This window comes from Streptomyces sp. NBC_00328 (assembly GCF_036139655.1).
In the GTDB taxonomy this organism is placed as follows: domain Bacteria; phylum Actinomycetota; class Actinomycetes; order Streptomycetales; family Streptomycetaceae; genus Streptomyces.
In genome coordinates this window covers 6371306-6428533 of record NZ_CP108013.1, presented here as the reverse complement: position 1 = coordinate 6428533, position 57228 = coordinate 6371306, and the positions used below count along the sequence as shown (strand labels likewise).

49 protein-coding genes and 2 tRNA genes (2 of these 51 only partly in view) are annotated in these 57228 nt (G+C 71.4%); 17 read left to right on the top strand and 34 right to left on the bottom strand.

Annotated elements, in window-relative coordinates; all coding sequences use genetic code 11:
• The 8 genes from def to OG485_RS28280 form a co-directional block, all read right to left on the bottom strand.
• Nucleotides 1–190, bottom strand: partial view of a peptide deformylase gene (gene def / locus OG485_RS28315; protein ID WP_328671324.1) — the start only. It extends 461 nt beyond the left edge of the window; the window shows 190 of its 651 coding nt (coding positions 1–190); its start codon is at nucleotides 188–190; the stop codon falls past the left edge of the window.
• A gap of 57 nt (nucleotides 191–247) precedes the next feature.
• The gene (locus tag OG485_RS28310) at nucleotides 248–1228 is read right to left on the bottom strand and encodes a tetratricopeptide repeat protein (RefSeq protein WP_328671323.1); all 981 of its coding nucleotides are present in this window, start codon (nucleotides 1226–1228) and stop codon (nucleotides 248–250) included.
• A 153-nt stretch (nucleotides 1229–1381) separates the two neighbouring features.
• Nucleotides 1382–2605 carry a metal-dependent phosphohydrolase gene (locus OG485_RS28305; RefSeq protein ID WP_443048946.1) on the bottom strand — a complete coding sequence of 408 codons (1224 nt, stop codon included), beginning with the start codon at nucleotides 2603–2605 and terminating at the stop codon, nucleotides 1382–1384.
• A gap of 80 nt (nucleotides 2606–2685) precedes the next feature.
• The gene (locus OG485_RS28300; protein ID WP_328671322.1) at nucleotides 2686–4041 is read right to left on the bottom strand and encodes an HD-GYP domain-containing protein; all 1356 of its coding nucleotides are present in this window, start codon (nucleotides 4039–4041) and stop codon (nucleotides 2686–2688) included.
• Between the two features lie 185 nt (nucleotides 4042–4226).
• A complete protein-coding gene (gene rsrA / locus OG485_RS28295) occupies nucleotides 4227–4529 on the bottom strand; it encodes a mycothiol system anti-sigma-R factor (protein ID WP_103548068.1) in 303 nt (100 codons plus the stop codon).
• Nucleotides 4526–5218, bottom strand: a complete 693-nt coding sequence (gene sigR / locus OG485_RS28290) for an RNA polymerase sigma factor SigR (RefSeq protein WP_326790805.1) — start codon at nucleotides 5216–5218, stop codon at nucleotides 4526–4528. The genes rsrA and sigR overlap by 4 nt, the downstream gene beginning before the upstream one ends.
• 255 nt (nucleotides 5219–5473) lie before the next feature.
• Nucleotides 5474–6100 carry an alpha/beta hydrolase family protein gene (locus OG485_RS28285; RefSeq protein WP_328671321.1) on the bottom strand — a complete coding sequence of 209 codons (627 nt, stop codon included), beginning with the start codon at nucleotides 6098–6100 and terminating at the stop codon, nucleotides 5474–5476.
• 19 nt (nucleotides 6101–6119) lie between these two features.
• Nucleotides 6120–6935 (bottom strand): SOS response-associated peptidase, encoded by an 816-nt coding sequence (locus OG485_RS28280; RefSeq protein WP_328671320.1) that lies wholly within the window; start codon nucleotides 6933–6935, stop codon nucleotides 6120–6122.
• Nucleotides 6936–6985: 50 nt separating this feature from the next.
• Between OG485_RS28280 and OG485_RS28275 the strand changes: the two genes are divergently transcribed.
• The 4 genes from OG485_RS28275 (at nucleotide 6986) to OG485_RS28260 (ending at nucleotide 10675) form a co-directional block, all read left to right on the top strand.
• A complete protein-coding gene (locus OG485_RS28275; protein WP_326785611.1) occupies nucleotides 6986–7717 on the top strand; it encodes a M50 family metallopeptidase in 732 nt (243 codons plus the stop codon).
• Between the two features lie 147 nt (nucleotides 7718–7864).
• Complete coding sequence (aroA, locus tag OG485_RS28270) at nucleotides 7865–9205, top strand: 3-phosphoshikimate 1-carboxyvinyltransferase (protein WP_328671319.1); 1341 nt, start codon at nucleotides 7865–7867, stop codon at nucleotides 9203–9205.
• Between the two features lie 16 nt (nucleotides 9206–9221).
• Complete coding sequence (rsgA, locus tag OG485_RS28265) at nucleotides 9222–10235, top strand: ribosome small subunit-dependent GTPase A (RefSeq protein ID WP_328671318.1); 1014 nt, start codon at nucleotides 9222–9224, stop codon at nucleotides 10233–10235.
• Nucleotides 10236–10351: 116 nt separating this feature from the next.
• A complete protein-coding gene (locus tag OG485_RS28260) occupies nucleotides 10352–10675 on the top strand; it encodes a DMT family transporter (protein WP_326785614.1) in 324 nt (107 codons plus the stop codon).
• Between the two features lie 100 nt (nucleotides 10676–10775).
• Here OG485_RS28260 and OG485_RS28255 read toward each other — a convergent pair whose 3' ends face one another.
• Nucleotides 10776–11384 carry a TetR/AcrR family transcriptional regulator gene (locus OG485_RS28255; protein ID WP_328671317.1) on the bottom strand — a complete coding sequence of 203 codons (609 nt, stop codon included), beginning with the start codon at nucleotides 11382–11384 and terminating at the stop codon, nucleotides 10776–10778.
• 225 nt (nucleotides 11385–11609) lie between these two features.
• Here OG485_RS28255 and hisN point away from each other — a divergent pair, with 225 nt between their 5' ends.
• The 4 genes from hisN (at nucleotide 11610) to OG485_RS28235 (ending at nucleotide 14329) form a co-directional block, all read left to right on the top strand.
• Nucleotides 11610–12410: a histidinol-phosphatase gene (hisN, locus tag OG485_RS28250; RefSeq protein ID WP_326785616.1), complete on the top strand. Its 801-nt coding sequence runs from the start codon at nucleotides 11610–11612 to the stop codon at nucleotides 12408–12410.
• A 190-nt stretch (nucleotides 12411–12600) separates the two neighbouring features.
• Nucleotides 12601–12963 carry a hypothetical protein gene (locus OG485_RS28245; protein ID WP_328671316.1) on the top strand — a complete coding sequence of 121 codons (363 nt, stop codon included), beginning with the start codon at nucleotides 12601–12603 and terminating at the stop codon, nucleotides 12961–12963.
• A 321-nt stretch (nucleotides 12964–13284) separates the two neighbouring features.
• Nucleotides 13285–13677: a CBS domain-containing protein gene (locus OG485_RS28240; protein ID WP_326785618.1), complete on the top strand. Its 393-nt coding sequence runs from the start codon at nucleotides 13285–13287 to the stop codon at nucleotides 13675–13677.
• A 229-nt stretch (nucleotides 13678–13906) separates the two neighbouring features.
• Nucleotides 13907–14329: a Fur family transcriptional regulator gene (locus OG485_RS28235; protein WP_326785619.1), complete on the top strand. Its 423-nt coding sequence runs from the start codon at nucleotides 13907–13909 to the stop codon at nucleotides 14327–14329.
• A gap of 181 nt (nucleotides 14330–14510) precedes the next feature.
• Here the strand turns inward: OG485_RS28235 and OG485_RS28230 are convergent.
• The 4 genes from OG485_RS28230 to OG485_RS28215 form a co-directional block, all read right to left on the bottom strand.
• Nucleotides 14511–14584: transfer RNA gene (locus OG485_RS28230), tRNA-Met, on the bottom strand.
• Nucleotides 14585–14769: 185 nt separating this feature from the next.
• On the bottom strand, nucleotides 14770–16620 hold the full coding sequence (locus OG485_RS28225; RefSeq protein WP_328671315.1) for a tetratricopeptide repeat protein: 1851 nt from the start codon (nucleotides 16618–16620) through the stop codon (nucleotides 14770–14772).
• A 229-nt stretch (nucleotides 16621–16849) separates the two neighbouring features.
• Nucleotides 16850–16923 (bottom strand) — tRNA-Met (locus tag OG485_RS28220).
• Between the two features lie 42 nt (nucleotides 16924–16965).
• Nucleotides 16966–19953, bottom strand: coding sequence for a UPF0182 family membrane protein (locus OG485_RS28215; protein WP_328674698.1), 2988 nt, complete (start codon nucleotides 19951–19953; stop codon nucleotides 16966–16968).
• Between the two features lie 164 nt (nucleotides 19954–20117).
• On the opposite strand from OG485_RS28215, the gene OG485_RS28210 reads away from it, so the two are divergent.
• Nucleotides 20118–20660: a PPA1309 family protein gene (locus OG485_RS28210; RefSeq protein ID WP_328671314.1), complete on the top strand. Its 543-nt coding sequence runs from the start codon at nucleotides 20118–20120 to the stop codon at nucleotides 20658–20660.
• Between the two features lie 72 nt (nucleotides 20661–20732).
• Here the strand turns inward: OG485_RS28210 and OG485_RS28205 are convergent, their stop codons facing one another.
• From OG485_RS28205 to OG485_RS28190, 4 genes are all read right to left on the bottom strand, one after another.
• Nucleotides 20733–21830 carry a YlbL family protein gene (locus OG485_RS28205; RefSeq protein ID WP_328671313.1) on the bottom strand — a complete coding sequence of 366 codons (1098 nt, stop codon included), beginning with the start codon at nucleotides 21828–21830 and terminating at the stop codon, nucleotides 20733–20735.
• Between the two features lie 268 nt (nucleotides 21831–22098).
• Nucleotides 22099–22284: a hypothetical protein gene (locus OG485_RS28200; protein WP_326785623.1), complete on the bottom strand. Its 186-nt coding sequence runs from the start codon at nucleotides 22282–22284 to the stop codon at nucleotides 22099–22101.
• A gap of 160 nt (nucleotides 22285–22444) precedes the next feature.
• The gene (locus OG485_RS28195; RefSeq protein WP_328671312.1) at nucleotides 22445–22906 is read right to left on the bottom strand and encodes a molybdenum cofactor biosynthesis protein MoaE; all 462 of its coding nucleotides are present in this window, start codon (nucleotides 22904–22906) and stop codon (nucleotides 22445–22447) included.
• A gap of 398 nt (nucleotides 22907–23304) precedes the next feature.
• On the bottom strand, nucleotides 23305–24420 hold the full coding sequence (locus tag OG485_RS28190; RefSeq protein WP_328671311.1) for an SDR family oxidoreductase: 1116 nt from the start codon (nucleotides 24418–24420) through the stop codon (nucleotides 23305–23307).
• Nucleotides 24421–24610: 190 nt separating this feature from the next.
• On the opposite strand from OG485_RS28190, the gene OG485_RS28185 reads away from it, so the two are divergent.
• On the top strand, nucleotides 24611–26041 hold the full coding sequence (locus OG485_RS28185) for a zinc-dependent metalloprotease (RefSeq protein ID WP_328671310.1): 1431 nt from the start codon (nucleotides 24611–24613) through the stop codon (nucleotides 26039–26041).
• On the top strand, nucleotides 26038–26559 hold the full coding sequence (locus OG485_RS28180; RefSeq protein ID WP_328671309.1) for an NUDIX hydrolase: 522 nt from the start codon (nucleotides 26038–26040) through the stop codon (nucleotides 26557–26559). Before OG485_RS28185 ends, OG485_RS28180 begins: the two co-directional genes overlap by 4 nt.
• 106 nt (nucleotides 26560–26665) lie before the next feature.
• On the opposite strand, the gene OG485_RS28175 is transcribed toward OG485_RS28180, so the two are convergent.
• The 4 genes from OG485_RS28175 to OG485_RS28160 all read right to left on the bottom strand — a co-directional run bounded on the left by OG485_RS28175 (nucleotide 26666) and on the right by OG485_RS28160 (nucleotide 30513).
• On the bottom strand, nucleotides 26666–27421 hold the full coding sequence (locus OG485_RS28175; protein WP_328671308.1) for an AIM24 family protein: 756 nt from the start codon (nucleotides 27419–27421) through the stop codon (nucleotides 26666–26668).
• A 16-nt stretch (nucleotides 27422–27437) separates the two neighbouring features.
• Nucleotides 27438–28118 (bottom strand): AIM24 family protein, encoded by a 681-nt coding sequence (locus tag OG485_RS28170; protein WP_326785629.1) that lies wholly within the window; start codon nucleotides 28116–28118, stop codon nucleotides 27438–27440.
• Nucleotides 28119–28129: 11 nt separating this feature from the next.
• The gene (locus OG485_RS28165; protein ID WP_328671307.1) at nucleotides 28130–29788 is read right to left on the bottom strand and encodes a TerD family protein; all 1659 of its coding nucleotides are present in this window, start codon (nucleotides 29786–29788) and stop codon (nucleotides 28130–28132) included.
• 128 nt (nucleotides 29789–29916) lie between these two features.
• On the bottom strand, nucleotides 29917–30513 hold the full coding sequence (locus OG485_RS28160; protein ID WP_328671306.1) for a M48 metallopeptidase family protein: 597 nt from the start codon (nucleotides 30511–30513) through the stop codon (nucleotides 29917–29919).
• A 217-nt stretch (nucleotides 30514–30730) separates the two neighbouring features.
• Between OG485_RS28160 and OG485_RS28155 the strand changes: the two genes are divergently transcribed.
• On the top strand, nucleotides 30731–31921 hold the full coding sequence (locus OG485_RS28155) for a TOMM precursor leader peptide-binding protein (protein ID WP_328671305.1): 1191 nt from the start codon (nucleotides 30731–30733) through the stop codon (nucleotides 31919–31921).
• Nucleotides 31914–33332, top strand: a complete 1419-nt coding sequence (locus OG485_RS28150) for an ABC1 kinase family protein (protein WP_328671304.1) — start codon at nucleotides 31914–31916, stop codon at nucleotides 33330–33332. The genes OG485_RS28155 and OG485_RS28150 overlap by 8 nt, the downstream gene beginning before the upstream one ends.
• A gap of 93 nt (nucleotides 33333–33425) precedes the next feature.
• Here OG485_RS28150 and OG485_RS28145 read toward each other — a convergent pair whose 3' ends face one another.
• From OG485_RS28145 to OG485_RS28125, 5 genes are all read right to left on the bottom strand, one after another.
• Entirely contained in the window at nucleotides 33426–33650 is a 225-nt protein-coding gene (locus OG485_RS28145; protein WP_328671303.1) for a hypothetical protein, read from the bottom strand.
• A 140-nt stretch (nucleotides 33651–33790) separates the two neighbouring features.
• Entirely contained in the window at nucleotides 33791–34114 is a 324-nt protein-coding gene (locus OG485_RS28140; protein WP_328671302.1) for a hypothetical protein, read from the bottom strand.
• Nucleotides 34111–34479 (bottom strand): WhiB family transcriptional regulator, encoded by a 369-nt coding sequence (locus OG485_RS28135; protein WP_328448466.1) that lies wholly within the window; start codon nucleotides 34477–34479, stop codon nucleotides 34111–34113. Before OG485_RS28135 ends, OG485_RS28140 begins: the two co-directional genes overlap by 4 nt.
• A 176-nt stretch (nucleotides 34480–34655) precedes the next feature.
• A complete protein-coding gene (locus OG485_RS28130; RefSeq protein WP_328671301.1) occupies nucleotides 34656–34982 on the bottom strand; it encodes a hypothetical protein in 327 nt (108 codons plus the stop codon).
• 164 nt (nucleotides 34983–35146) lie between these two features.
• Nucleotides 35147–37342 (bottom strand): ATP-dependent DNA helicase UvrD2, encoded by a 2196-nt coding sequence (locus OG485_RS28125; RefSeq protein ID WP_328671300.1) that lies wholly within the window; start codon nucleotides 37340–37342, stop codon nucleotides 35147–35149.
• A gap of 297 nt (nucleotides 37343–37639) precedes the next feature.
• On the opposite strand from OG485_RS28125, the gene OG485_RS28120 reads away from it, so the two are divergent.
• A complete protein-coding gene (locus tag OG485_RS28120) occupies nucleotides 37640–37894 on the top strand; it encodes a mycoredoxin (RefSeq protein ID WP_326785638.1) in 255 nt (84 codons plus the stop codon).
• A 69-nt stretch (nucleotides 37895–37963) separates the two neighbouring features.
• On the opposite strand, the gene nudC is transcribed toward OG485_RS28120, so the two are convergent.
• From nudC to OG485_RS28095, 5 genes are all read right to left on the bottom strand, one after another.
• Entirely contained in the window at nucleotides 37964–38908 is a 945-nt protein-coding gene (nudC, locus tag OG485_RS28115; protein WP_328671299.1) for an NAD(+) diphosphatase, read from the bottom strand.
• Between the two features lie 95 nt (nucleotides 38909–39003).
• Nucleotides 39004–40416 (bottom strand): dipeptidase, encoded by a 1413-nt coding sequence (locus OG485_RS28110; protein ID WP_328671298.1) that lies wholly within the window; start codon nucleotides 40414–40416, stop codon nucleotides 39004–39006.
• Nucleotides 40417–40426: 10 nt separating this feature from the next.
• On the bottom strand, nucleotides 40427–44086 hold the full coding sequence (locus OG485_RS28105; RefSeq protein ID WP_328671297.1) for an ATP-dependent DNA helicase: 3660 nt from the start codon (nucleotides 44084–44086) through the stop codon (nucleotides 40427–40429).
• Between the two features lie 132 nt (nucleotides 44087–44218).
• Complete coding sequence (locus OG485_RS28100; protein WP_328671296.1) at nucleotides 44219–47650, bottom strand: ATP-dependent helicase; 3432 nt, start codon at nucleotides 47648–47650, stop codon at nucleotides 44219–44221.
• A gap of 255 nt (nucleotides 47651–47905) precedes the next feature.
• Nucleotides 47906–48271 carry an MGMT family protein gene (locus tag OG485_RS28095; protein WP_328671295.1) on the bottom strand — a complete coding sequence of 122 codons (366 nt, stop codon included), beginning with the start codon at nucleotides 48269–48271 and terminating at the stop codon, nucleotides 47906–47908.
• 185 nt (nucleotides 48272–48456) lie between these two features.
• Here OG485_RS28095 and OG485_RS28090 point away from each other — a divergent pair, with 185 nt between their 5' ends.
• From OG485_RS28090 to OG485_RS28080, 3 genes are all read left to right on the top strand, one after another.
• Nucleotides 48457–51336, top strand: a complete 2880-nt coding sequence (locus tag OG485_RS28090) for a lysylphosphatidylglycerol synthase transmembrane domain-containing protein (RefSeq protein ID WP_328671294.1) — start codon at nucleotides 48457–48459, stop codon at nucleotides 51334–51336.
• Nucleotides 51337–51580: 244 nt separating this feature from the next.
• Complete coding sequence (locus tag OG485_RS28085) at nucleotides 51581–53122, top strand: alpha/beta hydrolase (protein ID WP_328671293.1); 1542 nt, start codon at nucleotides 51581–51583, stop codon at nucleotides 53120–53122.
• A 113-nt stretch (nucleotides 53123–53235) separates the two neighbouring features.
• Nucleotides 53236–54789: an alpha/beta hydrolase gene (locus OG485_RS28080; protein WP_328671292.1), complete on the top strand. Its 1554-nt coding sequence runs from the start codon at nucleotides 53236–53238 to the stop codon at nucleotides 54787–54789.
• A 71-nt stretch (nucleotides 54790–54860) separates the two neighbouring features.
• Here OG485_RS28080 and moeZ read toward each other — a convergent pair whose 3' ends face one another.
• The 3 genes from moeZ to OG485_RS28065 form a co-directional block, all read right to left on the bottom strand.
• On the bottom strand, nucleotides 54861–56039 hold the full coding sequence (gene moeZ, locus OG485_RS28075; protein ID WP_328671291.1) for an adenylyltransferase/sulfurtransferase MoeZ: 1179 nt from the start codon (nucleotides 56037–56039) through the stop codon (nucleotides 54861–54863).
• 63 nt (nucleotides 56040–56102) lie between these two features.
• A complete protein-coding gene (locus OG485_RS28070) occupies nucleotides 56103–56852 on the bottom strand; it encodes a spherulation-specific family 4 protein (RefSeq protein ID WP_328671290.1) in 750 nt (249 codons plus the stop codon).
• A protein-coding gene (locus OG485_RS28065; RefSeq protein ID WP_328671289.1) for an NAD-dependent epimerase/dehydratase family protein crosses the window boundary here: on the bottom strand, nucleotides 56840–57228 show its 3' end. It continues 574 nt past the right edge of the window; the window shows 389 of its 963 coding nt (coding positions 575–963); the start codon falls outside the window, past its right edge; its stop codon occupies nucleotides 56840–56842. Before OG485_RS28065 ends, OG485_RS28070 begins: the two co-directional genes overlap by 13 nt.

Sequence of the window (57228 nt, the reverse complement as noted above, 5' to 3'; positions counted from 1 at the left end):
CGCCGAACTCGGTGACGTCCTTGCACTCCTTGTGCAGCACCGGGTTCCCGACCACCGTGATCGGGCGCGAGGTGCCACGCTCGCGGTAGCCCGTCTCGCGCTCCTCGGCGTCCTCGGTGTCGATGACGAAGCCGTCGTCGTCCACGGGGAGCACGCCCACGTGCTGCTGATCGGTTTCCTGCTGCGCCATGACGACGTACGCCTTCCTCAGACCTTTGATTTCTGCGACTACAGCCTAAAGGTGCGCTCAGCAGACCTCTTCCAGATCCCGCCAGTCACGGGAGTCCGGACTGTCGGCGACCCAGCCGTCGAGCAGGCCGCGCACCAGCGAGGCCGGCGCCGCGAGCCCGCACTCCCGCTCGGGCACCCACAGCTGCCCGTCGGTGCGGTGGCCGAGCGGACCCGGGTGCCCCGGCTCGCTGTGGTCGTGCGGGTCGAGGTGTTCCTCGTCGCCCTCGTCGGACGGCATCCGGGACTCGGAGCACATCCGGCACAGCAGCCGTACGGACGAGGACCAGTCCTCCGCGGCGAAGCCAGCGTCGGCGGCGAGCCGCTCCAGCGCGTCCCGGTCGTCCTCGGTGGCCGCCTCGAGCAGGACGACCCAGGTGGGCACCGGCGAGGGCGCCCACAGCTCGATCTCGTCGAAGACCGGGAAGGCGTGCCCGGCGGCCGTGGTCCGCTCGCCGTGCGGAACACCGTCGTGCAGAACGACCTCGCCCCAGCGGCGCCCGGAGGACGGCAGCGGGATCGACAGCACCTCGACACGGGCGGGGTCCAGCCGACGCCCCCACACCACCTCGGCCTCGCCCTCCGGCGACAGCCTCACCGCCGCGCTGCCGAGGTCCATGCCCACGGGCTCGCCCGAGACGGCGGCACCGCCGGGCACCCGCAGCCCGTACGCCTGCCAGGAACGCCGCGCCAGCGGCCAGTCCTGCAGGGCGGTGGCCGCGATGCCCACATTCCACCAGTCGGGTGCGCCGGTCTCGCGGTCGAGCAGGGCGACGGCCCGCAGGCCCGCTGCCCGCGCCTGCTCCCAGTCGTGCCGGAACTTGTGCAGCAGAGCCAGGTTGAACCAGGACTCGGACAGCCAGGGCTCCAGGTCCGCGGCACGCGTCAGCAGCGCTCCCGCGTCCTCGTACCGGCCGTCGCCGATCAGCGTGAACGCACGGTCGGTGGCCTGCCGCCATGAGGCGGAGGGCCGGTGTCGTCCCTTGCCGAAGATCCTCACGATTCCCGCCTGCCAGTTCCTGGTGTTACCCGCCTGCCGGTCCTTCGAAGAGTCCCTGGGAGGCAGTGCAGCCCCGGGCCGGCCCACGCCCCCTGACACCCTCTCCCTCGCATCCAACCACGTACCTTCGGACGGCCGCTCATTACCCATGGGTTACCCAGCCCGGGGCAAGGTCAGACCGGCTCGGGACAGGACCCGGGCCAGTGCCTCCACGACCTCCGGCTGGTAGTCGCGGGCGGTGGCCAGCCGCAGCTTCTCCAGCGCGGTCAGCGCACCTGTGGGCCCTGCTGCCCGGGCCATTTCCTCGTATGCGTTCACGGTCCGCACGATGCGCGCGGTGACCGGCTGCTCCCGGTACGGGTCCGCCTGCCGCTCCACCACGACGGCGACCTCGGCCTCCACCCCGGTCTGCCGTACGACGGCGCCGCCGAGCAGCGCGATCCGCCGCTGCTCGGCCGCCGAAAGCGCGGCCGTGGCGCCGGCCGGCACCGGGTCGACCAGGCTGAGCTGCCCGATGTCGTGCATCAGCGCCGCGTATTCCAGGACGGTGAGGCCGGGCTCGGACAGGCCCAGCTCGCGGCCCACGGCCCGGCTGAGGGCGGCCACCCGCCGGGCGTGACCGGCCGGTGTGTACCCGGCGATCTCGGTCGCGCGGGCGAGGGACGCGATCGTCTGCCGGTAGGTGACCCGCACGGCCGCGTAGCGCCGGAAGGAGAGCTGGGTGAGCAGCAGCGGCAGCGAGAAGACGGGCAGGGCCCACAGTCCGACCACCGCGACCGCGAGCGCCATCACGGCCCCGGTCGCGCACACCGCCGAACCGATCCCGAGGGTGGCCCGCAGTTCGTCGCGCAGCAGCGGCCCGAACGGCCACCGGGTCCGCGCGTGGGCCGTCACCGCCGCGAGCACGGCGTCCCACAGGGTGGTCAGGACCAGCAGCGCGACCAGCAGCAGGGCCTGCGCCGAGCCGCCCCATTCCAGCAGCCTGCCCCGGTCGTAGAGGGGTTGGAAGCAGACGGCGGCGAAGGTGACGGTCAGGACGCGGCGGGAGAGATGGTCGAGCGTCGGCGCCTGTCCCCGTGCCACGTGCGGAACGCAGCCGATCAGTGCGGCCGCCACGACCACGGCGACGACCTGGAGGACACCGTGGTCGGTGCGGTGCCCGGCGTTCTCGCCGAGCAGCGCGTACGCGAGGGCTCCGGCGGCCCCGAGGGGCGCGGACTCCCGTTCCTCGGCCCCGTTCCACCGGGCGAGCTCGCCGACGGCTATGAGCAGGCCGAAGGCCAGGGCCGTGCCGCGTTGGTCGAGTCCTTCCCAGAGGGTGGTGCCGAGGGCGAGGAGCGCGAGGAGAAGGGCGAGGGCGCGCACCGCCGCGAGCAGGGCGGGGGTCCTCCCGGCCGGCGCGGGACGGGCGGGACGGGGTGGGCGGGCGGGGGCCTCGCGCCGCGGGGCGGTGGTGCTCACGGCGCGCTCCGCCCGAGGGTGTCGGACGGATACGCCGGCATGCCGGGTGCGACGGCCGGGGCGGTGTCCGCGGTCACCGCGGGATGCCAGCCGTGCCGGTCGAGCGCCCGCACCAGCGCCGCCACCATCCGGGGGTCGAACTGCGTCCCCGCGCAGCGCCCCAGTTCCTCCAGGGCCGCGCGCACCGGGCGGGCCCTGCGGTAGGACCGGGTCGACGTCATGGCGTCGAACGCGTCGGCGACGGCCACCACCCGGGCGAACTCCGGGATCTGCGGCCCCGCCAGCCCGTACGGATATCCGCTTCCGTCCAGCCGCTCGTGGTGGTGCAGGATCGCCGAGCGGGCCTCGCCGAGGAACCCGATCCCGCGGACCATCTCGTGCCCGTACTCGGGATGCAGTTCGATGACCCGCCGCTCCTCGGGGGTCAGCGGTCCGTCCTTGCGCAACAGCCGTGTGGGGACACCGAGTTTGCCGACGTCGTGCAGGATGCCGGCGAACCGGAGCACCTCGACGCGCTCGTCGTGCATGCCCAGCTCACGGGCGATCAGCACGGATGCCCGCCCGACCCGCTCGCTGTGTCCGCGGGTGTAGCCGTCCTTGATGTCGACGGCCTGGACGAGGGCGCGGATGGTGGCCTGGTGGGCGGCCCGTTCGCGGTGGTACTGGGCGAAGACCCAGCAGGAGACGTACATCGGCAGCAGGACGAGGAGCGCGGCGACGGGGCCGTACGGGCTGCGCCAGAGCACCGCCATCATCAGCCCGGCGAGGCCGTGCACGGCGGCCGGTGCCAGTGACCGCGCGAAGAGTCCGTGCCAGGCACCGCGCACCGGAGCGCGCTCGGCCAGGGCGAGGATCCCGCCGTCGAGGACGGTGAGCACGGCGCTGAACGTGAGCACCGCGGCTCCGGCGGGCACGAGCGCGTAGGGGAAATCGGGCGCGACGAGCGCGTCGCGGCCGCCGAGCGCCCCGTACACCCGGGAGGCCGCCCAGACGGCGACGGCGAGCTGGGCCGCGCGCCAGATCCGGCGCGGGCCGCGCGGGCGCTGTTCGACCCGGGCGAGCAGCGCCCCGGGCAGTGCGACGAGGGCGGCTGCGGGCGCGGGCAGCAGAAAGGCCCCGGCCAGCAGGACGGGGAGGAAGGCGCCCATCCCCTGGGTGGTGTCGCCGCCGGGTGCGCCGGCTCCGTGCGGCCGGAGCGGCAGTGTGACGCGCTCGCAGCCCGCGTACAGCACGGCGAGCAGCGCGACGATCTCCCAGGGGACGCGCAGGTGCGGCAGGGGAGCCAGGCAGGCGAGAGCCAGGAGAACGACACCGGCCACGTACGCACGGGCCCACGCCGGAACCGAACCCATCCCCGAACCTCCCCCGTACCTCCCCCGGCCTCAGGCTCGGAGCCTAGGGCGGGAGAAAGGAAGTGGGGACGGGTATGTGCGAATCCGCGGGCTCCAGGCCCGCGGATTCGCACGTTCGGGTGATAAAAGGAGGGCCGGGAGGCCGTCGCCGGGGCGTGGCCCTCGCGGTGGAGGGCCGCCCGGGGTCAGGACTCCTGGGCCGTCGCGGTCACGTCGTGCTCGGGCACGGTCTGTCCTGAGCGGATCAGATCGATGCGGCCCATGACCTTGGCCCGCAGATCGGTCGGCACGTCGTCATGGCCGCAGCACCGCTTGACCAGCTTCTTGACGGCCTGCTCGAGGCCGTACTTCTCCAGGCACGGGGAGCATTCTTCGAAGTGGACCTCGAACTTGGTGCAGTCCGCGTCGGGCATCTCATGATCGAGGAACTCGTACAGATGATCGAGTACCTCACTGCAATCCGTCTCGTGCGGCTCTCCGCAGCTCATGAGCCCGAGCCTTTCGCTTCGTTCGACTCTCCGGCGCCGGCGGGGACCAGCCCACGGTCACGGGCGTAGTCCTCCAGCATGCCGCGCAGTTGGCGACGGCCCCGGTGCAGCCGGGACATCACCGTACCGATGGGTGTCCCCATGATGTCCGCGATCTCCTTGTACGCAAAGCCCTCTACATCCGCGAGATAGACGGCGATGCGGAATTCCTCGGGGATCGCCTGCAGCGCTTCCTTGACGTCGGAGTCGGGCAGGTGGTCCAGCGCCTGCGACTCGGCGGAACGAAGGCCGGTCGACATGTGCGACTCGGCGCGCGCCAGCTGCCAGTCCTCGATCTCCTCGGCCGCGCTGCGCTGGGGTTCGCGCTGCTTCTTGCGGTACGAGTTGATGAAGGTGTTGGTGAGAATGCGGTACAGCCACGCCTTGAGGTTCGTGCCCTCACGGAACTGGTGGAAGGACGCGTACGCCTTGGCGTACGTCTCCTGCACCAGGTCCTCGGCATCGGCCGGATTGCGCGTCATGCGCAGGGCGGCCGAGTACATCTGGTCGAGGAATTCGAGCGCGTCCCGCTCGAAGCGCGCGGTGCGCTCGGCGGAGGTCTCCGCCGTCGCGTCGCTCGTGCCCTGGCCCTCGGGCTGCTCCGCCTGGCCGTTTTCGGTCCCTGCGTCGGTCCCAGTGACCGGACCCACCTCCTCCAGCGACGTAGCGAGACCGAGACCGGTCCCACTGGAATCGGAGGATAGACGAACATCATGCCCGCCCGCCGCCCGAATCGGGGCGTTCTTGCCCGCGTGCAGCACCGTCCAGTCCAGGTCAGCGCGGCTGCTGCGGCTCGGGCAGAAGGTCGAACCCATGCGGCGGACTTCCTCTCGTACGAACGGTGCAGCACGCTGTGTGCTGTCTGATCCGCACAACAGAAGTCCGTCACTCTGCATTCCCGGCCGTCACCCGAGTGACGCGGCCCACCCGACGACACCGTCCGTGATGATCTTCAGCACCTCATCCTGGGCGAGCGGGGCCCGCTTCGGGACCGCGAAGCCGTGATCGCCGTAAGGCACTTCGATCAGCTCGTACGAGCCCGGCGGGAACTCCTCCGGCCTGCCGAACGGATCGTTGCCGCCCTGTACGACGAGTGCGGGCACCCCGGCGCCGAGCAGCTCGGCGGCGCGGGACTTCTCCGGCTTGCCCGGCGGGTGCAGGGGAAAGCTCAGGGCCAGCACTCCCGCTGCGCCCAGCTCCACCGCGGTCCTGCACGCGACGCGGGCGCCCGCGCTGCGGCCTCCGGAGACCACGGGCAACCCCTGCCCGGACAGCGCGGGCCACACGCCCCGCCATCCCACGTCCAGCGTCCTCGGCGCGGGGGCCACCTTCTTCCCGGCCACCCGCCAGGGCTGCTCGACGAGCGCGACGCTCACCCCGTGGGCGGGCAGCACCTCGGCGAGCGCCCGCAGGTCCCGGGCCTCGATGCCGCCGCCCGCGCCGTGGCTCGCGGCGAGGACGAGCCGCGCCCCGGCCGCCCGGTGCCAGGTGACCCGGGCCGTGCCGGCGTCCGTCTCGACGGTCTCGCTCACGTCGCTGATCCTCGTCACGTCAGAAGAGTGTGCCCTCCTCGGGCCCTTCCAGCTCCGTCAGCAGCTCCGCCCCGTTGTTGCGGACATTGCTGACCGCGGTGGAGACGGGGTACGCGCGCATCAGCCCGGTGGGCGGCGGCGCGAGCAGGTCACGCAGTTCGTCCGGGTCCGTGCGGGACGGGTCGAGCCAGCTGTCCCAGCGGTCGGGGGTGAGCATCAGGGGCATCCGCGGGTGGATGTCGGCCAGCGTCCGCGGGCCCTCGGCGGGGGCCACCGCGAGCGGTGCCGTCTCCGCCTCGGTCGTGATGACCGAGCAGGTCGTCCACCAGGCCAGCGGATGCTCGTCCGGCAGCGTCCGGTCGCGCCAGAACTCGTACAGTCCCGCCATCGCGAAGACCGAGCCGTCCGCGGGCGTCACGAAGTACGGCTGCTTGCGCGGCCGCTTCTTCCTGCCCTCGACCTCCAGCTCGCGCTCGGCGGTGCCGGTGACCCATTCGTAGTAGCCGTCGGCGGGGACGATGCAGCGCCGGGTGGCGAAGGCACGGCGGTACGAGGGCTTCTCGTGCACCGTCTCCGCGCGCGCGTTGATCATCCGGGCGGCGCCCTCGGGCGTCTTGGCCCAGGACGGGACGAGTCCCCACTTGAGTTTGCGCAGCTGGCGAACCGGGTCCGGGCTGTCCGCGTCCTTCACAGGGCGGTCGAGGACGACGTAGACCTCCTTCGTCGGAGCCACGTTGTAGTCGGGCGCCAGAGTCTCCTCCGCGTCCCATTTCTCGACCTCAAAGGTTGCTGCGAGATCCTCGGGTCCACGACTGGCTGCATACCGTCCGCACATACGTGCAACACTGCCAGATTCCGCGCCACGAAAGGGAGCCACCGCCGACAATGGACAGCACCGCATCCACCTCGCTGGCCTCGCTCAGCTCCCTGTGGGACGAGGTTTTCGGCACCCAGCCGGACCCCGACCTGTGGGTGGTGATCGCCACCATGGTCGCGGCCCTCGCGGCGATCGTCCCGCACGGCGTCTGGCGTGTCTCCCGCAACGCCATCACCATCGCGCACGAGGGCGGCCACGGTCTGGTCGCCCTGCTCACCGGGCGCAGCCTCAGCGGCATCCGGCTGCACTCCGACACCAGCGGCCTGACCGTCAGCCGCGGCAAGCCGACCGGTCTCGGCATGATCCTCACGGCGGCGGCCGGCTACACCGCTCCCCCGCTGCTCGGCCTCGGCGGCGCCGCGCTGCTCGGCGCGGGCCACATCACCCTGCTGCTGTGGGTGGCCACGGCCCTGCTCATAGCCATGCTGGTGATGATCCGCAACGCGTACGGCGCGCTCACCGTGATCCTCACCGGCGGCACCTTCCTGCTGGTGTCCTGGCTCGCCGGACCCCAGGTGCAGGCCGCGTTCGCGTACGCCGTGGTGTGGTTCCTGCTCCTCGGCGGCGTCCGCCCGGCCTTCGAACTCCAGGCGAAGCGGACCCGGGGCGGCGCGGGCGACTCCGACGCGGACCAGCTGTCACGGCTGACGCACGTACCGGCCGGGCTGTGGCTGTTCCTCTTCCACGCCGTGTCGCTGTGCTCGCTGATGGGCGGCGGGCGCTGGCTGCTGGGGCTGTGAGCAGCGGGCCGCCGCTCACAGGGCGCCGAGCCACGCCGCGGCCGTCCGCCACGCTCCCGGGACACCTCTGTCCGGCTCCCCCGGGCGGGCGTCACCGGCGGTGACGGACCGGCGGCTGCCCGGCGCCCTGCCACTAAAGTGGGGCGCATGACCGTGAACCCCGCCCACACCGCCCTCTGGCCAGCCCCGCACGCAAGCGGAGCCGTCGACGCGACGGTTCACGTGCCGGGGTCCAAGTCGGTCACCAACCGCGCTCTCGTCCTGGCCGCGCTGGCCTCCGAGCCGGGCTGGCTGCGCCGCCCGCTGCGTTCCCGCGACACCCTGCTGATGGCCGGCGCGCTGCGCGCGATGGGCGTGGGCATCGAGGAGACCGTCGCCTCCAGCTCGACGGTCGCGGCGGGCCCGGACTCCTCCGGCGAGGCCTGGCGGGTCATCCCCTCGGGCCTGCGCGGTCCGGCCACGGTCGACGTCGGCAACGCCGGCACCGTCATGCGCTTCCTTCCCCCCGTCGCCGCGCTCGCGGACGGCCCCATCCGCTTCGACGGCGACCCGAGGTCGTACGAGCGTCCGCTGCACGGCGTGATCGACGCGCTGCGCCTGCTCGGCGCCCGGATCGACGACGACAGCCGCGGCGCTCTTCCGCTGACGGTGCACGGCGGCGGCGCCCTGGACGGCGGCCCGGTGGAGATCGACGCGTCGTCGTCCTCCCAGTTCGTGTCCGCCCTGCTGCTCTCCGCCCCGCGCTTCAACCAGGGCGTCGAGGTCCGGCACACCGGCTCGACCCTCCCGTCCATGCCGCACATCCGGATGACCGTCGACATGCTGCGCGCGGTCGGCGCCCAGGTGGACACCCCGGAGTCGGGCGGCGAGCCGAACGTGTGGCGGGTGACGCCGGGCGCGCTGCTCGGCCGCGACCTGATCATCGAGCCGGACCTGTCGAACGCCCAGCCGTTCCTGGCGGCGGCGCTGGTGACCGGCGGCACGGTCGTCGTCCCCGACTGGCCGGCCCACACCACCCAGCCCGGTGACCGGCTGCGGGAGATCTTCACCGAGATGGGTGGTTCCTGCGAACTGACCGAGACGGGGCTCCGGTTCACCGGTTCGGGTGCCATCCACGGCATCGACGTGGACCTGGGCGAGGTCGGTGAGCTCACCCCGGGCATCGCCGCGGTCGCGGCGCTCGCCGACTCCCCCTCCACGCTGCGGGGCGTGGCCCATCTGCGGCTGCACGAGACGGACCGGCTGGCCGCGCTCACCAAGGAGATCAACGAACTCGGCGGCGACGTCACCGAGACCGCGGACGGCCTGCACATCCGGCCGCGCCGGCTGCACGGCGGCATCTTCCACACGTACGACGACCACCGCATGGCGACGGCCGGCGCGATCATCGGGCTGGCGGTGAGGGGCGTCCAGATCGAGAACGTGGCGACGACGGCGAAGACCCTGCCCGACTTCCCCGACCTGTGGACCGGGATGCTCGGGAACTGACGGGCGGACCTGGATCATGCGCCGATACGGCAAGAACACCGACGAGGACGACATCCGCCAGCGCCCGAACCGCAAGGGCAACCGTCCGCGTACGAACATCCGCCCCAAACACGAGGAGGCCGTCGAGGGCATGGTCCTCACGGTCGACCGCGGCCGGCTGACCTGTCTGGTCGAGGGCCGCGCCGTGGTGGCCATGAAGGCACGCGAACTGGGCCGCAAGGCCGCCGTCGTCGGCGACCGGGTGGCCATCGTCGGCGACCTGTCCGGCGAGAAGGACACCCTCGCCCGCATCGTCCGCATCGCGCCGCGCGGCTCGGTGCTGCGCCGCACGGCCGACGACGACGATCCGTACGAGCGCGTGGTCGTCGCCAACGCCGACCAGCTCGCCATCGTCACCGCCCTCGCGGACCCCGAGCCGCGCCCCCGGCTGATCGACCGCTGTCTGGTGGCGGCCTTCGACGGCGGCCTGACCCCGCTCCTCGTGCTCACGAAGTCGGACCTGGCCCCGCCGGACAAGTTCCTGGAGCTGTACGGAGCGCTGGACATCCCGTACGTGGTGACCAGCCGCGAGGAACTGCGCAGCGAAGCCGCCGCCGACCGTGTGCGCGAACAGCTGAACGGCAAGATCACGGCGTTCGTCGGTCACTCGGGCGTCGGCAAGACGACCCTGGTGAACGCGCTGGTGCCGCCCGAGCAGCGCCGCACGACCGGTCACGTCAACGCGGTCACGGGCCGCGGCCGGCACACGACCACCTCGGCACTGGCCCTGCCGCTGGCGGGCAGCGCCGGAGGCTGGCTCGTCGACACCCCGGGTGTCCGTTCCTTCGGCCTGAACCACGTCGATCCGTCCCGGGTCATCAACGCCTTCCCCGATCTCGAACCGGGCACCGAGGGCTGCCCCCGGGCGTGCAGCCACGACGAACCGGACTGCGCGCTCGACCAGTGGGTGGCCGACGGCCACGCCGACCCGCAGCGGCTGTACTCGCTGCGCCGGCTGCTGTCCACACGCGAGCGCCGCGAGGGCGACTGACGTCCCCGTGTTTGCGCGTGCCCGTGGTCGGTAAGGGCTTCTCCGGGTCGGTGAATGCATAATCGCACCGACCCGGGCCGGGCCGGCAGTCGACGTGCGATGCGGGAGGACAAGACATGGCGTGGCTGCTGGTCGTTGTGGCGGGACTGCTCGAAACCGGCTTCGCCGTCTGTCTGAAGCTTTCCCACGGTTTCACCAGACTCTGGCCCACCGTGGCCTTCTGCGTCTTCGCCCTCGGCAGCTTCGGGCTGCTGACGCTTTCCCTGAAGAAGCTCGACGTCGGTCCGGCCTACGCGGTGTGGACCGGCATCGGCGCGGCGGGCACCGCCATCTACGGCATGATCTTCCTCGACGACCTGGTCTCGGTCCTCAAGATCGTCTCGATCAGCCTGGTCATCGCCGGTGTCATCGGGCTCCAGCTCTCGGGGTCGGCGCGCTGAGCACGCGTCCTTGAGTACGCGCACCTGGGCACGTACGCCTTGAGTGCGCGCCCCCTGAGTGCGCACCCCCTGGCGGCAGTTGGGCCCGAGGTCCCCGCCCTCAGACTCCGAGCCGGTGGGACGACGCCAGCGCGGTCCTGACCAGTTCCGCGGCACCGCCCCGGGCGGGCGGCGCGACGACGCACGACAGCGCGAGCCGGGTGACCAGTTCGCAGGTCCGGGTGACCTCGGGGATGTCCGCCCGGGACAGGGCGAGCGCGGCGACCACGCGGTCGCGGACCAGTACCACTAAGTCGGCGGGCGAGGGCAGCGGTCCGTCGGCCCGCCGCTGCGCGGGCACCGGGGACGACGAGGGCACGGCGGACAGCTCGGGCGAGGGCAGCCGCTCGCTCCAGCTTCCGGTCAGCATCGCCCGCACCAGCGCGTTGCTGCGGGCCGTCGAGGTGGTCCACTCGGCGGTCGCGGCCAGCCTGTCCCGCGCGTCCGTGTGAGCGGCCAGGGCCCGGTCGACACCCGCGAGATAGGCGTCGGCCTCCCGCCGTACGAGGGCGCGCGCCAGGCCTTCCTTGCTCCCGAACTCGTTGTACAGCGTCTGGCGTGACACTCCCGCCACCGCGGCCACATCGACCATCCGCACCGCGGACCACGGCCGGCGCGCGAGTGCCGTATAGGCGGCGTCCAAGAGCGATTCGCGCGCTGCGGGCATCATCGCCTCCTCGGGGCGAGCGGCTCTGGAGCCAGGTTTGACGCGTGCGGGAGCACTGTCAAGGGGTCGCGGCGGCCCCGTGGGGCGCGCACCCGAAGCCGTGCGCGCCCGGACCGGGCACGAGCCCCGGGGCCCGCTCTCCTGCCGGGGCGCCGCCGCGGCCGGGCCCGCGGATCACCTGCCGGTCCTGTGTAGCCCCGTCACGACGCGGGCAGATACGGTTCACCCATGCCCGACTACCGCGATGACCTGCGCCTCGCCCATGTCCTGGCGGACGCCGCCGACGCCGCGACGATGGACCGCTTCAAGGCGCTCGACCTGAAGGTCGAGACCAAGCCGGACATGACACCGGTGAGCGAGGCGGACAAGGCCGCCGAGGAACTCATCCGCGGCCATCTCCAGCGGGCCAGGCCGCGCGACGCGGTCCTCGGCGAGGAGTACGGCATCGAGGGCACGGGCCCCCGCCGCTGGGTCATCGACCCGATCGACGGCACCAAGAACTACGTCCGCGGTGTGCCCGTGTGGGCCACGCTGATCTCCCTGATGGAGGCGGGCGAGGGCGGCTACCAGCCGGTCGTCGGCGTCGTCTCCGCCCCCGCGCTCGGCCGTCGCTGGTGGGCGGCGAAGGGGCACGGCGCGTTCACCGGCCGCAGCCTGTCCTCCGCGTCCCGTCTGCGGGTGTCCGAGGTCTCGCGGATGGCCGACGCGTCCTTCGCGTACTCCTCGCTGTCCGGCTGGGAGGACCAGGGCCGTCTGGACGGTTTCCTCGATCTCACGAAGGCGGTCTGGCGCACCCGCGGTTACGGCGACTTCTGGCCGTACATGATGGTCGCCGAGGGCTCGGTCGACATCTGCGCCGAACCCGAGCTGTCGCTCTGGGACATGGCGGCGAACGCGATCATCGTGACCGAGGCCGGCGGCGCGTTCACCGGCCTCGACGGACGCCCCGGCCCGCACAGCGGCAACGCGTCCGCGTCGAACGGCCTCCTCCACGACGAGATGCTCGGATATCTGAACCAGCGCTACTGAGTGGCGGGCGGCGGCCGTGCCGTGACTGTGACTCACACGGTTCGTCGGTCGGTGTCGTGCTGCGGACAGGCCTGAGGAAGCACTCGCCGAACGGCCCGCTCCGCCGCCCACCGTGTCGCCGGCACCCGACGGTCCCGTGCGAGGGTTCCGGCCACGCGGCGCCCGGACTCTCTGGCTGACCGCCGGGATCGTGATCGGCGCCGATGCCGTCGGGCCGGCGTGGAATCTGTCCGGACCCGCGGACGACCAAGCGTTCACGCTGGTGGGGCAGGTCCAGGTCGCGGGCGCTCCCGGAGCCTCGGGGTCGTGCGCCGGAACTCACGAGTACGGCGACCTCGACAAGGGGGCGCCGGTGACCGTCTTCGACGCGGCGGGCAGGGTCGTCGCGACCGGGTCGCTCGGAAGCGGCGCCTGCGACACCTCCGCGAGGTGCGTGTTCCCGCTGCCCGTACGGGGAGTACCGGGCGGCTCGGCGTCGTACTCGGTGCAGATCAGCCTGCACGGGAGACGGAGATCACGAACAAGACGGCGCGGACGGGGTGGCTGGTCGTGAAGCTCCCGCTCAAGTGAGCCGGCCCCGGGCGTACGGGCCGCGCCCGAGACGAGCCGCCTCGGGGCACCGCACGCTGTCGCGTTCCGCCGGAGGTGTCTCGAACCGGCGGTACCCCCGGGGCGCCCGAGCAGCCCTGCCGGACCCCGGGACTGCTGAGCAACCCCGGGCGCCCCCGAACTCGCGGCACGCGCCCCCTTGTTGACCCTCTCTTTAACTGCGACCCTGAGAGCTCCCCCACTTGTGAACTTGTGAACCGCTTCTCTTTGCGCTCCGTAGAGGAGCCGGGGAGCCTGCGGCTCACCGAGGAGGTGGCTCCAGCCCATGCTCGTCCGCGACGCCATGAGCACGGTGGTCCTCACCATCGGCCCGGCACACACCCTCCGCCAGTCGGCCCGTCTGATGTCCGCGCGCCGCGTCGGCGCGGCCGTGGTCCTCGACGAGGACTCGTCCGGCCTCGGCATCCTCACCGAGCGCGACATCCTCAACTCCCTCGCCCACGGCCAGAACCCGGACTCGGAGACAGCCGGCAGCCACACCACCACCGACGTCGTCTTCGCCGCGCCCACCTGGACCCTGGAGGAGGCCGCGGCCGCGATGTCGCACGGCGGCTTCCGGCACCTGATCGTGCTCGACGGCAGCGGCCCGGTGGGCATCGTCTCGGTCCGCGACATCATCCGCTGCTGGGCGCCCGCCCGGCAGCAGGTACCGGCCTGAGCGGACCGCCAGGTCCGGCGCGAGCACGTCGGCGGACCTGAACGGACCGGCGGATCCCGTCCTGGCACCCAGGCGGGCCTGAACTCCCGGGCGGATCCCGGAGGTTCAGGCCCGCCGTCCACACCCGGCACACCGGACTCACCCCGGAGATGGATGCTGTCCAAGTCAGGTCGAGATCTAAAATCACACTCATTCGGGATCTGGTTAACCTGCTGTTAGGCTGACCGGTATGAGTGACCTGTTGGAACGCCTGCGCGGACGTGGATGGCGTATGACCGCGCAGCGACGTGTCGTGGCCGAGGTCCTCGACGGCGACCACGTCCACCTGACGGCCGACGAGGTGCACGCCCGCGCCGTGGCCAAGCTGCCCGAGATCTCCCGGGCGACCGTCTACAACACGCTGGGCGAGCTGGTCTCGCTCGGCGAGGTGCTGGAAGTCGCCACGGACAAGCGCGCCAAGCGCTACGACCCGAACGCGCACCGTCCGCACCACCACCTGGTGTGCGCCCGGTGCGGGGCGATCCGCGACGTCCATCCGATCGGCAACCCGCTCGGCGATCTCCCCGACTCGGAGCGCTTCGGCTTCACCGTCTCGAACGTCGAGGTGACCTACCGCGGCGTCTGCCCCGACTGCGCGGCCATGGCGGCGTAGAGGCACGCGAACGCCCACACACGCATACGAGCCCCGGCACGCCACGCGCGCCGGGGCTTTTCGTTCCCTGTCCCGCGCTGTCGGCTGTTTCCTGTTCGCTGTTCGCTGTCGCGTTTCCGCGCAGGGACCGCAAACGCACCGAGGGCCGGAACCCTTTCGGATTCCGGCCCTCGGCCTTCAGTAGCGGGGACAGGATTTGAACCTGCGACCTCTGGGTTATGAGCCCAGCGAGCTACCGAGCTGCTCCACCCCGCGTCGATGAACTGAACAGTACGTCAAGAGCGTGGCCCGCGCAAATCCGTTGAACAGGGGGTCCGACGGTCGTCCCCCGGCCCCCGGCGCCCCGCTCCCCGACACCCCGGCAGCCCCGCGCCCGGATCGGCTCCCCAGGCGACGGGGCCCGGCAGGGTGCCCGGTCGGTCCGGACACCCTGCCGCCCCTCACGCGGACAGTTCCTCCCGCAAGGCGTCCCGCAGCCGCGCCGCCCGCTCGGACACCTCCGCCGGCCCCAGCGACACGGCCCGGTCGGCCCAGCGCTGCCCCTCGGCGAGCTCCCCGCGCCGCGCGTACACGAGCGCCAGCCGGAGCGCCGCCCGCCCGTGGCCCGCGTCGGCCGCGCGAGTCCACCACAGCGCCGCTTCCGGCTCGCTCCCCTCGCGGGCGAGCAGCAGCCCGAGGTTGAAGGCGCCGTTGCGCGACCCGGCCTCGGCGGCCTCGCGGTACCAGCGCGCCGCCTCCACCACATCGCCCCGCGCGGCGGCCAGCATCCCGACCCGCACCTGCGCGCGCCGGTGCCCCTGGGACGCCGCCCGCTCGTACCACTCCTCGCATTCGCTCTTCTCCTGCGCGGGCTCCCCGAGTTCGTGCGCGGGCGCCGGGGGCCGCCGGGCGTCGAGCACGGCGGCGAGCCGGTAGGCGGCCTCCGCGCTGCCCCCTCCCGCGGCGCACCGCAGATGCCGCTCGGCAGCCGGCTCGTCGCCCTCCCTCAGCCGCGCGATGCCCACCTGGAGCGCCGCCTCCGTGTGTCCGGCGGCGGCGGCACGCTCGTACCACCGCAGCGCCGCGGCGTCGTCGCCCTCCGTGGCGCGTCCCGCGTGCAGGATGCCGAGGTTGAACGCGGCGTCCACGCTCCCGGCCTCCGCGGCCTTGGAGAACCACGGCTCGGCCCCGGCCGCGTCGCCGCCCTGGAGCAGCAGGATCGCCAGGGCGTTGGCGGCCTCGCGGTGACCGGCGTACGCGGCCCTGCGGTACCACTGCTCGGCCTGCGCGGTCCGCCCCTGCTCGGCGCAGAGCAGCCCGAGGTTGTACGCGCCGTTCACGTCGCCCGCGTCCATCGCAGCCCGGTACCACCGCTCGGCGGTCTGGGTCTCACCCCGCTCGGCGTGCAGCGCGCCCAGCGCGTTGGCGGCGTTCCCGTCCCCGTCCTGCGCGGCCCGCAGCCACCAGACGGCGGCGCTGTCGGGGTCCCCGGCGTCGCGCAGCAGGAATCCGAGGGCGCACGCGGCGCGCGCCTCCCCGTCCTTGGCGGACGTCAGATACCAGCGCCCGGCCTCCTTCAGGTCGCCGCGCTTCTCCAGGATCGCCCCGAGATGCAGTGCGGCCCTGCGGTGTCCGCGCGCGGCGGCCTGCCGGTACCACTGCTCGGCGGCCTGTCCCGCGGCTCCGATGACACCGTTGTCGCCCACGGCCTCGCCCGAGTCCAGGGCCTTGCGGTCGAGTGCGCGCGCCAGCCGGTACGCGGCCTCGCGGTGCCCGCGCTCCGCGGCGGCCCGCATCCACTGCTCGGCACCCACGTCGCTACGATGCTCCAGCAGATCGGCGAGGGCGTACGCGCCCAGGGCGTGCCCCTGTTCGGCGGACTGGCGCAGCCAGTACTCGGCGGCGGGCTCGTCACCGCGCTCGCGGTGGTGCCGGCCGAGCGCGTGCGCGGCGGCGGCACTGCCGGCCACGGCGGCGATCCGCCACCATCCGGCGGCCTCGTCGGCATATCCACGCTGATAGAGGAGGACACCCAGGTTGTTGGCGGCGGCACGGTCGCCCGCGGCGGTGGCCGCGCGCAACTGCGGTTCGGCCGCGTCGAGATCGCCGCGGCGCAGCAGCATGGCCCCGAGGACGCTCATCGCCTCGACGTCGCCGGCTTCCGCGGCCGACCAGCGGCGCGCTTCCTCGGCAGCCTCGCCGGTCTCGTCCCGGTCGGAAGGCTGCGTGAGATCCACAGGCCGCTCAAAGTCGGCAGACTGCGCAAACCGCCCTGTATCCAACAGAGTTGCCTTGTCCCCCATAACGTCCATCGTCGCACCACCTGCAAACTGGGTACACCTGGTATACCGCAGCCAGTTAGGTCACTTCAGCGTTTTGTCGACATGCCCACAGAGAGACAAGTCAAACACAGATCGCCCAACTGCCCTCGCATGTCGCGGCACTTCACACGAGTCGCCAGGTCACCGGGTACGCCCCGGCGTGGCGTCACACACGTCGAAGGCCCGGATCCATGAACTGGATCCGGGCCTTCGACTTCAGTAGCGGGGACAGGATTTGAACCTGCGACCTCTGGGTTATGAGCCCAGCGAGCTACCGAGCTGCTCCACCCCGCGCTGTTGTTCCTCAACCGTACCACGGCGCGGGGTGGGTCCTGATCAGCTGCTTCCGGAGCTCTTTTCGCTGCTCGGGCTGCTGCTGGGGCTGCTGCTCGGACTGGGGCCGCCGCCGGTACCGCCGCTCTTGTCGGTGCCCTTGCCGTCCGTCTTGTCCGCGCCTGAACCGCCGGCTGCCTTGTCCGCCTTGGCCTGCGCGTCCTCGGCCCGCTTCAGTGCGTCCTCAAGGTCCTTCTGGGCCTCGCCGTACGCCTTCCAGTCACCCTTCTTGAGGGCTTCCTGCCCCTGGTCGAAGGCCTTCTGCGCGTCGGCGAGCGCGGCCTGGACCGTCGGGTTGCTCGACGTGGGCGGTTTCGTGGTGCCCTCGTCCGGCGGCTCGGTCGAACTCTCCGCTCCGAAGACCTTGTTGAGCGCCTGACCCAGCGTGTCCTCGAAGGCGGTGTTGCCTCCGTAGGTCACCAACACCTTGCGCAGCAGCGGGTACTTGAGGTCGCCACCGCGGACGTAGACCGGTTCCACATAGAGCAGTCCGCCGTCCAGCGGAACGGTCAGCAGGTTGCCGTACTCGACCTCCGAGTCGCCGCCTCTGAGGAGCCTGATCGACTCGGCGATGGACGGCTCGGAGTTGAACTGGCTCTGCACCCGCTTGGGTCCGTCGACCGTTCTGCCGGTCGGCAGTTTCAGAATGCTGATCTTGCCGTAACCGGGCATCCCCGCCTCGGCGTTGACCGACACGAACGCGCTCAGGTTGTCCCGGCCGTTCGGTGTCATCGTCGTCGTCAGCGAGAACGCCTGCGACGACTTCCCCGGCAGCTTCATGCTCAGGTAGTACGGCGGCACCGCGCTGCCCGACTTGTTGGTCGGGTCGTCCGGGACCTGCCACACCTCACTGCCGCTCAGGAACGTCTGGGCGTCCTTCACGTGGTAGCGGGTGAGCAGTTCGCGCTGGACCTTGAACAGGTCCTGCGGATACCGCAGATGGGCCATCAGCGCCGGCGAGATCGACTTCTTCGACTCCACCGTGTTCGGGAACGCCTTCATCCAGGTCTTCAGGACCGGGTCCTTGGTGTCCCACTGGTAGAGCTTGACGTCGCCGGTGTACGCGTCGACGGTCGCCTTCACCGAGTTGCGGATGTAGTTGACCTGGTTCTGCTGGGCCACCACCGCGCGCTGGTTGTTGGCCGCCGTCAGCGAGTCCGCCGTGGTGTCACCGAGCGTGGTGCGCGAGGCGTACGGATAGCCGTTGGTGGTGGTGTACGCGTCGACGATCCACTGGATCTTCCCGTCGACGACCGCCGGGTAGGCGTCGCCGTCGATGGTCAGCCAGGGGGCCACCGCCTCGACCCGCTCCTTGGGCGTGCGGTTGTAGAGAATCCGCGAACCCTCGCCGATCGCGCCCGAGTACATGATCTGCGGCTCGCCGAACGCCACCGCGTACGCTGCACGGTTGACCGGGCTGGAGAGGCTGATGCCGCTCTTGCCCTTGTAGCTGGTGGTCTTCTCACCGTTGTCGTCGGAGTAGTCGATCTCCTTCTGGGGACCGCCGACGATCGAGTACTGGGTGGTCTTCTCCCCGTAGTAGATCTGCTGCTGGTACGCGCCCAGGTCGCCCTTGGACGGCAGGTCGTACTCGGTGAAGACCGGGCGGCCCTCGCTGTCGGCCGTGGTGCCCTTGGACGCGACGACGCCGTATCCGTGCGTGTACCGGAAGTGGTCGTTGATCCAGTTGCTCTTCGGGATGCCCGCGAGGTTCAGCTCGCGCAGACCGATGACCGTGTCCTGGTCCTTGCCGTCCTTGGTGTACCGGTCGACGTCCAGGTTCGACGGGAAGCCGTAGTAGTTCCGCACCTGCTGGAGCTGCTGGAAGGTCGGCGACACGATGTTCGGGTCCATCAGCCGGATGCTGGCGACGGTGTCGGCGTCGTCACGGAGCTCGGCCTTGTCCTCGGTGTCGCTCGCCCCGGCGTAGTCCTGCACGTCGGTGCCGGCGATCCCGTACGCGTCGCGGGTCGCCTTGAGGTTCTTCTCGACGTACGGCGCTTCCTTGGCCTGCTCGTTCGGCTCGACCTGGAACTTCTGGACTATCGCGGGGTACAGGCCGCCGATGAGGACGGCCGAGAGCACCATGAGGCCGAAGCCGATCACCGGCAGCTGCCAGGTGCGCCGCCACAGCGTCGCGAAGAAGAGCAGCGCGCAGATGACGGCGATGCAGAACAGGATCGTCTTGGCCGGCAGGTACGCGTTCGCGTCGACGTACCGCAGACCCGTCCAGTTGCCGGTCGCCTTGAAGTCACTGGACTTCACCGCGAGCCCGTACCGGTCGAGCCAGTAGGCGACCGCCTTCAGGGCGACGAAGACGCCGAGGAGCACCGAGAGGTGTCCGGTGGCCGCGGCCGTGGCACGCGCTCCGGGGCTCGTGATCCGCAGACCGCCGTACAGGTAGTGCGTGAGCGCGGCGGCGATCAGGGAGAGCACGGCGGCGGCGAAGCCGAAGCCGAGCAGGAAGCGGTACCAGGGCAGGTCGAAGGCGTAGAACGAGACGTCGAGGTGGAACTGGGGGTCCTTCTGGTGGAAGGGAACCCCGTTCACCCACATCAGCCACGTGCGCCACTGGCCCGAGGCGGACGCGCCGGCGATCAGCCCCACCAGGGAGGTGATCGCGAGCAGCAGCCAGCGCTTGTAGGGCGCGATGCCCATGCGGTACCGGTCGAGGCTCTGCTGCTCCATCGACATGGCGCTCAGCGGCGGGCGCAGCCGGTGCGCCAGCCAGATGTTGAAGCCCACCGCGGCCGCCATCAGCAGACCGAAGACGAAGAAGAGCCCGATCTTGGTCCACAGTGTGGTGGTGAAGACCGACGAGTAATGAACCGAGCGGTACCAGAGCCAGTCCGTCCAGAACCCCGCGAACATGACGAAGGCCATGGCCAGTACGGCCAGCACGCCCAGTGTCATGAGCAGGGTCCGGACACGCCGGGACGGCCGGCCCACTCTGATCCGCGGCCCCGTCGGGCCTCCGCCGCGGTCCGGCATCTGGAAAGCCAAGGTGCGCACCTCGAAGTCGCTGTCGAATCCTTCAGGCCTCCATGTCGGAGGACCGTCAGCAAGGCTCCGTGATCGAGGAGCCTCATCTATGCAACTTACTCACGCTTTACTCGGTTCCCGATTCAGGTTACGAACGAGGCAGGATTGTGACCATGTCCAACACTCCCATGGCAGCGAGCCCCCTGACCCGGGCCGTACTCGAGATCGACGAGTACGCATCCGGCCTCGGCTGGGACCAGCCCGCCCGCCTCTTCGCCCTCGTAGACACCGCCCGGCTGCGGGCCCAGGAACCCGGCCTCGCCGCTCAGCTCGGCCTGGAGCACGAGCAGGAGACCACCGGTCTCACCCCCGTCGAGCAGGAGGAGATCCCTGCCGGCAAGCCGCTGGACGAGTTCCTCGGCACCATCGCCTGGCCCGACGCCGTCGTCGGCTGCGCGCTCACCGTGGAGCGGCTGATGCTGCCGCCGTCCGCGGAGAACTCGGTCCCGGAGGGGCTGAGCGGCAAGAAGCTCACCCAGTGGGTCGCGGCACACCCGGACCGCCAGGAGGTGCGCATGACGGTCGGTGTCCTGCGCGACGGCACCCGTGACTCGGCGCTGCGGCTGCGCGAGAAGGACGCGGCGACGGAGGTGCTCACCGGCTCGGGCCTCGTGCCGGGCCTGGCGGAGGCGCTGTCGGCGACGTTCGCGGACTGATCCGCGCACGGACGCGGCAGGGGGCGCCCCGCGACTCGCGAGGCGCCCCCTGCCGCGGGCGGGCGGTGTCCGTCAGCCCTTGGTGCCGCACTTGGGCAGGTCGGCCGTCCGGCCCGCGTCGATGTCCTTGAGGGCCTTCATCGCGTCGTCGAGGGTGTCGACCTTGACGAGCCTGAGCCCGTCGGGGGTGTCCTTGGCGGCCTCGGCGCAGTTGTCCTTGGGCGTCAGGAAGTACTGGGCGCCCTTGTTGCGCGCGCCGACCGTCTTCATGTCGATGCCGCCGATCGGGCCGACCTTGCCGTCGTCGTCGATGGTGCCGGTGCCGGCCACGAACTTGCCTCCGGTGAGGTTCCCCGGAGTGAGCTTGTCCACGATGCCGAGCGAGAACATCAGACCCGCGCTCGGGCCGCCGACGTCGGCGAGCTTGATGTCGATGGTGAACGGGAACGTGTGGTCGATCCCGGCCGAGATCCCGACGACCGCGCGGTCGGCGCTGTCGTCGTCGGACTTGACCGTGGTGATCGTCACATCCTTGGTCGCGGTCGCCGTCGTGTGTTCCTTCGTGGCGGCGGCCTGCTCCTTGGCGGGCACGATCCTGAACACGACCTTGTCACCGGGCTTGTGCTTGGTGACGAGTTTCCCGACGTCCTCGGGCTCCTTCACGGCCGTACCGTCGACGGCCTTGATCACGTCACCCGCGTGCAGCCGTCCCTCGGCCGGAGAGTCCTTGACGACGGTGGAGACGATCACCCAGGACTTCACGGGGATGCCCAGTTCATTCAGGGCGGACACCTTGGCGCTCTCCTGCGACTGGCTGAACTCCTCGGCGTTCTCCTGCGTCGACTGCTGCTCGGTCTTGCCGTTCGGGTAGAGCGTGTCGTGCGGCACGATCTTGCTGTCGTGCGCCAGCCAGCCGTACACGGCCTCGACGAGGTTCATGTTGTAGTCGGCGCTCGTGACCCGGACCGTGGTCATGTTCAGGTGTCCGGTCGTCGGATACGTCTTGCGGCCCGAGATCTGCAGCACCGGCTCACCGTCGTGGTCACCCAGCGTGTTCACCGTGGGACCCGGTGACATCTCCGAGTACGGCACTTTGATGAACACTCCCGCGCACAGGAGCGCGATCAGGATCAGAGTGGAGGCGAGCATCGTCGCGGTGCGGCGTGGCATGGAACGACAGTACGGGACGGTGGTGTAAGCGCACCGTCGGGGCCGTCCGTACGTGGTGGGTCCAGAACGCGCCCGAAAGGCACGAAAATACGTGTTCCGGGCGGCACCCCGAGGTGCTCCGTGAGGTCCGGGCCGCCCAGGGCCTCTCAAGCCGGCCCGGGACCTTTCCTGGCGTGCTCGGGATGGATCGGAACCGCCCGGGACAGCGGACACGGCCCCTCGAACACACGGACGCGTCGCGCGAGCCCGGGGGACCGAACGGTGGACCTCAGAGCGCGTCGGAGTGTGACTTCTCCCGGGCGTCGGTCCGCTCCATGGCCTCACGGAAGCGCGTGTATCCGGCGAGCTCGACACCGTCTCCCGCGGCCTTGCGATTCCGACCGGCCCAACTGCCCCACAAACCGGCACCGATCGCGGCCATCAGCGGAATCAGCAACCAGGCAAGCGCCGCCATGTCGACCTCCCAACCCCAAGAGCGACCGCTACTGACTGATCAGCAGATTAACCATCCGCAGTGTCAACGCTCGCGGCAGGGCCCCGGTTACGCAACCGGACGGCGGTTATCAGTCGATCGGACCAGGGTGGGTGCCGGTCGCCGGGGGATCCGGCCGCTCTCAGCAGGCGCCCACCCATTCCTGCGAGCCGTCGGAGAACCTCTGGTGCTTCCAGATCGGCACCTCGTGCTTGAGGTCGTCGATGAGCTTGCGGCAGGCCTCGAAGGCCTCGCCACGGTGCGGGCAGGACACGGCGACGATGACTGCCAGGTCCCCGACCCGCAGGTCGCCCACCCGGTGAACGGCTGCCAGCGCCCGCACCGGATAGGCGGCCGCCACCTTCTCCGCGACGCGACGCATCTCCGCCTCGGCGGTGGGGTGGGACGAGTACCCGAGCTCGTCGACGTCGGCGCCGCCGTCGTGATTCCGCACGGTCCCCACGAACAACGCGGTCCCCCCGGCGGCGTCGTCCCCCACCGCCTTGAAGACCTCGTCCAGGGAGAGCGGTTCGTCGCGGATCGCGAGCAGCCTGATCGGGTCCTGCGCGGCCCGCTCACCGGGGTGGTCGTAGGTAGATGCCATGCCCCCATCGTGCCGCACCCCGCCGACCCGGTGGAATACGGCTTTCACCTGGCACGCACGCGTGCCGCTTGGATGCTCCTCCAGACAGCCCGGCACGACACAGCTCAGCTCAGCCCGGCGCGGTGCGGCGGGGTCGGTGCCGGGGCCGACGCGCCCAGCCCAGCACGGTCGGGCACGGGCTCAGCGCGGCACAGCTCAGCCCGGCACGGCGCTGGCTCAGCCCTGCACTGCCCGGCTCAGCGCGGCATGGCACGGCACGGTTCAGCACTGCACCGCCCGGGCCGGCGTCGGCCCACGGCCCGGCGCGACGCGGCCCGTCGGGGACCGGCGCCGCCCGTCGAGAATCGGCGTGGCTTGTCGGCGGTCACCCCGGTGGCGTAGCGGCGCGGACCCGTTTGTCAGAACCTGCGCCGGGCCTTCCGGGCCCGGCGGACCACCGCCGCCGCGCCCAGCAGGGCCACCGTCGCGCCCGCAGCGCCCGCCGCGGTCGCGTCCTTGCGGCCCAGCCGCCGGCCGGCCACCGTGTGGCGCCCCGCGACCTCCTCCAGCAGCTCCGCCAGGACCTCCTCGTTGGTCCAGCGCGGCCGCCACCCGGCATCGTGCAGGCGGCTCCCGCTCACCACCCAGGGGTACATCGTGTAGGCGAGGTCCCCGGCGGGCGAGGGAGTGAGCCCGATCCGGTGAAGCCGGGCGGCGGCGCCCAGCGCGACCGCGGAGGGAAGCTCCATCCGCCGGATCCCGCTCAGCTCCTCCACCTCCTCCTGCTCCAGCCAGCCGTCGCACCCGACGGCCAGCTCGCCCTCGACCTTCTCGACGACCGCGTACTCCAGCGCGGCGCACAGGTCCTCGACGTGACAGAACTGCCACGCGGGCCTCGACCCCGTCACGACCAGCAGCCGAGGAGACTCGAAATACCTGGTCAGCGCGGTGTCCGTACCGCCGCCGACGAGTACCGCGGGCCGTACGACGGTCACGTTCAGCCCGGGGTGCGCACGCGGCGCGCGGCGCGCGAGCCGCTCGATCTCCAGCAGGTCGCCGACGCCCGTCGCCTCCGCCGTCGCCCGCAGTTCGGCGTCCTCGGACAGGGGCAGTTCGTTGTCGGGCAGCGCTCCGTAGACCATCGCCGACGTGCACAGCACGACCCGGTGGACCCCGGCCGCCGCGGCGGCGGTGAGCACGGTCTGCGTCCCCCGGACGTTGTAGGCGGTCCGGGCCGCCGCGTCCGTCTCCAGATCGAGGTCGAGCGCCAGATGGACCACGACGTCCGCCCCGCGCAGTTTCTCGGCGATCGCCGGGTCCCGGACGTCCAGGATGTGCCACTCGGCGTCGGCGCACTCGCCGCGCCGCTCGTCGATGGCGACGACCCGCTTGATCTCCTCGCTGGCGGCCAGCCGCTCGGTGAGCAGCGCGCCCACACCGGCCGCCGCGCCGGTGACCGCGACGACGGGGCCGCGCGAGGCTGGGCTGGTTGAGTGGTTTCGCGCTGCGCGAACCTGCGGATCTGGGGAACTCACCGGGCGTCTCCAGCGGTTGTCTTCAGTAATGGACGCGTCTGACGCGTCCCTACCAGTTGGCATCCATCCTGCCGCAGGCGACGAGTCGGCGAAGCACCGAGGCCCGATCGGGTTCAGGTGTCTACGCTGGGTGGTGTTGTGGGCAGCCGCCGTCGGAACGAACCGGCGGCCTTACCAGCCGAGGAATCCCGTGAGTGACACCCCATTCGGATTCGGCCTTCCGCCGGAGGAGCCGGACAACGGCGACGAGGGCAAGAAGAAGGACCAGCAGAGCGGTGGTGGTCAGGGACCGTTCGGTTTCGGGCTGCCCGGAGCCGGAGGCCCAGGAGCCGACAATCCGCTCGCAGCCATGTTCGGTTCGATGAACCCGAACGACCTGGGCGCCGCGTTCCAGCAACTGGGACAGATGCTCTCGTACGAGGGCGGCCCGGTGAACTGGGACATGGCCAAGCAGATCGCCCGGCAGACGGTCGCCCAGGGCACCTCCGACGGCACCAAGGACGCGAGCGTCGGACAAGCCGAGCGGCTCGCCGTGGAGGAAGCCGTCCGTCTGGCCGATCACTGGCTGGACGACGCGACGTCCCTGCCGTCCGGTGCCGCCTCCGCGCTCGCGTGGAGCCGCGCGGAGTGGGTCGAGGCGACCCTGCCGGTGTGGAAGGAGCTCGTCGACCCGGTCGCCGAGCGGGTCGGCGCGGCCATGGGCGATGTGCTGCCCGAGGAGATGCAGGCCATGGCGGGCCCGCTGATCGGCATGATGCGTTCCATGGGCGGCGCCATGTTCGGTACGCAGATCGGCCAGGCTGTCGGCGTGCTCGCCGGAGAGGTCGTCGGCTCGACCGACATCGGTCTGCCGCTCGGCCCGGTCGGCAAGGCCGCGCTGCTGCCGCTGAACATCGAGTCGTTCGGCAAGGACCTGAGCGTCCCCCAGGAAGAGGTACGGCTCTACCTCGCCCTGCGCGAGGCCGCTCACCAGCGCCTCTTCGCTCACGTGCCGTGGCTGCGCTCGCACCTGTTCGGCGCTGTCGAGGGATACGCGCGCGGGATCAAGGTCGACACCGCGAAGCTGGAGGACGTGGTCGGCCAGTTCGACCCGCAGAACCCCGAGGAGCTCCAGCAGGCACTCCAGCAGGGCATGTTCCAGCCCGAGGACACGCCGGAGCAGAAGGCGGCGCTGGCCCGCCTGGAGACGGCGCTCGCTCTCGTCGAGGGCTGGGTCGACGCGGTCGTCCACTCGGCGGCCAAGCCCCGGCTCTCGTCGGCCGACGCGCTGCGCGAGACGCTGCGCCGCCGCCGCGCCACGGGCGGTCCCGCCGAGCAGACGTTCGCCACGCTGATCGGTCTGGAGCTGCGCCCGCGCCGGCTCCGCGACGCCTCCCGTCTGTGGGCCTCGCTCACGGACGCGCGCGGTGTCGACGGCCGGGACGGCCTGTGGGCCCACCCGGACATGCTGCCGACGGCGTCCGACCTGGACGACCCGGACGGCTTCGTGCACCGCGAGCACATGGACTTCTCGGAGCTCGACAAGATGCTCGGCGAGGCCGCGAGCGGCACCGCCGAGAAGCCGGACCTGAAGAAGCACGACGACGCGGAGGACTCCGGCGAGGGCGAAGGCGCCGAGTGAGCCTGCACGACGACGCGGCCCTCGTGCTGAAGAGCCACGAGGGCCAGGAAGAGCTGCGCCAGGTCTATCTGGACCACCTGTCCGCGCACCCGGACGGGATGTGGAAGTCCTGCCAGGCCGGACATCTCACGGCGAGCGCCCTGGTGATGGACCCGTCACGCGGCCGCGTCCTGCTGACGCTGCACCGCAAGCTCCGGATGTGGCTGCAGATGGGCGGACACTGCGAGCCGGGCGACTCGACCCTGGCCGACGCCGCCCTGCGCGAGGCGACCGAGGAATCCGGCATCGAGGGTCTGACCCTCCTGCCGGGCGGTCCCGTGACACTGGACCGGCACGCCATCCCGGCGCCGTGCCACTGGCATCTGGACGTCCAGTACGCCGCCCTCGCCCCGGCCGACGCCGTCGAGGCCATCAGCGACGAGTCCCTCGACCTGCGCTGGTTCGCCTACGACGAGGTCGCCGAGGCGGCGGACGATTCTGTCGTACGACTCCTGGAGGCGGCCCGCGCCCGGCTGTGACCGGCATGCGGTCGGGCAGGGGTAAGGGGCGACCGCCCTTGCGATCGCCCCTTACCCCTGCCCGACCTCCGCTCGCCCGGCCCGTCGCTTCCGGGCCGGGCGGACGTCAGCTCCAGGCGTTGCCCTGGTTCTGCGCCTGCACGCCCTGCTGCCCCATGCCGTACTGGGCACGAAGCCCCTGGCCGATCACCGCGTTCTGCGGCGGCAGCAGTTCACTGGGCTGAATGAGCGCGTAACCGCTGCCCATGAAGCTGAGCTCCCAGCCCTCACCGGTGTTGCCCCGGCGCCGCCACACTCCGGAGGAATGGGTCTGGGCCTGCATCTGCACGCGCAGACCGGTGGACCACGCGACGATCGCGTCGGCGTCGCAGTTGACGTACTTGTCCGGGGTGACCTGCATCATCAGCGGCATCCCGGAGGTCATCAGCGCGACCTTGCCGCGTCCCGTGATGTTGAGCTGGTACTTGCCGGAGCCGGAGATGCCGTACTGGCTGTCCACGGCGATGACCTCGTGGTGCAGACCGGAGTCCATCGCCAGCACGTAACTGCTGTCGACGGTGAGGCCGTCCTGGTCCACGTCGACCACGTGCACGTGCTGGCCGAGGTTGGCGAGGTAGACCGTGCCCTGCCCGTGGCAGCGCATCAGGTCGAGGCCTTCGCCGGTGTACGCACGCGAGCGGCGCTGGCCGTTGTTCTGGTACTCGGCGTCGAACTCGACGAGACCCTGGTACGCGACCATGGTGCCCTTGCGGGCGAGGATGTCGTCGTGACCCTCCAGGACGACGCGCAGCATCTGCGAGTTCTGCAGGCTGTAGCGGTCCTGGGTCTGCTGCTCGTTGTAGCCGAAAAGCGGGCTCTGCATGATGTCCTGCTCCCCCTCAGCCCCGGACTCGGAGGCGGTCTGTGCTGTCCTCGCTGGGCTGGACGACGACGATGCCCTGCCCGGAGAACGCCATCTGGTACGCCTCGCCGCTGCCGCGTCCGATCAGCGACTGCGCCTTGAAGCTGCGCTTGCCCTTCACCTTGAGGTTCGGGGACCAGGCGACGAGCGCGTCCGGGTCGACGTACGTCTCGTCCTCACCGCCGCCGCAGTCGACGACGATCGGCTTGCCGCGGGAGGTGAGCGCGACCCACCCCTGACCGGAGATCTTGGTGTTCCACAGGCCCTGTCCGGCGAACTTGGCGAGCCCCTTCACCCGCTCGACGCCCCACGTGAGGTGAGCGTCGAAGGCGAGCAGATTCGTCGCGTTGACGGAGATCGCGTCCCCGTTGAGATTGATCACGACGACGTTCGCCCCGTAGTCGGCGAGGTAGAGCAGGCCGTCGCCGGAGCACTTCATGAGGGGCGCGCCCTCGCCGGTCATCCAGTCGCGGGCGATCTGGCGTACGGCGGGCGGGTTGGGCTCGTACTGGACGAACCCTTCGTAGGCGACCATCGACCCCACGCGCGCGAGGAGGTCGTTTCCGGTCTGCATGGCGACCTTCAGCATGTGATTGCCGTGGTTCTCCATGCGCGCGGTGACGGGCGCAGGGGCAAAGCCCGCGAGTGGCTGGTTCATGACGGGCTCCCTCAGACCTCGTACGGCTGGACGACGACGAAATTGCCTGGCGCGGCACGGAACTGGAGGTTCACGCTCTCCCCGGTGTCACCGGCGTAGGCGTTCCGGCGCATCCTCACCTGGCTGGAGACGATCACCTGCGCGGCGGCGGACCAGGCGACGACGGCGTTGCAGTCGGCGAACGTCGTGGGCGTCACCGGCAGGACCACGGGCGCGCCGTGCGTCTTGACGACGATGGTGCCCGTCCCCTGGAACTGCATCGTGAACAGCGCGCCCCCGGGGATGCCGTGCCCCTCGATGCGGCGAACCTCGTACTGGAGGGACTCGTCGAAGGCGAGAACGTTCTCCGCGGAGACGCAGATCGCGTCCCCCTGGAGCTCGATGGGGTGCACATGGGTGGCGTTCTCGGCGAAGAACACCTGGCCCTGGCCGGTGCAGCGCATCAGCTGCATCTCCTGGCCGGTTGTGTTGCCCACGATCCGGCCGGCGAATCCGGCGCCCTTGTAGCTGAAGTCGACCTTGCCCTGGTACAGCACCATGCTGCCCTGGCGGGCGAGTACGGGCTGGCCTCCGATGCCGAGGTCGACACGGATGAGCTTCTTGTTCTGCGGAGTCCACCGCTGACCGGTGGGCGTCTCCTTGAAGGCTCCCAGCGCCGCGGCCACACCGGCCCCTCCCTGCGGAGCGCCCTGGGGTGCGCCGTAGGGGGACGGGGCGCCGGGCTGGCCCGGGTACTGCCCTGGTGCCTGCCCGGGGATCTGGCCGTACGGCGGCTGCTGGCCGTAGCCGGGGGGCGCCGTCGGGGGCTGCTGACCGTATCCGGGAGGAGCGGTCGGTGCCTGCTGGCCGTAGCCGGGCGGGGGACCGGGCGGCTGCCCGTAGGGCGCGGGGCCCGGCGGCGGGACGGTGCCGCCCGGCGGGGTGTGCAGCGGCGCCACGATCGTCGGCGCGCCGTGCATCGAGGGCGCGGGTGCGGGCGTGGGGGCGTGCGGCGCGGCCCCGGGGGGCGGCGCGAAGCCCTGCGCGGGCGCCGGAGCGGGCGCCGGAGGCGCGCCGAACGTGGGCGTGGGGGCACTCTGGGCGGGCGGGGCGAAGGACGGCGCGGCGCCCGGCTGCTGCTGCGGTGCGGCGGCGGGCTCCTCCTCGGCGACCTCGCCGCCGAAGTTCTTCAGCAGCGCGTCGAGACCGCCGTCGAAGCCCTGTCCCACCGCGGCGAAGCGCCAGACGTCCTTGAGGTAGAAGTCGCCCAGCATCACGGCGCGCTCGGTGGAGAACTCGGCACCGCTGAACGCGTACCGGGCCACCTCCTCGCCGCCCGCGACGACGCGGAGGTATCCGGGAGCGATCTGCGACATCTGTCCGGCGCCGTCGATCGTCGCCGTGAACGACAGCTTCTGGATCTGCGCCGGAATCCGGTCGAGAGTGACCCGGAAGGACTCCGTGTCGCCCGACTGCGCGCCGAGGAGCTGGATGGACTCCTCGGGGGACTTCGGCTGGTTGAAGAAGACGAAGTATTGGTCGTCCGACAGCCGTTCGTCGGCGTCCAGACCGAAGCAGCTGATGTCGAAGGTGAGTCCGGGGCCGGTGATCTGCACGCCTACGTACAGGTCCGTGCCCGCGGTGAGGTCACTGATCTTGGCCTTGTGGCCGCGTTGGAATTCCCTGGCCATGCGTAACGACCGTCCCCCATCCCGAATGCGAGTGCGTCGCGCCAGGCTAACGGCAAAGTCCGGAAGTGGACGAAGCCGGTACAGACCCGGTACACAATCGCACTCCGGACGGGACGGTCCGCGCGCCCCTACTCGTCGCGTGCCGCCGGGAGGTGGGGCAGCCGCTCCGCGGCGACGACGCCCTCGAGATAGCCGCGGGCGCGCTCGGTGCGCGGATAGGCCTCCAGGAGCCGCCAGAATCGGGGGCCGTGACCGGGTACGAGCAGATGGGCGAGCTCGTGGAGGAGGACGTAGTCGACGACGTACTCGGGCATGCCCTGCAACCGGTGCGACAGGCGGATGCTGCCCTCGGCGGGGGTGCAGGAGCCCCAGCGGGTGTTCTGGTTGGTGACCCAGCGCACCGACTTGGGCCGCGCGCGACCGTCGAAGTAATGGGCCGACAGCCGCTCGGCGCGTTCGGCCAGCTCGGTGTCGCCGAGCACCCGTCGGCTTTCCTGGGCGGCCAGTTTGTCGAGCATGACGGTCACCCAGCGCTTCTCCTCCGCCTCGGACATCCGGGCGGGGATGAGGACGACGGTGCGGTCGCCCTCGCGGTACGCGGAGACCGTTCTGCGCCGTCGGGCGCTCCTGCGGACCTCGATCGCGCTCGCCCCCGAACCGCTCGGCGGCGGGCTCGTCGTGCTGCGCTGTGTTGTCGCGGCGCTGTGCGGTGGGTCGGCGGGCACGCCCCGACGTTACCTGCTGCACATGGCTGAAGTCCCGCCCCCGGGACGGTTCGATGCCGATCCGCGCTCTGCCCGTCTGATTCGTACGACGAACGGTGCCGTCTGTGGACAACTTTCGGCGGGGTCCGGCGGGCACGGGCATGCTGGCACTCGGTCCGCGCTGCGGGAGTGCGTCGCGGACATACGGGGACGTTCTACGGGTCTACGGGGGTAGGTCATGCATCCGATCGTGAAGCCCGCGCTGCGGCGCGGCTGGCGGGATCTCAACACCGTGCAGTTCGGGATGACACCGGCGCACGCGATGGTGCTGGGCCCGATGGACACGGCGACAGGCAGCTTCCTCGAACTGCTCGACGGGACACGCGGAATGCCGCTGCTGCGCGAGCAGGGACGCGAGATGGGGCTGCCCGACGGCCATGTGGACGGGCTGGTGGACCGGCTGGCCGGGTCCGGCCTCCTGGACGACACGACCGGGGGCGGCCCGGCCGCGGACGCTCTGCGCGAGAGGAAGGAGGTCATGGAACGGCTGCGGCCGGACCTCGCCTCCCTCTCCCTTCTCTCCCGCGAGCCGGGCGGGGCCGTCGAGCGCCTGGCGGCCCGCCGACACCTGCGCGTACGGGTGCGGGGCGCCGGCCGGGTGGGGGTCCTGCTGGCCGCGCTGCTCGCGGGTGCCGGTGTGGGCGAGGTCGAGGTGCGTGACCTCGGCCGTGTCGAACCGTGGGACGTGGCGCCCGGCGGCCTTCCCGTCGAGTCCATCGGTGAGCGCCGGGAGGACGCCGCCCGGCGCGCGGTGCGCCGCGCCGCGCCGCGCCGTCCTCCCCGCGCGTCCGCCAGGGACGAGAAGGGGGAGGAGACGCGCGGACTGTCCCTCGTGATCCTCGCTCCCCGGGACGGCCTCGCCGTCCACGCGCCGGACCCCGCCTCGGCCGAGGGCCTGATCACCTCGGGAACGCCCCACCTCTACGCGGGGGTCGCCGAAGCGACCGGAGTCGTGGGTCCCCTGGTCCTGCCGGGCGACACCGGCTGCGCGGGCTGCCTGGACCAGCGGCGCGCCGACATGGATCCGACCTGGCCGCGGCTGGTCGCGCAGTGGCGCTCCGGGCGGCAGCGCCGGGTGGCCGCGTGCGATCTCGCCCTGTCCGCGGTGGTGGCCGGGCTCGCCGCGAGTCACGCGCTCACCTTCCTGGACGGGGATCCGCCCGCCTGCACGGGGGCCCGCTGGGAGGCGTCACTGCCCGGATGCGAGTGGCGGTCGACACCGGTCCGGGCGCACCCCGCCTGCTCCTGCGGCACCGCTACGAAAACAAATGGTGAGCGAACCCCCGAGGACGGCGAAGCACACGCGACAATGTCAGGGCGACAGCCGCACGCGGCACAGCTTGCTGGGACCTGGAGGGCGCATGTCTGATCTTCCCCGGAAGGCAGTCACCCGGACTGCCAAACTGGCCGCGCTGCCACTCGGCTTCGCCGGGCGGGCGACCTGGGGACTCGGGAAGCGGATCGGCGGGAAGTCGGCGGAGATCGTGGGCCGCGAACTCCAGCAGCGTACGGCCGAACAGCTCTTCAAGGTCCTTGGAGAGCTGAAGGGCGGTGCGATGAAGTTCGGGCAGGCAATGTCCGTGTTCGAGTCGGCGCTGCCGGAGGAGATCGCGGGCCCTTACCGTGCGGCGCTGACGAAACTCCAGGACGCGGCGCCGCCCATGCCGACGCGCACGGTCCACTCCGTTCTGGAGGAGCGGCTCGGCGCGGACTGGGCCGAGCTGTTCGTGGAGTTCGAGGACAAGCCGTCGGCGGCCGCCTCGATCGGCCAGGTGCACCGGGCGGTGTGGCACGACGGACGTGAGGTCGCCGTCAAGGTGCAGTATCCGGGGGCGGGCGAGGCCCTTCTGTCCGACCTGACCCAACTCAGCCGCTTCGCCCGGCTCCTGGGGCCCCTGATCCCCGGAATGGACATCAAGCCGCTCATCACGGAGCTGCGCGACCGGGTCTCCGAGGAACTCGACTACGGCTTGGAGGCGCAGGCCCAGGCAGCGCACGCCGAGGAGTTCGCGGACGACCCCGACGTGCTGGTGCCCGCGGTGGTCCACCAGTGCGAGCAGGTCCTGGTGACGGAGTGGATCGACGGTGTGCCGCTGTCGGAGGTGATCACCGACGGCACTCCGGAACAGCGGGACCGCGCCGGCCAGTTGCTGGCCCGGTTCCTCTTCTCGGGCCCGGCCCGTACCGGTCTGCTGCACGCCGATCCGCACCCGGGCAACTTCCGTCTCCTGCCGGACGGGGAAGGCGGCTGGCGGCTGGGTGTCCTGGACTTCGGCACGGTGGACCGGCTTCCCGGCGGCCTGCCCCAGCCGATCGGCGATTCCCTCCGGATGACCCTGGACGGCGACGCCGAGTCGGTCTACGAACTGCTCTGTGAGGAAGGCTTCGTCAAGGAGTCGATAGACCTCGCACCCGACGCGGTCCTGGACTATCTGCTGCCGATCATCGAGCCGGCCGAGGTGGACGAGTTCACCTTCACCCGAGGCTGGATGCGCAACCAGGCCGCCCGCATCGCCGACCCGCGCTCCCCCGCCCATCAGCTGGGCCGGCAGTTGAACCTGCCGCCCGCGTATCTCCTCATACACCGGGTGACCCTCAGCACCATAGGTGTCCTGTGCCAGCTCGGCGCGACGGTCAGACTGCGCGACGAACTGGAGGAGTGGCTGCCGGGGTTCGTGCCGGAGGAGGACCTGGAAGCCGAGGAGCTGGAAGTCGAGGCCCTGGAGGTCGAGGAACTGGGCGAGGAAGTGGGCGAGGAAGTGGCGGCCGCCGAGGCGTGAGTCCGCGTCCCGTCGCGGACCGGCCGGGGGCGGAAGAAGCGGCCGTCGGGTCCGGACGGCGGGGCGGCAGGGCGGGGCGGTCGTCGGGTCCGGCTACCACCAGGCCGAGTCGAGACGGCCCTCGATCGCTCTGAGGTTGCTGCGGGCGCAGTCGTCGCAGAAGTAGCGGCGGGTGCCGTTCTCGACGGAACAGGTCCACGTCGGCCGGGGGCCGGTGGCCGTGGTGCCGCAGTGGGCGCACACGATCTTCTCGGCTTCGTCGGCGTCGGGCTTCGGTACGGGGCCGGTGCTGTCACTGTCTTCGGGAAGACTCGTCACCCGGGCGACGATATCGCCGCGGCGGGCGGTTCGCGCGGTGCAACGCACCGCGGGGGCCGGTCCCGTTCGGACCGGCCCCCGCGGGCTTTCCTGCCTGTGATTGCTGCGACTGCAACGGCTGCTACGACGGCGTGCGTCGATTACTGCATGACCGCCATGGCCAGCGCTCGCCGGGCTCGCATCGAAGCGCGCTCGGCCCTGCGCTGCATGCGGCGAGCGGTCACCAGGCGCATGGCCCGGCGTTCCTGCTCGGCCTGGTGCAGTCGCTCGTGCATATGCGCACGAGCCAAGGCTTCTGGGATGAGTTGCATCTCTCGGGTCCTGTTCTGACGCGAGTCGTTCGCGCCGGTGCTGGTGAAGTCTGGGGTCGCGGAGCCGGCGGGCTCGCTCGTGAACGGCTTCATCGGGGCCTGTTTCTTGGGGTCGTGCGTCAGGGGGCGGTCGATCGTTCCTCGGATGTTCATACCGCGACCGGGTTCTTGCGCGGGCGGCCACGCGGCCGCTTGCGGGCCACGACGACACCCTGGACGAAGAGCTCGCCACCCCAGACGCCCCAGGGCTCACGCCGCTCCTTGGCGCCGGCGAGGCAGGCCTCCATCAGCGGGCAGGTGCGGCAGAGGGACTTGGCGTACTCGACATCGGCCGGCGACTCGGCGAAGAAGACCTCCGGGTCGTAGGAACGGCAGGGGACGGGCACGCCGAGGTTCTCGATGGCGTCGTCGAGCGCGGTGAGCGCGGTGAGGGGGATCAAGGTGGAGTCCTCCGTGAGGCCGGGCGGGGGGATCGTTTCGGAAGGCGGTACGGACGGGGCGTGCGCTTCGAGTTGCACGGTTCGTCTTCCTCGTCTGGTCGTGCCGGCCGGGGTCGGCCGGTTGGCGGCTGGTACCGGGTTCTTTTCTTGTCCCGAGGCCCCTTCGCTCTGCCGTCCCCGGTCGGGGACAAACAGAAGGGCCGCGGATCCCGGGTGGGGTTCCGCGGCCCTGAAGGCGCCGGCCTGATGGTGGATCAGGCTGGATCACTCCAGGGTTCAGGCCCACGGAAGGCCCACATCGTGTGGTGCTGCTGCGTCTGCTTCAGGGATCCGGCACCGGCTGCCGCAAAGGCATAGGCATGTGCTTCTGCCACTACTGCCGCTTCCAGTGCCTGAATCGGTCGCTCATTGCGCTCTCGGACGGGAAGACCCGCGAGAGACAGGGAGGACGCCGGCCGGACGGCAGGAATGCCGGACAGACCGGTACCCAGGTTCGAGACGCCGAGCGGGCACGTGGAGACGACGACCGAGGGATCGGTCATTTTCACGGTGTTGATGAAGCTGGTGTCGATGCTGATCACTGGAATCGCCTCCTCTCGGCGTCTTGGGGGACCGGGGCGAACCGATCCGACGGATATTAAGTACAGCACGGAACCAGGGCCTTCGAGAAGGCCGCTGCTTCCGTGGTTAAGAACCTATGGGGATTGCCGGGGCATGCGCAAACTATTTTCCCGACGAGTTTGAATCAGTTGCCCTCACCGTGTTCCGCGACCTCCCGACCTGCGCAGATGGCCAGAACGTCGGCTCCAAAACGGTTCAGTTTGCGGACACCGACGCCGGGGATGCGAGCGAGCTCGCCCTCGTCGTCCGGCGCGGTCTCCGCGATCGCCACCAGCGTCCTGTCGGTGAAGACGCAGAACGCGGGCTGCCCGCTGCGCTCCGCCTGCACCGCGCGCCACTCGCGCAGCCGCTCGTAGAGACCCTCGTCCATGTCGGAGGGGCAGCCGTCGCAGCGCATCAGCTTCATCTCACCCGCGTCGGTGAGCGTGCGCCCGCAGACCCGGCAGCGCGCGGGGCTGCGGCTCGTACGCCGTTCGGCGGCGCGGTCTGTTCTCGTGGCGCCGCGCTCGATACCGCCCCCGGCGGCGCCGGCGCGACCGCCCGCCGTGGCGACGGAGCCGGGACGCAGACCGTCGAGGAACCGGCTGGGGCGCCGGCCCGCGCGGCCTCCGGGCGAGCGGGCGAGCGCCCAGGAGACGAAGAGGCGCTCTCTGGCGCGGGTGACACCGACGTAGAGCAGGCGGCGCTCCTCCTCGATCTGTTCTTCGGTCTTTGCGTAGGTGATCGGCATCATGCCCTCGGCGACCCCCACCAGGAAGACGACGTCCCACTCCAGTCCCTTGGAGGAGTGCAGGGAGGCAAGGGTGACGCCCTGCACGGTCGGGGCGTGCTGGGCACTCGCGCGTTCGTCGAGTTCTGCCACCAGGTCGCCGAGCGTCGCGCCGGGCTTGGCGATCGCGAAGTCCTGCGCGAGGTTCACCAGGGCCGCCAGCGACTCCCAGCGTTCTCTGACCGCGCCGGAGCCCGCCGGGGGTTTGCCTGTCCAGCCCTCTCCCGAGAGCACGGCGCGGACCTGCGACGGCAGGTCGACGGCGTCGTCGAGGAGCGAGTCGTTGCCGCCGAAACGGGCCGCGGCGCGCAGGGCCGCACCCGCCTTGCGCACCTCGGGGCGGTCGAAGAACCGCTCGGCGCCGCGCAGCTGGTAGGGCACACCCGCGTCGGCGAGCGCCTGTTCGTAGGTCTCGGACTGGGAGTTCGTGCGGAACAGGATCGCGATCTCGCCGGCCTGGACGCCCGAGGCGATGAGATCGCGGATGCGGCGGGCGGCGCCCTCGGCCTCGGTGGGCTCGTCCGTGTACTCGGCGTAGACGGGCTCGGCGCCCGGGGGCCGCTGGGAGATCAGTTCGAGACGGTGCTCGGCGGCCCGGCCGCGGGCCTGGGAGAGCAGGCCGTTGGCCAGGTGGACGACCTGGGGCGAGGAGCGGTAGTCGCGGACGAGCTTGACGACGGTGGCTCCGGGATGGCGGGTGCGGAAGTCGAGAAGGTGGTCGGGGGTTGCACCGGTGAACGAGTAGATCGTCTGGCTGGCGTCGCCCACCACGCAGAGACTGTCCCGCTCACCGAGCCACAGCTCCAGGAGGCGCTGTTGGAGCGGGCTGACGTCCTGGTACTCGTCGACCACGAAGTGCTGGTACTGGGAGCGGACCTGCTCGGCGATGTCGTGCCGGTCCTGGAGGATGGCGACCGTGAGCAGCAGGACGTCCTCGAAGTCGATGACCGCGCGGTCACGCTTGAGGTCCTCGTACGCCGAGTAGATCTTGGCGGTCTCGGCCGGGTCCCGGGGGGCTTCGCGTCCGGCGCGGGCGGCGGCCGCGGCGTAGTCGGCGGGGATGGTCTGGGTGACCTTGCACCACTCGATCTCACCCGTGACGTCCCGCAGCTCTCCCCGGTCGAGGCGGATGCGGCAGGCGGCCGCCGCGTCCGCGACGAGCTGGATCTTGCGGTCCACCAGCCGGGGCAGTCCGCCACCGACGGCTTTCGGCCAGAAGTACTGGAGCTGGCGCAGCGCGGCCGAGTGGAAGGTGCGGGCCTGGACTCCTCCGGCGCCGAGCTGGCGCAGCCGTCCGCGCATCTCTCCCGCGGCCCGGTTGGTGAAGGTGACCGCGAGCACGCTGGAGGGCTGGAGGATCCCCGCGCGCACCCCGTAGGCGATGCGGTGGGTGATCGCCCGCGTCTTGCCCGTGCCGGCTCCCGCCAGCACGCACACCGGACCGTGCAGGGCGGTCGCGACCGCGCGCTGCTCGGGGTCGAGCCCGTCGAGCACCGCGTCGGCCGTGTCCGGAACCTGCGGGAAGAGGGTGGAGTGCGTTGCTGCTGTCACACAGCCATGCTGCCAGGTCGGCGGAGGCGGGTGAGCCGGTTGTCCACAGGGAGACGGCTGCGGTCGTACGAATGCGGCGAGCGTCACGTGCGCCGCGTGTACCGGGGGCGCCTTTCGGCCATGCCCCGCAGTCACGCTCCTTCTTCGCCGCGACCGTGTCACCTGCGGTGGGACGCGGGTGCGGCGAGCGTCACGTCCCGGCGGGCGTCCCCGATACCCCACGGGAATGGTGACCGGATGATCTGCGTTCCACTTGCAGCGACCAAGCACCCCAAGCCGTGAAGGAGCGCATGAGACATGCAGGGCACTGTGACGATGTACAGCACCACGTGGTGCGGCTACTGCCGTCGGCTCAAGAGCCAGATGGACCGTGAGGGCATCGCGTACAACGAGATCAACATCGAGCAGGACCCGCAGTCCGCGGCGTTCGTCGAGAAGGCGAACGGTGGCAACCAGACCGTTCCGACGGTCCTGGTGGTCGCCGCCGGCGGCGCCGAGGTCGTCATGACGAACCCGAGCCTCGCCCAGGTGAAGCAGGCCCTCACCGCCTGACCTCACGCGCGCACGGCAATGCCCCTCCGGCGAGCTCGCCGGAGGGGCATCGTCATGTCCGGGGCCCGCTCAGGGGGCGTTGCGGGTCGGCAGGGGCTTGCCGTACCAGAGCTCGATCAGGCGGGCCGCGATCGAGATTCCGTAGGGAGGCAGCACCTCCCCGGACTCGAAGGCGGACCGCAGGTCGTCCCGGGAGAACCAACGGGCCTCCTCGATCTCCTCGCCGTCGACGTCGATCTCCGACGAGGTGGCGCGGGCCCGGAAGCCCAGCATGAGGCTGGAGGGGAAAGGCCAGGGCTGGCTGGCGACGTAGTCGACCTCGCCGACCGTGACTCCGACCTCCTCGAAGACCTCGCGGCGCACCGACTGCTCGATCGACTCGCCGGGCTCGACGAAGCCCGCGAGGGTGGAGAAGCGGCCTTCGGGCCAGTGCACCTGCCGGCCCAGCAGGATGCGGTCCTCGTCGTCCGTGACCGCCATGATCACGGCCGGGTCCGTGCGCGGGTAGTGCTCGGCGCCGCACGCCGGGCAGCGGCGGATGTGACCAGCGGCGGCGATGACGGTGCGCTCGCCGCAGCGGGAGCAGAAGCGGTGCAGTCGCTGCCAGTTCTCCAGCGCGACCGCGTGGACCATCAGACCGGCGTCGCGCGGGGACAGCAGGAGACCGGCCTCGCGCAGGCCCGCCGGGCGGGCGGACTGGTCGATACGGCCGGGAAGCGCGTCCTTCTGGAGCGCGAAGTAGCTCACCCCGTCGTCGTCCGTGCCCAGGAAATAGCGGTGGGCCTCGGTGAGCGGGGCCTCGAAGGAGGGCGTCATCAGCAGTTCGGTGGTGCCGTCGGCCGTCTCGTCGATGAGCACCTGACCGCCGGAGACCACGAAGGCGCGGGTCGTGGGGTGGCTCCAGGCCGCTGCGAGCCAGGCCTCGTCGAGCCGGTGGTGGGCGGCCCGGTCAATGCCGCTCGGAGCGGTGAGCGAGATGGGACGGTCGGCACTGTGGTCGGTCCAGGTGGTCACGGATGCTTCCAACTCCCCCGGTGGAACGGTTATTTCGGCGGGCGGTTCAGCAGGACGCGCGTGCGGTGCGCTCTTGGGGCTGCGGTTCGGCTTGTTCAGTGTGTTTCGCGCCAGTTCTCGGCGAGGTCGCCCCACAGGTAGGCGGCCGTCTCCACGCCCTTCATGAGGAGGTCGAGTTCGACCTTCTCGTTGGGGGCGTGCCAGCCGTCGGAGGGAACGGAGATGCCCAGGAAGAGCACCGGGGCGCCGAGGACTTCCTGGAGGTCGGCGGCCGGTCCCGAGCCGCCCTCGCGGGTGTAGCGGACGGGCTGCTCGAAGGCCCGGCCCATGGCGCGTACGACGGACTGCAGGGCGGGGTGGTCCAGCGGGGTCAGGCACGGGCGGGTGGCCGCGCCGAACGTGATCTCGTGCCGGATGCCGTCGGGCACCTGCTCGGCCGCCCAGGCGCGTACGGCCTTCTCGATGCGGTCCGGGTCCTGCCCGGCGACCAGCCGGAAGGAGAGCTTCACCAGGGCCGAGGACGGGATGATCGTCTTGCTGCCCGCGCCCTGGTAGCCGCCGCCGATGCCGTTGACCTCGGCGGTCGGGCGGGCCCAGACGCGCTCCAGGGTGGTGTGACCGGCCTCTCCGTGGGTGGCCGTCGACCTGGCCGTGCGCAGCCATCGTTCCTCGTCGAAGGGCAGTTCGGCGAAGAGTTCGCGCTCGCGGTCGGTGAGTTCGGTGAGCCCGTCGTAGAAGCCGGGTACGGCCACGCGCGCGTGCTCGTCGTGCAGGGCCGCGACCAGGCGGGCGACCGCGGTGGCGGGGTTGGGCACGGCACCGCCGAAGGATCCGGAGTGGATGTCCTGCTCGGGTCCGTGCAGGACGATCTCGCACTCGGCGAGGCCCCGCATGCCCGTACAGACGGTGGGGGTGTCCTCGGACCACATGCCGGTGTCGGAGACGATCACGGCGTCGGCGGCGAGCCGCCGCGCGTGCTTCTCGACGAGCTCGCGGAAGTGCGGGGAGCCGGACTCCTCCTCGCCCTCGATCAGCAGCTTGAGGTGCACGGCCGGGGTGGTGCGCCCCGTGGCGGCGAGGTGGGCCCGGACGCCGAGTGTGTGGAAGAACACCTGGCCCTTGTCGTCCGCGGCCCCGCGCGCGTGGAGGCGGTTGCCCCGGACCACCGGCTCGAAGGGGTCGGTGTCCCAGCCGTCCTCGCGGGCGGCGGGCTGCACGTCGTGGTGTCCGTAGACGAGGACCGTGGGGGCGTCGGGGTCCGCGGAGGGCCACTCGGCGAAGACGGCGGGCGCGCCCGCGGTCGGCCAGACCTCGCAGGTCGGGAAGCCGGTCTCCCGGAGTTTGGCGGCGAGCCAGTCGGCGCTGCGTGCCACGTCCGCGGCGTGCTCGGGCTGAGCCGAGACCGAGGGGATGCGCAGCCACCGACCGAGGTCGTCGAGGAAGGCGGCGCGGTGGGTCTCGATGTACGTACGGACGGTGCTGACGGCGTTGTCAACGGGCTTGCTCATGTTCCTGAGCCTATCCGCCCACGGAGGCGTGTTCGTCCGGCGGTTCTCCCGGAACCTCGTCGTGTACACCCGTCGGGTCCTCGGTGAGCAGCCGTTCCAGCGCCGCGCGGTCCGGGAGGCCGTCCGGTCGTACGACCTCGCCGTCGCGGACGTACAGGAAAGCGGCCGTGACGGATTCCACGGGCACTCCCTGCCGCTCGGCCCAGCCCAGGCGGTACAGCGCGAGCTGGAGCGGGTCGGCCGTGCGGCCGTGGCCGGTCTTCCAGTCGACGATCTCGTACGTCGTCTCCTCGCCTTCGCCGTTCCTGTAGACGGCGTCGATCCGGCCGCGGACGACCCGGCCGGCGATCGCGAGCTGGAAGGGCACCTCGACGCGGTACGGGGTGCGCTGCGCGTAGGGACTGCGTTCGAAGGCGTCCTTCAGGGTCTCCAGGTCGTGCTCGTCGGCGATCTCCGCCTCGCCGCCGGGCAGGTCCTCGGGGTCCAGCATCGGCAGCCGCAGTTCTTCGAAGCGGGACTCCACCCAGGCGTGGAAGCGCGTGCCCCGGCGTGCGGCGCGCTGCGGGGGGCGCGGCATGGGGCGGGCGAGTTCCTGTGCGAAGCCGTCCGGGTCGGCGGCCAGACGCACCAGCTGGGAGGCGGTGAGCGAGGCAGGGAGGGGGACGTGGGTGACGCTCGCGCGGGCGCGCATGAGCTCTCCGGTGAGCGCGTCCAGGTCGCGGTCCCAGGACGCGAGGGCGCGCGCCTCCTCGGGCGTGAGGCGCTCACTCCCGGCCTCCCGGGGGTGCAGGCGGTCGGCGGGGCCCTGGGCCTGGTGCGGCACCATGGGACGCTCGCTCCCGCGGCCGGCCGGGCGCGCTCCCGGCCGCTCCGTCACCCAGGAGTCCCAGTCCGAGTCGTCGTCTTCGGGAAGGGCGCCTTCGGGAAGGGCGCTCTCCGGGAAACCGGCCCGCGGGGGGTGCTCTCCGGGAAGGCCCCCTTCGGGGAACTCGTCTTCGGGGAGGCCGTCCTCGTCGTACCCGTCGTACTCGTCGTAGGGCGGGGTGTCGTCCTCGGGCGGGGGCGGCCATTCCGGATCGTCGTGCGAGCCGGGGTCGTGGGCGGCCGGGTACGGGTGCCTCCTGCCCCTGCCCGTGTCGGCGCCCGGGTGGGCCTCGTCGTGGGAGGCGACCCGCTCCAGGTGGGCGAGCACGGTCTCCGCAGCCGCGCGGCGCCGGGCGAGGGCCTCGTCGTCGAGCGGGAGCGGCCAGGCGTGGTCGGCGGCCGCCGCGCGCAGGGCCGGGTTCTCCTCGTCCTCGGCCGGTTCGTCCGCCCAGAGCTCGATCTCGCCGTGTCCGGCCACGCAGTGGTCGTAGAGGGCGTGCAGGAAGTCCGAGGGGCCGCGCGTCCGCTTCTGGGAGGGCCCCCACCAGTGGCCGGAGCCGAGCAGGAGCGAACGGGGGCGGGTGAACGTCACGTAGCCGAGGCGCAGTTCCTCGGTGTGCTGGTGAGCTTTCATGGCCTCGTGGAAGGCCTTGATGCCCTTGGCGTCCCAGGTGTCGACGTCGGGCAGCGTGTCGGCGTCACCGCGCAGCCGGTGCGGCAGGACCTTGCCCTGGGCGGTCCATTTCTCGCGGCCCTGACCGCTGGGGAAGGTGCCGTCGACGAGGCCGGGGACGGCCACCACGTCCCATTCCAGGCCCTTGGACTTGTGCGCGGTGAGCACCTTGACCGTGTTCTCGCCGCCGGGCAGGGCGTTGTCCAGCCCCTTCTCGTACTGCGCGGCGGTGCGCAGGAACCCGAGGAAGGCCAGCAGGCTCGCCTCGCCGTCGCCGGAGGCGAAGGACGCGGCGATGTCCAGGAAGTTGGACAGGGTCTCGCGGCGGCGGGCGGCCAGGGCATGCGGGGACGCGGAGAGCTCGACCTCGAGGCCGGTGACGGCGAGGACCCGGTGCAGGACGTCCATGAGCGGATCGGCCAGCGAGCGGCGCAGGTCGCGCAGCTCGGCGGCGAGCCGGGCGAAGCGCACGCGCGCGTCCGGCGAGAAGGGCAGCCCGTCGTCGTCCCCCGCGGCCTCGAAGGGCGTCTCCAGGAACGTGTCGAGGGCGTCGGCGAGCGATATCACCTCGGCCGGGTCGACCCCCTCGACGGCCGCCGCGAGCCTTCGGTCCGGGTCGTCGTCGGCCCCCGCGCGCGCGTGGGACACGAGCAGCCGGGCGCGGCGCCCGAGGAGGGCGAGGTCGCGCGGGCCGATCCGCCAGCGCGGACCGGTGAGCAGCCGGACGAGGGAGGCGTTCGCCCCCAGGTCCTGGAGGACTTCGCAGACGGCCACGAGGTCGGCCACCTCGGGCAGGTGCAGCAGGCCGGAGAGGCCCACCACCTCGACGGGGATGTCACGGGCGACGAGCGCGCCCTGGATCTCGGCGAAGTCGGTGGCGGTGCGGCACAGGACGGCGATCTCGGCGGGTGCCTTTCCGGTGCGTACGAGATGGGCGATCGAGTCGGCGAGCCAGCCGATCTCCTCGGCGTGGGTGCTCAGCAGCGCGCAGCGCACCAGGCCGTCCCGCTCGGCCCCGGGGGCGGGCCGCAGGGCCTCCACACCCGCGTGCATGGCGCGCAGCGGCTCCGCGAGGCCGTTGGCGAGGTCGAGGAGGCGGCCGCCGCTGCGGCGGTTCTCGCTGAGCGACTGGCGGGTGGCGGGGCGGCCGTCGGGGCGCGCGAAGTGCTCGGGGAAGTCGTCGAGGTTGGCGACGGAGGCGCCGCGCCAGCCGTAGATCGCCTGGCAGGGGTCGCCGACCGCCGTGACGGGGTGCCCTGTGCCGCCGCCGAACAGCCCGGCGAGCAGGATGCGCTGGGCCACCGACGTGTCCTGGTACTCGTCCAGCAGGACCACCCGGAACTCGTCGCGCAGGATCTCCCCGACCTCGGGACGGGTGCTGGCGAGGGTGGCCGAGAGGGCGATCTGGTCGCCGAAGTCGAGGAGGTCGCGCTCTCGTTTCGCCGCGCGGTAGCGGCCCACCAGCTCGGCGAGTTCGCGCCGGGCCGCGGCGGCCTCGGGGACCTTGCGCAGATCCGCGTTGGTGAGTCGCGCGCTCTCCAGGGTGCGCAGCAGCTCGGCGTCGTGGGCGCGCAGGTCCCCGGCCGTCACGAGGTGTTCGGAGAGCTCGGAGTCGAGGGTCAGGAGGTCCCCGACCAGGTCGGGGAAGGAGCGGGTCAGCGCCGGGTACGGGCCCGGTGCCTCGCGCAGCACGCGCGCGGCGAGCTGGTAGCGGGTGGCGTCGGCGAGGAGCCGGGACGTCGGTTCGAGACCGATGCGCAGGCCGTGGTCGGTCAGCAGCCGGCCCGCGAAGGCGTGGTACGTGGAGATGACCGGCTCGCCCGGCGGGTTGTCGGGGTCGATGACGTCCGGGTCGGTGACTCCCGCCTTGACGAGCGCCTTGCGGACCCGTTCGGCGAGTTCGCCCGCCGCCTTGTTCGTGAACGTCAGACCGAGGACCTGCTCGGGGGCCACCTGCCCGGTGCCGACCAGCCACACCACGCGGGCCGCCATCACCGTGGTCTTGCCCGAACCCGCTCCGGCCACGATCACCTGCGGGGCGGGCTCCGCGGTGATGCACTCCGTCTGTTCCGGGGTGAACGGGATGCCGAGGAGCTCTTTGAGCTGTTCGGGGTCGGTGATACGGGCGTGCATGTCGCAGAGGCTAGCGGCGTCCACTGACAGTAGTGGCCAGATCGGCGCAGATCAGCGCCCGGGGCGAAAGAACCGCAGGTCAGCACATGTCGTGCTATGCGTCACTCACTGACGTCATGTCCCCGGAGCCGCTCAGTCGACCACCTGGCGGCCCTCCGGCCGGGCACTGCAGGACGCCCGGAAGGAGCAGTGCGTGCAGTGCTGGCCCGTCGTCGGCGAGAACCGCTCGTCGAGGACCTTGCCGGCGGCGTTCGCCAGCAGGTCGCCGACCCACTCGCCCTCCAGCGGCTCCTGCGCCTGCACCTTGGGAAGGGTCTCGCCGCCGTTCTTCTTGGCGGCGCCCTGGCGGAGCTGGACGAGTTCGGCGCCGCCCGCTTCGGGACGTACGCCGTCGAAGACGTCGTCGACCGCGCCTTCGCCGACGGCGAGCTGGTAGACGGCGAGCTGCGGGTGGTGGGTCACCTCGGCGGCGCTCGGCGCCTGCTTGCCGGTCTTGAAGTCGACCACGTAGGCGCGGCCCTCGGTATCGGCCTCGACACGGTCCATGGAGCCGCGGATGCGCACTTCGTAGGAGCCCGCTTCGAGCGTCACGTCGAAGTCGTGCTCACTGGCCACCGGCGTACGGCCGGTGCGGTCCATGACGTGCCACTTCAGGAAGCGTTCGAGCGCCACGCGCGCGTGCTCCTTCTCCTGCGCGGACTTCCAGGGCGCGTCGAAGGCGAGCGCGTTCCACACGGAGTCGAGGCGCTCCATGAGGACGTCGAGATCCGCGGGGGTGCGCCCGGACGCGACCTCGTCGGCGAGGACGTGCACCACGTTGCCGAAGCCCTGGGCGGCTGTCGCGGGCGCGTCGGCTTTCACCTCCCGCCCGAGGAACCACTGCAGGGCGCAGGTGTTGGCGAGCTGGTCGAGGGCGCTGCCGGAGAGCACGACGGGCTGGTCTCGGTCGCGCAGCGGGATCTTGCTCTCCGTCGGCTCGTACATGCCCCACCAGCGGTAGGGGTGCGCGGAGGGGACCAGCGGGCGGCCGTCCTCGTCGGCGAGCGCGGCGAGCCGCGCGAGGCGGCGGGCGGCGGCCTGCCTGAGACTCTCCGAGACACGCGGGTCGACCGTGGTGGCGCGCAGCTCGGCGACCAGCGGGGCGACGGCCAGCGGGCGGCGCGGGCGGCCGGTCACGTCCTTGGGTTCGACGCCGAGCTCGGTGAGGAAACGGGAGGGCTGGTCGCCGTCGTCGGCCGGTGCCTTCACCGCCGTCACGACGAGCCGTTCACGCGCGCGGGTGGCGGCCACGTAGAAGAGCCGGCGCTCTTCGGACAGGAGTGCCCCGGGGGTGAGGGGTTCGGCGAGTCCGTCCCGCCCGATGCGGTCGGCCTCCAGCAGGGAGCCGCGGCGGCGCAGATCCGGCCACAGACCCTCCTGGACGCCCGCGACGACGACGAGGCGCCACTCCAGCCCCTTGGAGCGGTGAGCGGTCATCAGGCGTACGGCTTCGGGGCGGAAAGCCCTGCGGGTGAGCGTGTCGGCCGCGATGTCCTCGGCGTCGATCTCCTCCAGGAAGTTCAGGGCGCCACGGCCTCCGGTGCGCTCCTCCGCGCGTTCGGCGGTCGCGAACAGCGCGCACACGGCGTCGAGGTCACGGTCGGCGTTGCGGCCGGCCGCGCCGCCGCGCCGGGCGGCCCGCTCCAGGCGCTGCGGCCAGGGCGTGCCGTCCCACAGGTCCCACAGGGCCTCCTCGGCCGTTCCGCCGCCCGCGAGACGCTCACGCGCCTTGCGCAGCAGCGCGCCGAGGCGCTGGGCACCCCGGGCGTACGCGGGATCGTGCGCGACGAGCCGCTCCGGCTCGGCCAGCGCGCGGGCGAGCAGGACGTCGGACGGCGGCGGTACGAGGTTTCCGCCGGCCCGCTCCTCCTCCCGCAGGGCACGCCCCAGGCGCCGCAGGTCGGCGGCGTCCATGCTCGCGAGAGGCGAGACCAGGAGGGTGAGCGCGGTCTCGGTGTCGAGCCAGGACGCGGCGCGGACGCCGGCCGTCCCCTCCCGCGGATCGTCGGCGGAACCGGACATCCCGTCCTCGCCGGACATCCCACCCGGATCGGACACCCCATCGGCGCCGGACGGCTCCACCGCATCGGAAGGCTCTTCCGTACCGGACGACCCTTCCGTACCGGTCTCCGACTCCGCGCGGGCCACCGCCCGCAGCGCCGTCAGCAGCGGCGCGACCGCGGGTTCGTGCCGCAGGGGCAGATCGTCGCCGTCGATGTCGAGGGGCACGCCGGCCGAGGTGAGCGCCCGCCGGATCGTGGGGATCGTGCGGGAACCGGCGCGCACCAGGACGGCCATCTCTCCCCAGGGAACACCGTCCTCCAGGTGGGCGCGTCGCAGGATGTCCGCGATGTTGTCGAGCTCCGTCCCGGACGTCGGGTACGTGTAGACCTCGACGTGCCCCCCGTCCCGCACCGGAGACAGCTCGCGGTGGGCGCGCACCTTCTGCGCCGGCAGCCGGGTCAGCGGCATGCGCAGGGTGAGCCGGCGGGTGGCCTCCAGCAGATCGGCGCCCGAGCGGCGGGACGTGCCGAGAACCTCGACCGGGGCCGGGCGGCCGTCCACGCGCGGGAAGGCGTCGGGGAACTCCAGGATGCCGTTCACGTCGGCGCCGCGGAAGGCGTAGATCGACTGGTCGGGGTCGCCGAAGGCGACGAGGGTGCGCCCGCCGCCGGCGAGGCCGCGCAGCAGCCGCACCTGCGCGGGGTCGGTGTCCTGGTACTCGTCCACGTAGACGGCGTCGTACTGCGCCGCAAGCCGCTCGGCGACCTCGGGGCGGCGCACGAGGAGCACCGCGCGGTGGACCAGTTCCGCGTAGTCGAGAACTCCTTGCATGTCGAGGACGTCGAGGTACTCGGCGAGGAAGGCGGCCGCCGCGCCCCAGTCCGGGCGGCCGATGCGCCGCGCGAAGGCCTCCAGGGCGTCGGGGCCGAGCCCGAGCTCCCGGCTGCGGGCGAGAACCGCGCGGACCTCGTCCGCGAAGCCGCGCGTGGTCAGACAGGCGCGCAGTTCGTCCGGCCAGCGCACATGGGCGAGACCCAGCCGCTCCAGATCGGGCTGGCCCGCGAGCAGCTCGCGCACGGCCACGTCCTGCTCTGGGCCGGACAGCAGCCGCAGGGGCTCCACGAACAGGTCGCTGTCCTGGTGGGCCCGGATCAGGGCGTAGCAGAAGGAGTGGAACGTGGTGGCCCGGGGCGCGCGGGCGGCCCCTATGCGCAGCGCCATGCGGTCGCGGAGCTCGACGGCCGCCTTGCGGCTGAACGTGAGCACCAGGATCCGTTCCGGGTCGCCGCCGCGCTCGATCCGGGCGGCCACGGATTCGACGAGCGTGGTCGTCTTGCCCGTACCGGGACCCGCGAGAACGAGCAGCGGCCCGCTCCCGTGGTCAACCACCGCGCGCTGTCCCGCGTCAAGACGAGGGGGATCCACCCGGGCCGGAGCGGTGCGCACCAGCCGGTACGCACCACGGGCCCCCTGGCGCACGGAAGGGTACGTCAGGCGCCTGGTGGAGGAAGTGGAGCTCACGTGGTTCGCCGGTCCTGGTGGTCGTACGGGTGGGCGGACGGCCGCGTGCAGGGCGGTGACCGCGGGGTGAGGGGGACGCGTGCCGACGACGCTACGCCGGTCCGGTTCACGGAAGGAGGGCTTCCGATCCTTCCCTCACGCCTCGCACGTCCCGTGCGTCCCGTGGTGCACGAACGTACGGCATGTCACGGATGTGCCTCGTTTCCCTCGTACGGGCCTCAGTGTCCCCTTCGGCCCCGTGAATGCCGGAAGCTGTCAGGTGTGACCTTCCGCGCGTTCGCCGCCGTCCCATCGGGCCCGTCTCATGTCGACGCGTGGCAGATGACCCGCGGCGGCCCGGCTCGCCTCCTTCAGAGGCGTCCCCTCTGCGCAGTAGCGGGCCAGCGCGTCCAGTTCGTGGCCGGGCAGCAGCACACCGTCGGCACGCATGACGCGCCACCACGGAACCGCTCCGCCGTACAGGGCCAGCACCCGGCCCACCTGGCGCGGCCCGCCCTCTTCCAGCCATTCGGCGATGTCGCCGTACGTCATGACGCGACCGGGCGGGATCTGCTCGGCGACGTCGAGGACCCGCTCCGCGTACTCCGGCAGCGCGTCCGCCGGAAGCCTCTCCTCGCTCATCCGCCCCATCCTGCCCCACCCCACCGACAACGCGGCCCCGCGGCGACTGTGCATATTCCCTCCCGCCGGGTGACGCTTGTAGCAGATTGCGCGCCCCGCATTTGCACCCTGATGCCCCCGTGTGTCGGTCGGGCATGCCACCATCGTGCGGGCGGTGACTGGTGATACGAGATCAAGAAGAGACCATGAGGCAGCAGGGCGTGCACCCCGAAGACGCGGAGGGCACCTCCGCTGCCTCGTCACGCCCGGACACCGACGGCGTCGACGAGAAGGACTCGGACGACAAGACGAACGAGTCCGACTCCGTGACGGGCGGCACGGACTCCGGCGAGGCCGCGGAATCCTCTCCCGAGGCCCGGGAGACCCCGTCTCCTGAGACCCGGGCGAACCCGTCCCTGGCCCCGAGGGACGAGAAGCGGCAGGCCGAGCGCGGCACCCTCTGCGCGGACGAGGTCCACGCGGACGAGGTCGAGGGCGACGAACCGCTGCTTCCCGCGCGCGTGCACCGCCCCTCCGACCTGATGCGGCTCCTGGTCGGCGTTCTCGCGATCGTGGTGCTGCTGGCCATCGCCGCGTTCGCGCACGGCACCACCTCGGGCCTCGAACAGGACATCAACAAGGGCACCGGGCAGGCACCCGATCTACTGATCAAGATCGCTGGACTGGCGTCCAGCATCGCGATCCTCCTGGTACCGGTCGCCTTCGCCATCGAGCGGCTGATCAAACGGGACGGACTGCGCATCGCCGACGGCGTCCTCGCCGCGGTCCTCGCGCACGGAGTGACACTCGCCACGGACCTGTGGGTCGCCAAGGGCGCCCCCGGCTCCATCCAGGAGGCGCTCACCCAGCCCTCGCCCGGTGACGTCCACGCCCTCACCGACCCGGTACACGGCTATCTCGCACCGGTCATCGCCTACATGACGGCGGTCGGCATGTCCCGCAGACCGCGCTGGCGCGGGGTCCTGTGGGTCGTGCTGCTCCTCGACGCCTTCTCCATGCTGGTCACCGGCTACACGACCCCGTTCTCGATCATTCTGACGGTGCTGATCGGCTGGACCGTCGCCTACGGGACGCTGTACGCGGTCGGTTCGCCGAACGTACGGCCGACCGGGCGGACGCTGATGGCGGGCCTTCGGCACGTCGGCTTCCACCCGGTCAGCGCGGCCCGCGAGGAGATGCCGGAGAGCACGGAGAGCGGAGACCGCGGCCGGCGGTACTTCGTCACCCTGGAGGACGGCCCACCGCTCGACGTCACGGTCGTCGACCGCGAGCAGCAGGCACAGGGCTTCTTCTACCGCGCCTGGCGCCGGCTGACGCTGCGCGGGATCACCACGCGCCGCAGCCTCCAGTCACTGCGCCAGGCCCTGGAGCAGGAAGCCCTCCTCGCCTACGCGGCCATCGCGGCCGGCGCCAACGCACCCAAGCTGATCGCCACCTCCGAGCTGGGCCCGGACGCCGTGATGCTCGTCTACGAGCACACCGGCGCGCACACCCTGGACTCCCTGCCCGACGAGCTGATCACCGACGACCTGCTGCGCGACACCTGGCACCAGGTGCAGGCGCTCCAGTCCCGGCGCATCGCGCACCGCCGGCTCGCGGGCGACGCGATTCTGGTGGATCGTTCCGGCACGGTGATCCTCACGGATCTGCGCGGCGGCGAGATCGCGGCGGGCGATCTGCTGCTGCGCATGGACATCGCCCAGCTCGTGACCACCCTCGGGCTGCGCGTGGGCGCCGAGCGCGCGGTGGCGTCCGCGGTGGGCGTGCTCGGCCCTGACGCCGTCGCGGACTGCCTGCCCATGCTCCAGCCGATCGCGTTGACGCGCTCCACGCGCGCGACGCTGCGCAGACTCGCCCGGGAGCGCGCGCAGCGCGAACGCGAGGCGGTACTGGAGGCCTCGCGTCAGGCCAAACTCGCCCGCGCCGCGGAAGCGGCCGAGGAAGGCGGGGAAGCGGCCCGGCCCCTGCCGGAGAAGGCCGACAAGAAGGCCGTACGCGCGGAGCAGCGCGCCGAGAAGCGAGCCATCGACGAGGCCCTGGACGAGGCACGCGAAGAGGATCTGCTCACCCAGATCCGCCATCAGGTCCTGCTGATCAGACCCCAGGCGCCCGTGGAGCCGGCCCGGCTGGAGCGGGTCAAGCCCCGCACGCTGATCAGTCTCATCGCCGGGGCGATCGGCGCGTACTTCCTGCTCACCCAGCTCACCCACATCGAGTTCGGGACCCTCTTCGACAACGCCGAATGGGGCTGGGTCGCGGCGGCCGCGCTGTTCTCCGCCCTGAGCTACTTCGCGGCGGCGATGAGCCTCCTCGGCTTCGTACCCGAGCGGGTGCCCTTCCTGCGGACCGCGGCGGCCCAGGTCGCCGGCTCGTTCGTGAAGATCGTGGCACCCGCCGCGGTCGGCGGCGTCGCCCTCAACACGCGCTTCCTCCAGCGTGCCGGGGTACGGCCGGGGCTCGCGGTGGCGAGTGTCGGCGCGTCGCAGCTGTTCGGGCTCGGCTGCCACATCCTGATGCTGCTGTCCTTCGGCTATCTGACCGGTACGGAGAAGACGCCGTCCCTGTCGCCGTCCCGCACGGTCATCGCGGGCCTGCTGACGGTCGCGGTGTTCATCCTCGTGGTGACGTCGGTGCCGCTGCTGCGCAAGTTCGTCTCCACGCGCGTGAGGTCGCTGTTCGCGGGCGTCGTGCCGCGCATGCTGGACGTGCTGCAGCGGCCGCAGAAGCTCGTCACCGGCATCGGCGGCATGCTGCTGCTGACGGCCTGCTTCGTGATGTGCCTGGACGCGTCGATCCGGGCGTTCGGCAACGCGGAGACGACCTCGCTCAGCCTCGCCAGCGTCGCCGTCGTCTTCCTCGCCGGAAACGCACTCGGCTCGGCGGCCCCGACCCCGGGCGGTGTGGGCGCGGTCGAGGCGACCCTCACCGTCGGCCTGATCGCCGTCGGACTGCCCAAGGAGGTCGCGGCGCCTGCAGTGCTGCTGTACCGGCTGCTGACACTGTGGCTCCCGGTGCTGCCCGGATGGCTGTTCTTCAACCACCTGACACGCAAGGGCGCGCTCTAAGGCCCCCGCGAGACCCTCGCGAGGACCGCCCGTACGCGCCCGCGCCGGCCCGTACCAGCGGCGGGCTGAGCCCCCGGCCCTGTCCGGGACAGCGGTTGACGGACGGCCCGTCCCCGTCCGTACCGGCGGCGGACGGACGGCCTCGTCCCGGCCCGCACCCATGGGCGCGGGCCCTCGGTCGCGCCCTCACCCACACGGCTCGCGCCCCGAGCGCCCCACCCCGCCCGCCCGCAGGATGGGGAATATGCCGAACCCGTCCCCGCGCGCCGCCGCCGTGTTCGTCACCGCCGTCCTGCTGGCCTCGTGGGTGTCCGGTTGCGGCGGTGACTCCAAGGAGGAGGATCTGACGGCGCAGAAGCTGGACTGGAAGGCGTGCCCGGCGCCGTCCGAGGCCCAGGGCGGCGGCAGCGCCCCCTCGCCTCTGCCGGGTGGGGCGGAATGGCAGTGCGCCACTTTGAAGGTGCCCCTCGACTGGTCCGACCCCAAGGGCGACACGATCGGGATCGCGCTGATCCGGGCGAAGGCGAGCGGCGACCCCGGCAAGCGCATCGGCTCGCTCATCTTCAACTTCGGCGGACCCGGCGGCTCGGGCGTCGCCACGCTGCCCGCCTTCGGCCAGGACTACGACGCCCTGCGCACCCGGTACGACCTGGTGAGCTTCGACCCGCGCGGAGTCGGCCGCAGCGCGGGGGTGAAGTGCGAGAACGACCAGCAGCTCGACCGGTTCTTCCAGCAGGACGCCACTCCGGACGACGACGCCGAGCAGCAGGCACTCCTGCGGAACACCAGAACGTTCAACGCGGCCTGCGAGAACAACTCCGGCAAGGTCCTCCCCCATGTGCGCACGACGGACGCCGCTCGCGACATGGACCTGATGCGGCAGGTGCTCGGCGACGACAAGCTGCACTACTTCGGCATCTCGTACGGCACCGAACTGGGCGGCGTCTACGCCCATCTGTTCCCCAAGAACGTGGGCCGAGCCGTGTTCGACGGGGTCGTCGACCCGACCCAGAACGCGGAACAGAGCTCCCTCGGCCAGGCCAAGGGCTTCCAGCTCGCGCTGGACAACTTCGCCGAGGACTGCACCTCGAAGGTCGAGGACTGCCCCATCGGCGACAGCCCGCAGGACGTCAAGGACCGCATCGCCCGACTACTGAAGGACCTCGACAGCAAGCCGATCCCCGGTGTCTTCCCCCGCCGGCTCACCCAGACCGCCGCGACGAGCGGCATCGCGCAGTCGCTGTACTCCAAGGACTTCTGGGAGTACCTGACGGAGGGACTCCAGCAGGCCTACGACGGCGACGGCAAGGTGCTGATGCTGCTGTCGGACTCGATGAACGGGCGCAGCGAGAACGGCCAGTACAGCAACATCACCCCCGCGAACATCTCCATCAACTGCGCCGACGACAAGCCGCGTTACACCGCGGACTATGTGAAGTCGCAGGTTTCCGGCTTCCGGGCCGCCTCACCGCTGTTCGGCGACTATCTGGCCTGGGGCATGGTCAGTTGCACCGACTGGGCGGTGCCGGGAGCCGCCGAGCACCCGGACGTCAGCGCCCCCGGCTCGGCGCCGATCCTCGTGGTCGGCAATACCGGCGACCCCGCGACGCCGTACGAGGGAGCCCGGGCGATGGTGAACGCGCTCGGCAAGGGCGTCGGAGTCGAGCTGACGTACAAGGGCCAGGGGCACGGGGCGTACGACAGCAAGGACAAGTGCGTGCAGGGTGCGGTGAACGGCTACCTGCTGGAGGGAACCGTGCCGTCGAGCGGCACCGTCTGTTCCTAGAAAGCAGCAGGTCAAAGCGTTATCCACAGGCCCCGACGGCGGTCGGCGGCCGGCGCCTACTATGGCCTGCATGTGATCCGCGAACTCGTGCGGACCACTGGAGGGGGGCACTCATGACACGTTTCGCACGGTGGACGGCGGCGGCCGCCACCGCGTTGCTGCTGGCCGGCTGCGGCGGGGGCTCGCCGGACGGCGGCAAGAACGAGGAAAAGAACGGCGACAAGGCGCCGTCCAGCGCGCCGCCCTCCGGCGGGTCGCCGGGGCTGCCCACCTCGCTCACCTCGCAGAGGCTCGACTGGGGCCGCTGCAAAGGCACTTCGGACTCCCCCGCACCCGGGAACGGCTGGCAGTGCGCCACGCTGAAGGCGCCGCTGGACTACGCGAAGCCGGGCGGCGCGACGATCGGCCTGGCCCTCATCCGCTCCAAGGCGACCGGCGGCCGGAGCAAGCGCATCGGCTCGCTCCTCTTCAACTTCGGCGGTCCCGGCGGCTCGGGTGTCTCCACCATGCCGTGGTACGAGAGCATGGTCGGCCCGCTCCACCGGCGCTACGACCTGGTGAGCTGGGACCCGCGCGGGGTGGCTGCCAGCGAAGGGGTTCGGTGCCGCGGGGACAAGGCGACCCAGGCTTCCGAGTCGGTGGACTCGACACCGGACGACGCGGCCGAGGAGGCGGCGTACTTGAAGGACGCCACGGACTTCGGGAAGGCCTGCACGAAGGCCGCAGGAAAGCTGCTGTCCCATGTCTCGACGACGGACACGGCCCGCGACATGGACCTGATGCGCCAGGTCCTCGGCGACCGCCGGATGCACTACTTCGGTATCTCGTACGGCACCGAACTGGGCGGTGTGTACGCCCACTTGTTCCCGAGGAACGTGGGGCGCCTGGCGCTGGACGCGGTCGTCGACCCGAGCGCCGACACCGTGGGCCATGCCAAGAACCAGACGCTGGGCTTCCAGCGCGCCCTGGACGACTACCTCAAGTCCACGGGGCAGGACCCGAAGCAGGGCTCCCGGAAGATCGCGGACCTGCTGAAGCGGATCGACGCGAACCCGCTGCCCACTTCCAGCGGGCGCGAACTGAGCCAGACACTGGCCCTCACCGGCATCGTGCTGCCGCTCTACAGCCAGGAGCGCTGGGCAAGCCTCACCGAAGCTCTGAAGAAGGCCGAGGGCGGGGACGGTTCGGCCCTGCTGACGCTCGCCGACAACTACAACGACCGTGACGCCTCGGGGCACTACGGCACGACGACCCAGTCCCAGCGGGTCATATCGTGCTTGGACGACAAGGAGCGGCCGACTCCCGAGGAGACCAGGAAGCGGCTGCCCGAGTTCGAGAAGATCTCGCCCGTCTTCGGGGACTTCATGGGCTGGGACACGGCGGGCTGGTGTCACGACTGGCCGGTGGCCGGCCAGTACGACACTCCCGAGGTCAGTGCGCCGGGAGCCGGACCCGTCCTGGTCGTCGGCAACACCGGGGACCCGGCGACACCCTACGAGGGCGCGCGCAGGATGGCGGACGAGCTCGGCAAGGGCGTGGGAGTGGAGCTCACCTGGAAGGGCGAGGGCCATGGCGCCTACGGGAGCGGGAGCGACTGTGTCGACTCGACCGTGAACAGCTACCTGCTGGACGGAACGGTGCCGAAGGACGGCAAGGTCTGTTCATGACGACGGCGGGGGTTCCACGGACACCAGGTCCACGAAACCCCCGCCACCGAAAGTGCGGTCCGGTCGGCCGGTCAGTACACCGGCTTCTCGGGCTCGATCTGGTGGACCCAGCCGATCACGCCGCCGCCGACGTGCACCGCGTCGGAGAAACCGGCGGACTTCAGGACGGCGAGGACCTCCGCGCTGCGGACACCCGTCTTGCAGTGCAGGACGATCTTCTTGTCCTGCGGCAGGCTCTCCAGGGCGGTACCCATGAGGAACTCGTTCTTCGGGATCAGCTTGGCGCCGGGGATCGAGACGATCTCGTACTCGTTCACCTCGCGGACGTCGATGATCTCGATGTTCTCGCCGTCGTCGATCCACTCCTTGAGCTGCTTGGGAGTGATCGTCGAACCGGCGGCGGCCTCCTGGGCCTCCTCGGACACGACGCCGCAGAAGGCCTCGTAGTCGATGAGCTCGGTGACGGTGGGGTTCTCGCCGCAGACCGCGCAGTTCGGGTCCTTGCGGACCTTGACCTGGCGGTACTGCATCTCCAGGGCGTCGTAGATCATCAGGCGGCCGACGAGCGGCTCACCGATGCCCGCGAGGAGCTTGATCGCTTCGTTGACCTGGATGGACCCGATGGACGCGCACAGCACGCCGAGGACGCCGCCCTCGGCGCAGGAGGGGACCATGCCCGGCGGCGGGGGCTCCGGGTAGAGGCAGCGGTAGCAGGGACCGTGCTCGGACCAGAAGACGGAGGCCTGGCCGTCGAAGCGGTAGATCGAGCCCCACACGTACGGCTTGTTGAGCAGCACGCACGCGTCGTTGACCAGGTAACGGGTCGCGAAGTTGTCGGTGCCGTCGACGATCAGGTCGTACTGGCTGAAGATGTCCATCACGTTCTCGGCCTCGAGCCGCTCTTCGTGAAGGACCACGTTCACGTACGGGTTGATGCCCAGTACGGAATCGCGCGCGGACGCGGCCTTGGAACGGCCGATGTCCGCCTGGCTGTGGATGATCTGGCGCTGCAGGTTCGACTCGTCGACTTCGTCGAACTCCACGATGCCGAGCGTGCCGACGCCCGCCGCGGCCAGGTACATCAGCGCCGGCGATCCGAGGCCGCCGGCGCCCACACAGAGCACCTTGGCGTTCTTCAGCCGCTTCTGCCCGTCCATGCCCACATCGGGGATGATCAGGTGGCGGGAGTACCTGCGGACCTCGTCTACGGTGAGCTCAGAGGCTGGCTCGACCAGGGGTGGCAGCGACACGGGGGCTCCGTTGGTCGGTCTATCACTACGGTTGTTCTCCCCGTAACACTGCCACGCCCTTCTTCATTCCGAGACACCCGTTCCGATCCGCGAGACGATCTCGTCCCAGTAGCCGGGCATCGCCTCCCAGGGGTCGGCCGTCCCGCCGTGATCGGTGCGGTCGGTGAAGTAGATCGTCGAGGCGCCCTGCCAGCGGGCGATGCGCAGTGCCTCGTCCAGGTGACCGCGCGGCACGCCGTGCACGAAATGACAGAAGCGCTCGGGGGGATAGTCGGCGGTCCATTCGGCGACCTGCGACCAGCGGTATTCGCTCCAGGGACCCGAGAAGGTCACCAGTTGGTCGGCGCTCTCGGCATATCCCGGATGCGGGTGGGTGCCGTGGCCGAACACGATGTGGGCGCCGTCCCGGAGCGCGCGCAGCGCGCCGGCCGTCCGGCGGACGTCGGGCAGCGCGGCGCGTTCGGTGGGGCAGCGGTCGAGGAGGAATCCGTCGGCCTTGTACCAGTCGAGATGACGGCGCGCGTCGGCGATCGTCTCGCCGAAGGGGCGTACGCCATGGGCGGCGTCGAGAAGTCCCAGCACCCGGACGCCCGCGTTGCGCAGCCGTCCGGTGGCCTCCAGACAGCGCGGGTCGGGCCGCTCGCCGGGGCCGTTGTCCACGTTCAGCACGACCCAGTGCAAGGGGGTGCCGGGGCGGGTGAGTTCGTCCCATTCCAGCGGAGCGACGAGGGGATGCGCATAGCCAGGGACGCCGAACCCGAGTCCCAGGTCGGTGCTCGCGCTGCCGGTCACGGTCCTGGTCAGATACGACATGCCGCCTCCATCCAGATGTCGGCCAGGGATTCCTCGAGGTTGATCCGGGGCCGCCAGCCGAGCCGGTCGCGCGCGGTGCGCACGTCGGCCTGCTGCCAGCTGCCGCAGCCGTCCGGGTAGGGGTACGACACCGGGCCCACGTGGTCGGGTTCGGGACGGGGGTGGCCGATGGACGGCCTCATGGACGGGCCTGGCGGGCCGTCGAGTTCGTGCAGGCTGCCGCTGTAGCCGGCCACGCGCGCGAGGACGGCGGCGGCGTCGCGGAGGCGTACGGCGCGGCCCGAGCCGATGTTGATCACCCCCTGTGCGGCGGACAGGGAGGCGGCGTGGACGGCGCGGGCGACATCACGGACGTCGATGAAGTCGCGCTGGACGC

What these genes read in the sequence shown, in the direction of transcription:
- rsrA (WP_103548068.1), bottom strand. Translation starts at nt 4,529, where the DNA reads ATGAGCTGCGGAGAGCCGCACGAGACGGATTGCAGTGAGGTACTCGAT.
- hisN (WP_326785616.1), top strand. Translation starts at nt 11,610, where the DNA reads ATGCCCGACTACCGCGATGACCTGCGCCTCGCCCATGTCCTGGCGGAC.
- OG485_RS28300 (WP_328671322.1), bottom strand. Translation starts at nt 4,041, where the DNA reads ATGGGTTCGGTTCCGGCGTGGGCCCGTGCGTACGTGGCCGGTGTCGTT.
- OG485_RS28225 (WP_328671315.1), bottom strand. Translation starts at nt 16,620, where the DNA reads ATGGACGTTATGGGGGACAAGGCAACTCTGTTGGATACAGGGCGGTTT.
- OG485_RS28165 (WP_328671307.1), bottom strand. Translation starts at nt 29,788, where the DNA reads ATGGCCAGGGAATTCCAACGCGGCCACAAGGCCAAGATCAGTGACCTC.
- OG485_RS28140 (WP_328671302.1), bottom strand. Translation starts at nt 34,114, where the DNA reads ATGAACATCCGAGGAACGATCGACCGCCCCCTGACGCACGACCCCAAG.
- OG485_RS28275 (WP_326785611.1), top strand. Translation starts at nt 6,986, where the DNA reads ATGGACAGCACCGCATCCACCTCGCTGGCCTCGCTCAGCTCCCTGTGG.
- OG485_RS28155 (WP_328671305.1), top strand. Translation starts at nt 30,731, where the DNA reads ATGCATCCGATCGTGAAGCCCGCGCTGCGGCGCGGCTGGCGGGATCTC.
- OG485_RS28170 (WP_326785629.1), bottom strand. Translation starts at nt 28,118, where the DNA reads ATGAACCAGCCACTCGCGGGCTTTGCCCCTGCGCCCGTCACCGCGCGC.
- OG485_RS28120 (WP_326785638.1), top strand. Translation starts at nt 37,640, where the DNA reads ATGCAGGGCACTGTGACGATGTACAGCACCACGTGGTGCGGCTACTGC.
- OG485_RS28110 (WP_328671298.1), bottom strand. Translation starts at nt 40,416, where the DNA reads ATGAGCAAGCCCGTTGACAACGCCGTCAGCACCGTCCGTACGTACATC.
- OG485_RS28105 (WP_328671297.1), bottom strand. Translation starts at nt 44,086, where the DNA reads ATGCACGCCCGTATCACCGACCCCGAACAGCTCAAAGAGCTCCTCGGC.
- OG485_RS28240 (WP_326785618.1), top strand. Translation starts at nt 13,285, where the DNA reads ATGCTCGTCCGCGACGCCATGAGCACGGTGGTCCTCACCATCGGCCCG.
- OG485_RS28210 (WP_328671314.1), top strand. Translation starts at nt 20,118, where the DNA reads ATGTCCAACACTCCCATGGCAGCGAGCCCCCTGACCCGGGCCGTACTC.
- OG485_RS28150 (WP_328671304.1), top strand. Translation starts at nt 31,914, where the DNA reads ATGTCTGATCTTCCCCGGAAGGCAGTCACCCGGACTGCCAAACTGGCC.
- OG485_RS28280 (WP_328671320.1), bottom strand. Translation starts at nt 6,935, where the DNA reads ATGTGCGGACGGTATGCAGCCAGTCGTGGACCCGAGGATCTCGCAGCA.
- OG485_RS28095 (WP_328671295.1), bottom strand. Translation starts at nt 48,271, where the DNA reads ATGAGCGAGGAGAGGCTTCCGGCGGACGCGCTGCCGGAGTACGCGGAG.
- aroA (WP_328671319.1), top strand. Translation starts at nt 7,865, where the DNA reads ATGACCGTGAACCCCGCCCACACCGCCCTCTGGCCAGCCCCGCACGCA.
- OG485_RS28090 (WP_328671294.1), top strand. Translation starts at nt 48,457, where the DNA reads ATGAGGCAGCAGGGCGTGCACCCCGAAGACGCGGAGGGCACCTCCGCT.
- OG485_RS28175 (WP_328671308.1), bottom strand. Translation starts at nt 27,421, where the DNA reads ATGCAGAGCCCGCTTTTCGGCTACAACGAGCAGCAGACCCAGGACCGC.
- OG485_RS28215 (WP_328674698.1), bottom strand. Translation starts at nt 19,953, where the DNA reads ATGCCGGACCGCGGCGGAGGCCCGACGGGGCCGCGGATCAGAGTGGGC.
- OG485_RS28070 (WP_328671290.1), bottom strand. Translation starts at nt 56,852, where the DNA reads ATGTCGTATCTGACCAGGACCGTGACCGGCAGCGCGAGCACCGACCTG.
- OG485_RS28235 (WP_326785619.1), top strand. Translation starts at nt 13,907, where the DNA reads ATGAGTGACCTGTTGGAACGCCTGCGCGGACGTGGATGGCGTATGACC.
- OG485_RS28195 (WP_328671312.1), bottom strand. Translation starts at nt 22,906, where the DNA reads ATGGCATCTACCTACGACCACCCCGGTGAGCGGGCCGCGCAGGACCCG.
- OG485_RS28085 (WP_328671293.1), top strand. Translation starts at nt 51,581, where the DNA reads ATGCCGAACCCGTCCCCGCGCGCCGCCGCCGTGTTCGTCACCGCCGTC.
- OG485_RS28080 (WP_328671292.1), top strand. Translation starts at nt 53,236, where the DNA reads ATGACACGTTTCGCACGGTGGACGGCGGCGGCCGCCACCGCGTTGCTG.
- OG485_RS28260 (WP_326785614.1), top strand. Translation starts at nt 10,352, where the DNA reads ATGGCGTGGCTGCTGGTCGTTGTGGCGGGACTGCTCGAAACCGGCTTC.
- OG485_RS28200 (WP_326785623.1), bottom strand. Translation starts at nt 22,284, where the DNA reads ATGGCGGCGCTTGCCTGGTTGCTGATTCCGCTGATGGCCGCGATCGGT.
- rsgA (WP_328671318.1), top strand. Translation starts at nt 9,222, where the DNA reads ATGCGCCGATACGGCAAGAACACCGACGAGGACGACATCCGCCAGCGC.
- OG485_RS28205 (WP_328671313.1), bottom strand. Translation starts at nt 21,830, where the DNA reads ATGCCACGCCGCACCGCGACGATGCTCGCCTCCACTCTGATCCTGATC.
- OG485_RS28255 (WP_328671317.1), bottom strand. Translation starts at nt 11,384, where the DNA reads ATGATGCCCGCAGCGCGCGAATCGCTCTTGGACGCCGCCTATACGGCA.